Annotated in this window: 55 protein-coding genes, 3 tRNA genes and 1 other RNA gene (2 of these 59 running past the window's edge); 20 read left to right on the top strand and 39 right to left on the bottom strand. The window is 57.7% G+C overall.

Going from position 1 to position 56,616, the window contains the following annotated elements:
* From BR24_RS15955 to xerD, 10 genes are all read right to left on the bottom strand, one after another.
* Positions 1-446, bottom strand: the 5' portion of a protein-coding gene (locus tag BR24_RS15955; RefSeq protein ID WP_496542466.1) for an RsmE family RNA methyltransferase. It extends 286 nt beyond the left edge of the window; only the first 446 of its 732 coding nucleotides appear in the window; the start codon lies at positions 444-446; the stop codon falls past the left edge of the window.
* Between the two features lie 44 nt (positions 447-490).
* Positions 491-1,729 carry a diaminopimelate decarboxylase gene (lysA, locus tag BR24_RS15950; protein WP_496542465.1) on the bottom strand — a complete coding sequence of 413 codons (1,239 nt, stop codon included), beginning with the start codon at positions 1,727-1,729 and terminating at the stop codon, positions 491-493.
* A gap of 29 nt (positions 1,730-1,758) precedes the next feature.
* Positions 1,759-2,214: a hypothetical protein gene (locus tag BR24_RS15945; RefSeq protein ID WP_496542464.1), complete on the bottom strand. Its 456-nt coding sequence runs from the start codon at positions 2,212-2,214 to the stop codon at positions 1,759-1,761.
* Between the two features lie 11 nt (positions 2,215-2,225).
* A complete protein-coding gene (gene mutS, locus BR24_RS15940) occupies positions 2,226-4,823 on the bottom strand; it encodes a DNA mismatch repair protein MutS (RefSeq protein WP_496542479.1) in 2,598 nt (865 codons plus the stop codon).
* Between the two features lie 39 nt (positions 4,824-4,862).
* Positions 4,863-5,996, bottom strand: coding sequence for a tetratricopeptide repeat protein (locus BR24_RS15935; RefSeq protein ID WP_496542463.1), 1,134 nt, complete (start codon positions 5,994-5,996; stop codon positions 4,863-4,865).
* Between the two features lie 10 nt (positions 5,997-6,006).
* Positions 6,007-6,360, bottom strand: a complete 354-nt coding sequence (locus BR24_RS15930; RefSeq protein ID WP_496542462.1) for a LapA family protein — start codon at positions 6,358-6,360, stop codon at positions 6,007-6,009.
* A 12-nt stretch (positions 6,361-6,372) separates the two neighbouring features.
* On the bottom strand, positions 6,373-6,861 hold the full coding sequence (locus tag BR24_RS15925; protein ID WP_018125164.1) for an HIT family protein: 489 nt from the start codon (positions 6,859-6,861) through the stop codon (positions 6,373-6,375).
* A 3-nt stretch (positions 6,862-6,864) separates the two neighbouring features.
* Positions 6,865-7,344 (bottom strand): SLOG cluster 4 domain-containing protein, encoded by a 480-nt coding sequence (locus BR24_RS15920; protein ID WP_496542461.1) that lies wholly within the window; start codon positions 7,342-7,344, stop codon positions 6,865-6,867.
* Between the two features lie 71 nt (positions 7,345-7,415).
* The gene (locus BR24_RS15915; RefSeq protein ID WP_496542460.1) at positions 7,416-10,094 is read right to left on the bottom strand and encodes a CBS domain-containing protein; all 2,679 of its coding nucleotides are present in this window, start codon (positions 10,092-10,094) and stop codon (positions 7,416-7,418) included.
* Positions 10,095-10,139: 45 nt separating this feature from the next.
* Positions 10,140-11,057 (bottom strand): site-specific tyrosine recombinase XerD, encoded by a 918-nt coding sequence (xerD, locus tag BR24_RS15910; protein ID WP_496542459.1) that lies wholly within the window; start codon positions 11,055-11,057, stop codon positions 10,140-10,142.
* Positions 11,058-11,245: 188 nt separating this feature from the next.
* On the opposite strand from xerD, the gene BR24_RS15905 reads away from it, so the two are divergent.
* The 6 genes from BR24_RS15905 (at position 11,246) to BR24_RS15880 (ending at position 19,724) form a co-directional block, all read left to right on the top strand.
* Positions 11,246-12,412 carry an LL-diaminopimelate aminotransferase gene (locus BR24_RS15905; protein WP_496542458.1) on the top strand — a complete coding sequence of 389 codons (1,167 nt, stop codon included), beginning with the start codon at positions 11,246-11,248 and terminating at the stop codon, positions 12,410-12,412.
* Between the two features lie 8 nt (positions 12,413-12,420).
* Positions 12,421-12,906, top strand: a complete 486-nt coding sequence (gene folK, locus BR24_RS15900; RefSeq protein WP_496542457.1) for a 2-amino-4-hydroxy-6-hydroxymethyldihydropteridine diphosphokinase — start codon at positions 12,421-12,423, stop codon at positions 12,904-12,906.
* A 27-nt stretch (positions 12,907-12,933) separates the two neighbouring features.
* Entirely contained in the window at positions 12,934-13,239 is a 306-nt protein-coding gene (locus tag BR24_RS15895; RefSeq protein ID WP_496542456.1) for a transcriptional regulator, read from the top strand.
* 943 nt (positions 13,240-14,182) lie between these two features.
* Positions 14,183-16,261, top strand: a complete 2,079-nt coding sequence (locus tag BR24_RS15890; protein WP_496542455.1) for a tetratricopeptide repeat protein — start codon at positions 14,183-14,185, stop codon at positions 16,259-16,261.
* 139 nt (positions 16,262-16,400) lie between these two features.
* Positions 16,401-17,930 (top strand): GNAT family N-acetyltransferase, encoded by a 1,530-nt coding sequence (locus BR24_RS15885; protein ID WP_496542454.1) that lies wholly within the window; start codon positions 16,401-16,403, stop codon positions 17,928-17,930.
* Between the two features lie 12 nt (positions 17,931-17,942).
* The gene (locus BR24_RS15880) at positions 17,943-19,724 is read left to right on the top strand and encodes a sodium:proton antiporter (protein WP_496542453.1); all 1,782 of its coding nucleotides are present in this window, start codon (positions 17,943-17,945) and stop codon (positions 19,722-19,724) included.
* Between the two features lie 43 nt (positions 19,725-19,767).
* On the opposite strand, the gene BR24_RS15875 is transcribed toward BR24_RS15880, so the two are convergent.
* The 6 genes from BR24_RS15875 to rimI form a co-directional block, all read right to left on the bottom strand.
* Positions 19,768-19,854: transfer RNA gene (locus tag BR24_RS15875), tRNA-Leu, on the bottom strand.
* Between the two features lie 385 nt (positions 19,855-20,239).
* Positions 20,240-20,326 (bottom strand) — tRNA-Leu (locus BR24_RS15870).
* A gap of 15 nt (positions 20,327-20,341) precedes the next feature.
* Entirely contained in the window at positions 20,342-20,692 is a 351-nt protein-coding gene (gene secG / locus BR24_RS15865) for a preprotein translocase subunit SecG (RefSeq protein WP_496542452.1), read from the bottom strand.
* Between the two features lie 42 nt (positions 20,693-20,734).
* Entirely contained in the window at positions 20,735-21,490 is a 756-nt protein-coding gene (tpiA, locus tag BR24_RS15860; RefSeq protein WP_496542451.1) for a triose-phosphate isomerase, read from the bottom strand.
* Entirely contained in the window at positions 21,487-22,689 is a 1,203-nt protein-coding gene (locus tag BR24_RS15855) for a phosphoglycerate kinase (protein ID WP_496542450.1), read from the bottom strand. Before BR24_RS15855 ends, tpiA begins: the two co-directional genes overlap by 4 nt.
* Before the next feature lie 2 nt (positions 22,690-22,691).
* Positions 22,692-23,168 carry a ribosomal protein S18-alanine N-acetyltransferase gene (rimI, locus tag BR24_RS15850; RefSeq protein ID WP_496542449.1) on the bottom strand — a complete coding sequence of 159 codons (477 nt, stop codon included), beginning with the start codon at positions 23,166-23,168 and terminating at the stop codon, positions 22,692-22,694.
* 151 nt (positions 23,169-23,319) lie between these two features.
* On the opposite strand from rimI, the gene BR24_RS15845 reads away from it, so the two are divergent.
* Positions 23,320-23,802, top strand: a complete 483-nt coding sequence (locus BR24_RS15845; RefSeq protein ID WP_496542448.1) for an NUDIX hydrolase — start codon at positions 23,320-23,322, stop codon at positions 23,800-23,802.
* Here the strand turns inward: BR24_RS15845 and BR24_RS15840 are convergent.
* On the bottom strand, positions 23,799-24,578 hold the full coding sequence (locus BR24_RS15840) for an inositol monophosphatase family protein (RefSeq protein WP_496542447.1): 780 nt from the start codon (positions 24,576-24,578) through the stop codon (positions 23,799-23,801). The genes BR24_RS15845 and BR24_RS15840 overlap by 4 nt on opposite strands.
* 27 nt (positions 24,579-24,605) lie before the next feature.
* Between BR24_RS15840 and BR24_RS15835 the strand changes: the two genes are divergently transcribed.
* The 5 genes from BR24_RS15835 to BR24_RS15815 all read left to right on the top strand — a co-directional run bounded on the left by BR24_RS15835 (position 24,606) and on the right by BR24_RS15815 (position 30,554).
* Entirely contained in the window at positions 24,606-24,866 is a 261-nt protein-coding gene (locus BR24_RS15835; protein ID WP_496542446.1) for a hypothetical protein, read from the top strand.
* A 215-nt stretch (positions 24,867-25,081) separates the two neighbouring features.
* Positions 25,082-26,830 carry a hypothetical protein gene (locus BR24_RS15830; protein WP_496542445.1) on the top strand — a complete coding sequence of 583 codons (1,749 nt, stop codon included), beginning with the start codon at positions 25,082-25,084 and terminating at the stop codon, positions 26,828-26,830.
* A 24-nt stretch (positions 26,831-26,854) separates the two neighbouring features.
* Positions 26,855-27,940 carry a glycine cleavage system aminomethyltransferase GcvT gene (gcvT, locus tag BR24_RS15825; RefSeq protein WP_496542444.1) on the top strand — a complete coding sequence of 362 codons (1,086 nt, stop codon included), beginning with the start codon at positions 26,855-26,857 and terminating at the stop codon, positions 27,938-27,940.
* Between the two features lie 153 nt (positions 27,941-28,093).
* Entirely contained in the window at positions 28,094-29,773 is a 1,680-nt protein-coding gene (gene ettA / locus BR24_RS15820; protein WP_496542443.1) for an energy-dependent translational throttle protein EttA, read from the top strand.
* A gap of 103 nt (positions 29,774-29,876) precedes the next feature.
* Entirely contained in the window at positions 29,877-30,554 is a 678-nt protein-coding gene (locus BR24_RS15815; protein ID WP_496542442.1) for a DUF6901 family protein, read from the top strand.
* Between the two features lie 70 nt (positions 30,555-30,624).
* On the opposite strand, the gene BR24_RS15810 is transcribed toward BR24_RS15815, so the two are convergent.
* The 6 genes from BR24_RS15810 to BR24_RS15785 form a co-directional block, all read right to left on the bottom strand.
* Positions 30,625-30,972, bottom strand: coding sequence for a cytoplasmic protein (locus BR24_RS15810; RefSeq protein WP_496542441.1), 348 nt, complete (start codon positions 30,970-30,972; stop codon positions 30,625-30,627).
* Positions 30,973-31,013: 41 nt separating this feature from the next.
* Positions 31,014-31,862, bottom strand: coding sequence for a thiamine pyrophosphate-dependent enzyme (locus BR24_RS15805; protein WP_496542440.1), 849 nt, complete (start codon positions 31,860-31,862; stop codon positions 31,014-31,016).
* 15 nt (positions 31,863-31,877) lie between these two features.
* A complete protein-coding gene (locus BR24_RS15800; RefSeq protein ID WP_496542439.1) occupies positions 31,878-33,566 on the bottom strand; it encodes a 2-oxoacid:acceptor oxidoreductase subunit alpha in 1,689 nt (562 codons plus the stop codon).
* Between the two features lie 17 nt (positions 33,567-33,583).
* Positions 33,584-34,093: a ferritin family protein gene (locus BR24_RS15795; RefSeq protein ID WP_496542438.1), complete on the bottom strand. Its 510-nt coding sequence runs from the start codon at positions 34,091-34,093 to the stop codon at positions 33,584-33,586.
* 25 nt (positions 34,094-34,118) lie between these two features.
* Complete coding sequence (locus BR24_RS15790) at positions 34,119-34,625, bottom strand: ferritin (protein WP_496542437.1); 507 nt, start codon at positions 34,623-34,625, stop codon at positions 34,119-34,121.
* Between the two features lie 186 nt (positions 34,626-34,811).
* A complete protein-coding gene (locus tag BR24_RS15785) occupies positions 34,812-35,456 on the bottom strand; it encodes a lysophospholipid acyltransferase family protein (RefSeq protein WP_496542436.1) in 645 nt (214 codons plus the stop codon).
* A 150-nt stretch (positions 35,457-35,606) separates the two neighbouring features.
* Between BR24_RS15785 and yedF the strand changes: the two genes are divergently transcribed.
* Positions 35,607-36,227: a sulfurtransferase-like selenium metabolism protein YedF gene (gene yedF, locus BR24_RS15780; protein WP_496542435.1), complete on the top strand. Its 621-nt coding sequence runs from the start codon at positions 35,607-35,609 to the stop codon at positions 36,225-36,227.
* A 103-nt stretch (positions 36,228-36,330) separates the two neighbouring features.
* Entirely contained in the window at positions 36,331-37,086 is a 756-nt protein-coding gene (locus BR24_RS15775) for a pseudouridine synthase (RefSeq protein WP_496542434.1), read from the top strand.
* Between the two features lie 10 nt (positions 37,087-37,096).
* Here BR24_RS15775 and lolA read toward each other — a convergent pair whose 3' ends face one another.
* The 4 genes from lolA to BR24_RS15755 form a co-directional block, all read right to left on the bottom strand.
* On the bottom strand, positions 37,097-37,792 hold the full coding sequence (lolA, locus tag BR24_RS15770) for an outer membrane lipoprotein periplasmic chaperone LolA (protein ID WP_496542433.1): 696 nt from the start codon (positions 37,790-37,792) through the stop codon (positions 37,097-37,099).
* A gap of 11 nt (positions 37,793-37,803) precedes the next feature.
* Positions 37,804-40,068: an FtsK/SpoIIIE family DNA translocase gene (locus BR24_RS15765; protein ID WP_496542432.1), complete on the bottom strand. Its 2,265-nt coding sequence runs from the start codon at positions 40,066-40,068 to the stop codon at positions 37,804-37,806.
* Positions 40,069-40,161: 93 nt separating this feature from the next.
* The gene (efp, locus tag BR24_RS15760; protein WP_496542431.1) at positions 40,162-40,719 is read right to left on the bottom strand and encodes an elongation factor P; all 558 of its coding nucleotides are present in this window, start codon (positions 40,717-40,719) and stop codon (positions 40,162-40,164) included.
* A gap of 46 nt (positions 40,720-40,765) precedes the next feature.
* Positions 40,766-41,233, bottom strand: a complete 468-nt coding sequence (locus BR24_RS15755; protein ID WP_496542478.1) for a type II 3-dehydroquinate dehydratase — start codon at positions 41,231-41,233, stop codon at positions 40,766-40,768.
* 87 nt (positions 41,234-41,320) lie between these two features.
* Between BR24_RS15755 and yihA the strand changes: the two genes are divergently transcribed.
* Entirely contained in the window at positions 41,321-41,902 is a 582-nt protein-coding gene (yihA, locus tag BR24_RS15750; RefSeq protein WP_496542430.1) for a ribosome biogenesis GTP-binding protein YihA/YsxC, read from the top strand.
* Here yihA and BR24_RS15745 read toward each other — a convergent pair.
* The 3 genes from BR24_RS15745 to BR24_RS15735 are packed head-to-tail and all read right to left on the bottom strand — an operon-like array spanning position 41,899 to position 44,384.
* Complete coding sequence (locus BR24_RS15745; protein ID WP_496542429.1) at positions 41,899-43,035, bottom strand: LptF/LptG family permease; 1,137 nt, start codon at positions 43,033-43,035, stop codon at positions 41,899-41,901. The genes yihA and BR24_RS15745 overlap by 4 nt on opposite strands.
* Positions 43,032-44,195, bottom strand: a complete 1,164-nt coding sequence (lptF, locus tag BR24_RS15740) for an LPS export ABC transporter permease LptF (protein ID WP_496542428.1) — start codon at positions 44,193-44,195, stop codon at positions 43,032-43,034. Before lptF ends, BR24_RS15745 begins: the two co-directional genes overlap by 4 nt.
* Positions 44,196-44,204: 9 nt before the next feature.
* A complete protein-coding gene (locus tag BR24_RS15735; RefSeq protein WP_496542427.1) occupies positions 44,205-44,384 on the bottom strand; it encodes a hypothetical protein in 180 nt (59 codons plus the stop codon).
* A gap of 145 nt (positions 44,385-44,529) precedes the next feature.
* Here BR24_RS15735 and BR24_RS15730 point away from each other — a divergent pair, with 145 nt between their 5' ends.
* The 3 genes from BR24_RS15730 to ssrA all read left to right on the top strand — a co-directional run bounded on the left by BR24_RS15730 (position 44,530) and on the right by ssrA (position 45,993).
* Positions 44,530-45,327 (top strand): undecaprenyl-diphosphate phosphatase, encoded by a 798-nt coding sequence (locus tag BR24_RS15730; protein WP_496542426.1) that lies wholly within the window; start codon positions 44,530-44,532, stop codon positions 45,325-45,327.
* A gap of 82 nt (positions 45,328-45,409) precedes the next feature.
* A tRNA-Met gene (locus BR24_RS15725) sits at positions 45,410-45,486 on the top strand.
* Positions 45,487-45,609: 123 nt separating this feature from the next.
* Positions 45,610-45,993: a transfer-messenger RNA gene (ssrA, locus tag BR24_RS15720) on the top strand.
* Between the two features lie 234 nt (positions 45,994-46,227).
* Here ssrA and BR24_RS15715 read toward each other — a convergent pair.
* The 3 genes from BR24_RS15715 to BR24_RS15705 form a co-directional block, all read right to left on the bottom strand.
* Positions 46,228-46,977 carry a class I SAM-dependent methyltransferase gene (locus BR24_RS15715; protein WP_496542425.1) on the bottom strand — a complete coding sequence of 250 codons (750 nt, stop codon included), beginning with the start codon at positions 46,975-46,977 and terminating at the stop codon, positions 46,228-46,230.
* Between the two features lie 120 nt (positions 46,978-47,097).
* Complete coding sequence (locus BR24_RS15710) at positions 47,098-47,760, bottom strand: DUF4197 domain-containing protein (protein WP_496542424.1); 663 nt, start codon at positions 47,758-47,760, stop codon at positions 47,098-47,100.
* A 110-nt stretch (positions 47,761-47,870) separates the two neighbouring features.
* On the bottom strand, positions 47,871-48,395 hold the full coding sequence (locus BR24_RS15705) for an acyloxyacyl hydrolase (RefSeq protein ID WP_496542423.1): 525 nt from the start codon (positions 48,393-48,395) through the stop codon (positions 47,871-47,873).
* Between the two features lie 171 nt (positions 48,396-48,566).
* Here BR24_RS15705 and BR24_RS15700 point away from each other — a divergent pair, with 171 nt between their 5' ends.
* On the top strand, positions 48,567-49,091 hold the full coding sequence (locus BR24_RS15700) for an Hsp20/alpha crystallin family protein (RefSeq protein WP_496542422.1): 525 nt from the start codon (positions 48,567-48,569) through the stop codon (positions 49,089-49,091).
* 518 nt (positions 49,092-49,609) lie between these two features.
* Here BR24_RS15700 and BR24_RS15695 read toward each other — a convergent pair.
* On the bottom strand, positions 49,610-52,321 hold the full coding sequence (locus BR24_RS15695) for a response regulator (RefSeq protein WP_496542421.1): 2,712 nt from the start codon (positions 52,319-52,321) through the stop codon (positions 49,610-49,612).
* A 275-nt stretch (positions 52,322-52,596) separates the two neighbouring features.
* Between BR24_RS15695 and BR24_RS15690 the strand changes: the two genes are divergently transcribed.
* Positions 52,597-53,709, top strand: a complete 1,113-nt coding sequence (locus BR24_RS15690; protein WP_496542420.1) for an ABC transporter substrate-binding protein — start codon at positions 52,597-52,599, stop codon at positions 53,707-53,709.
* Here the strand turns inward: BR24_RS15690 and BR24_RS15685 are convergent.
* From BR24_RS15685 to BR24_RS15665, 5 genes are all read right to left on the bottom strand, one after another.
* Complete coding sequence (locus BR24_RS15685) at positions 53,687-54,133, bottom strand: hypothetical protein (RefSeq protein ID WP_496542419.1); 447 nt, start codon at positions 54,131-54,133, stop codon at positions 53,687-53,689. The two genes, BR24_RS15690 and BR24_RS15685, sit on opposite strands and share 23 nt — an antisense overlap.
* 139 nt (positions 54,134-54,272) lie before the next feature.
* Positions 54,273-55,037, bottom strand: a complete 765-nt coding sequence (locus BR24_RS15680; protein ID WP_496542418.1) for an OmpA/MotB family protein — start codon at positions 55,035-55,037, stop codon at positions 54,273-54,275.
* A gap of 17 nt (positions 55,038-55,054) precedes the next feature.
* Positions 55,055-55,813, bottom strand: coding sequence for an OmpA/MotB family protein (locus BR24_RS15675; RefSeq protein WP_496542417.1), 759 nt, complete (start codon positions 55,811-55,813; stop codon positions 55,055-55,057).
* A 24-nt stretch (positions 55,814-55,837) separates the two neighbouring features.
* Complete coding sequence (locus tag BR24_RS15670; protein ID WP_496542416.1) at positions 55,838-56,593, bottom strand: motility protein A; 756 nt, start codon at positions 56,591-56,593, stop codon at positions 55,838-55,840.
* A 9-nt stretch (positions 56,594-56,602) separates the two neighbouring features.
* A protein-coding gene (locus BR24_RS15665) for a FapA family protein (protein WP_496542415.1) crosses the window boundary here: on the bottom strand, positions 56,603-56,616 show its end. It continues 1,102 nt past the right edge of the window; 14 of the gene's 1,116 nt are visible here — the last part of the coding sequence; the start codon falls outside the window, past its right edge; it ends in the stop codon at positions 56,603-56,605.

Raw genomic sequence — 56,616 nt, 5'->3', positions numbered from 1 at the left:
GGCAAATACACGGCCTCACACTGCTTGGCAGCCTGAATCATCTTGTCATGCCAGCTTTCTTTCGGCTCGGCCGGCACCTTGCCGACGCTTCGTGCTGCCGGCCAGAAAACCAGTCCTGAAGCACAAAACTCTACGGCCTTCTCAAGAACCCAGTCCCGACGCTTGGACTTATTCCAGCCAAGGGCGAGCGTTACGCCGGACATTGGCCGGTTGGATCTGCTGATATCATCCGCCAGCAGGAGAGCTTTGTTCTTGTTGCCCTCGCGAAGGGTGAACAGCCCGCTGCGGCCGCATCCGTCTATGAGCCGCACCGAAGCGCCGACCGGCGTCCGCAGAACGGTCATCATGTGCCGGGCCTCCGGACCACGTAGAACGACCTCGCATCCCTGCGAGGCTTCATCGGGCCACGAATCCGGAGAAAGATAGAAAGTATTGAGTCTCGCCATGAAATAAAATGGGCCGGAATCGCTGCGATTCCGGCCCATTGGAATTACAGCTCGTTGGCTATGAGGTCCTCGTACGATTCGCGCTTGCGCGCCACCGTCACCTTGTCCCCGTCCACGATGAGCTCACAGGCCCTGCGGCGGGAATTGTAGTTGGAGGACATGGTGAAACCGTATGCGCCCGCGGAATAGCATACGAGGCGTTCGCCCTGATGCACCCACGGCAGCTGACGATCGCGGGCGAGGAAATCGCCGGACTCGCAGATCGGCCCGACAACGTCCACGTCGCGCTCTTCACGCCCGTGCTGTTCGGCTTCGCCGATGCGGTGGAAGGAATCGTAGAGGGAAGGGCGGACCAGATCGTTCATGGCGCCGTCAACGATGACGAACGACTTGCTCGGGGTCTCCTTGGTGTAGAGCACCTCGGTGACCATGATGCCCGCGTTGCCCGCGATGACGCGACCGGGTTCAAGGATTACGGTCATGGGCAGGTCTTTGAGCTTTTCGGTGAGCGCCTCGCCGAACGCCTTGGGGTGCGGCGGTTCTTCCTCGTCATAGGTAATGCCAAGGCCGCCGCCGAGGTCGAGATACTTGATCTCGATGCCCATGTCCTTGAGCTTTTCGTTGAAGTTCATGAGCTTGTCCAGGGCTTCGAGGAACGGCTCGATGCTGGTGAGCTGCGAACCGATATGGCAGTCCATGCCGATGGGCTCGATGGCAGGTAGCTCGACGGCGCGGGAGTAGGCCTTGAGCGAATGCTCCATGTCCAGCCCGAACTTGTTCTTCTTCATGCCGGTGGAAATGTAAGGGTGGGTTTTGGGATCCACGTCCGGGTTGATGCGGAAGCTGACCCGGGCCACCTTGCCTTCCTGATCGGCGATGTCGTTGATCTTTTCCAGCTCGGCAAGCGACTCCACGTTGAACATGAGGATGTCCGCCGCGAGGGCTTCGCGAATCTCGTTCGCGCTCTTGCCAACGCCGGAGTAGACGATCTTCTCCGGAGATACGCCAGCCTTGAGCGCGCGGTACAATTCGCCGCCGGAAACGATGTCCATACCCGCCCCCATGGAGGCGAGCAGCTTGAGTACCGAAAGGTTGGAGTTGGCCTTGACTGAATAGCAGGTCATGTGCTCCAGCCCGTCGAAGGCGGAATCGAACGCCTCGAAATGCCGCTTGAAAGTGGCGGCGGAGTAGACATAAAGGGGAGTGCCGTATTTATCGGCAAGCTCGTTGACCGCGATTTCTTCGGCGAAAAGCGTGCCGTCGCGGAATTCGAAATGATGCATTTTCAGGTCTCCTTAACCGTTTTTGACCGTTACTGACTTGGCGACGGGTCGGCCACATACACAGCGGTGGTGGCCGACGGAAGCGATGAAAGCGCGTTCACTCCCGCCACGCGAAAGCGGTATTCCCTGTCCGGGTCGAACGTACAGAAGGACAGGGTCAGATCGTTGCCGGAAAGCTCGAAACCTTCATCACCCGGCTGAAGCAGTTCTGCCTCGCGCGGGATGAAGGGGCAGCCGATGCAGCCTTCGTCGGATTCATCGCCGACGACTTCATACTGCACGAGCACGCTCTCAAGCCGGTTCGCCGCTCCTTCCACGGCGAGCCTGAGGGTCATGCACTGCCCGTTGCGGCTTCCTTCAAGCAGCCTGAGTTCGAAACGGTCTTCCTCCTTGACCGCCTCGGGCCACTTCTTGACGCCGATGGCGCAGCCGCCGAGCAGCATGGCAACAAGCGTTACGGCAATACCGTTGATCCATAACCGCATAAAATATCTCCCTAAAGGGATTTCTTCCACTGATTGAGGATTGTCAGCGCCTCGATGGGCGTCAGCCCGTCCACATCAAGCTCAGACAACTGACGGACGACCGGATGCTCCTCCGGCTCCGGGCAGTTGGCTGGAGCAGGGGCCCCCAGTCCGGGAAGCAGCGTCTGGGTGGCGTTTTCCACTTTGCCGCCGACTCGTTCATCCTGCGATTTTTTCTCGAGTTCCGCAAGGACGTCGCGGGCACGCAGGACAACGGTTCTCGGAACCCCCGCCAGACGGGCCACTTCGATGCCGTATGAACGATCGGCGGGGCCGGGGACCAGCCGCCTGAGAAAGACGATATCCCCCTTCCATTCCTTGACCGCTATGTTCAGATTCCGCAGGCCGGGAATCTTGCCCTCCAGCGTGGTCAGTTCATGGTAATGGGTGGCGAAGAGCGTGCGGATACCGCCCCGGGCGCGTGTGGCGAGTTCTTCGACAACGGCCCAGGCAAGCGAAAGGCCGTCGTATGTGCTGGTGCCGCGCCCTATCTCGTCGAGAATGACGAGGCTGCGCATGGTCGCCTGCCTCAGGATGCGCGCGGTCTCCATCATTTCCACCATGAAGGTGGACTGCCCCTGCGAAAGATTGTCGGAGGCGCCGACCCGCGAAAAGACGCGGTCCGCCATGCCCAGCTTTGCACCACGGGCAGGGACGAAGGAACCGATCTGGGACATGACGCTGAAAATCGCCACCATGCGCAGAACCGTGGACTTACCGGCCATGTTCGGCCCGGTGATGAGCAGAATGCGCTTTTCCGGGCTGATACTGACGCTGTTGGGGATATAGTTGGCCGCGCCCATGGCGTCCTCGACCACCGGATGGCGCCCGGCCTCGATCTCGACTTCCATGCCGTCGTGCAGTTCGGGGCGGGTCCAGTCGTTGACGCGAGCGGTCTCGGCGAGCCCCTGCCAGTAATCAAGGGAGGCGAGGGCATCGGCCATATAGAGAAAACGCGTCCGAGCATCGGCCAGCTTGTCACGAAGATTCTGAAATAGCTGATACTCGAGATTGCGCCGTTCATCCGATGCGGAAAGGAGCTTTTCCTCCAATTCTTTGAGCTCGGGAGTGATGTAGCGCTCGGAGTTCACCAGCGTCTGGCGGCGGATGAAGTATTCAGGAATGTCGCCACGGTGTGCCTTGGAAATCTCGAAATAGTAACCGAAAACCTTGTTGAAACCGAGCTTGAGCTTGGGAATCCCGCTGTTTTCTGTCTCGGATTTGTGCAGCTCCTGAAGCTTGGCTTCGCCGTGGTCGGTGAGCTCAATGAGCTCGTCCAGCTTGGCGTCATATCCCTGCCGGAAGAGGCCGCCCTCGGTGATGACAACCGGGGGGCTGTCCACGAGCGCGGACTCGAGCAGCAGGTGGATGTCCTCCATGTCGTCCCAGCCCTTGAGCAATCTCGCCAGCAGCTGCGGAGCTTCGGTAACCCGCTCCAGCATGGAGCGGATGTTAGGCAGCACGGAGAGACTGCGCCTCAGGGCGGTGAAATCCTTGGGAGTGGCCCGCCCAAGCGTCACGCGGGTGGAGAGGCGCTCCATGTCGTAGACGCTGTCGAGGGCGGAGCGGAGTTCGCCGCGCAGCCCGTCATCGCCATGCAGAAACGCCACGGTCTCCTGCGTCTTGACCACCGGACCGAGTTCGCGCCACGGCTGACGCAGGCAGCGCTCAAGAAGCCGTCCGCCCATGGGGGTCATGGTACGGTCAAGAACCTTCCAGAGGGTTCCCTTGCCCGTTCTGCCGTCAAGACGACGGAACAGCTCCAGGTTGCGCTCAGTGACTTCGTCTATCAGCAGATGCTTGCCGAGGTTGAGCGGCTTGAATTCACCGAGATGCTTGAAATTTCCTTTCTGCGTCTGATCCAGATAGGCGAGCAGGGCGCCGCAACAGCGCACCAGCTCGGGCTTGCCGTCCAGGTCCAGCAGGTCGAGGCTGGCCGCCTCCTGAGCCTTGAGTACGCGCTCTTCGGCCGACGTGCGGTCGAAGAACGCCCCTGCTGGAAGCTGAGTGACGGTGGCCGAGAGGTCCGAGTACTGCGGAGGCACATTACGCCCCTGAACGACAAGCAGCTCGCTCGGGTTGATCTTCACGGCCCATTGCCAAAGCTCCGGCTCCTTCTTGGAATGAAGACCGGACCATTGTCCTGTGGAGTAATCCACCCACGCAAGACCGCCGGAACCAGACTGCGAATCCCAGTAGATTGCGGCAAGATGGTTGCTGGTCTTGGCGGTGAGGTTGGAATCCTCGACCACGGTGCCGGGCGTCAGCACTCGGGTCACCGCACGCTGAACAAGGCCCTTGGCCTGCTTGGGGTCCTCGATCTGGTCGCAAATGGCGACCTTGTGCCCCTTATCCAGCAACTGGGAAAGATACGTCTGCACCGCATGATGCGGCACACCGCACATGGGGATGGGGTTGTCGTCCTTGGGGTTGCGGCTGGTCAGGGCCACCTGCATTTCGCGGGCGGCCGTTTCCGCATCTTCGAAAAACAGCTCGTAGAAGTCGCCCATGCGGAAGAAGAGCAGAGCGTCCGGGTTTTCTTCCTTGAACCGGAGGTACTGCTCCAGCATGGGGGTCATTTTGGGTTTTGCCACACCTATCCCTTGAACTTAATTGGAGAACTCCGTTCTGAACGTAATGGAATGCCAGCTGCCGCAGCGGGGGCAGATGTGGAATATCGTATCGCGCTTGAGTCCGCAACGGCTGCAAAAGAAACGCCGCACATTTCTCGCGCGTCCCATGAAGAATTCCAATTGTTCCTTGAAAAACGGCGTCAGGCTCTGGCGGGAGCGAGACATATCGAACAGTTCGAGGCGCGCCAGCCAGAAGTCCGGCATGAGCACGAGGGCCTTTTCAAGCCACCTGCGGGCTTCGTCCGGCTCATGACGCAGAGTCAGGAACAGCGCGCCATGGTAGAAAACCAGAACATCCGGGTCCAACTCCTCGAGCACGGGGATGACGGTGTCCACAGCCTCCATGGTGGGGACGGCCTTTTCATACCTTTGGCTGTCCGAATCCGCTGCAGCGCGACGTATGTCGGCCAACAGCTCGTCCAGAACCACGAAACGAAGCCTCGGTTCGATGGAGTGCATCGAATCCTCGAGCAACGACGCCATGCGCGAAGCGTGACCACTGCGAAACTCCTGCACCACGAGCAGCGACCATGCCTCGAATGCTCCCGGATACACCTTGACCGCCTGCCTCAGCGCTTTGACGCCGCGGGCGTGCTCTTCGTCCGCAAACAAATCCAGCGCGTGACGATAAAGGTAGTGGGCCTGCGGAAGCGGAAGGCCGAGGTGTCCGTAGTTCGCGGCGGCCTCACCGTAAGCGCCGCGCTCCGCATTGAGCTTGGCCTTTTCCAGAAGGATCTCCCCCTCGTCTGTGCCGGCCTCCTGCGCCTGACGAAAGGCGTCGCGGGCGCGGTCCAGAAAGCCCCCGCGGCGGAAATCGCGCCCCAGCTCGAAGAGTGCCCGGGCCTTGAAGCGGGAATCCAGACCGGGACGGACGATCAGGCTGTTGCGGATCTGAATGGCACGCTCGATCTCGCCCTGCGAGCGGTAGAGGTTGCCTAGAGCGAGATAAATCTCGACGGCTTCCGGGTCGTTCTTGACGACACGGCTCAGCTCCTCGATGGCCGCGCGGGTATCCTGTACCGGCGCGGCCCCCGAAACGGCGTTATTGGCTGCCCGGACGTCTTCGCCGGGCAGCCTTTTTTTCTTGCGTCCGAATAGATTCCAGCCCAAGGGGACCTTCCTAGCTTTGGTTGTCGCTGTCGGAAGTAGCGCCGACCGGCTCTTCGTTCAGCGGCATGTTGCGCAGAGAGTTGAGTTCCTGCTCAAGACTGGCCATGCGGCTGTTGCAGTCGCGCAGCTTCTTGGCCGCCTTGAGCTTTTCGCTCAGGAAATACAGCATGGTCAGCACAGCGCCGACCACGAATCCGCCGAGCACGAGGAAATAGAAGGGCAGGGGAACGGAGCGAAGCTCGGCGATATACGGAACATCCAGCCTCAGCACCAGAGACTGGGCGAGAATCTCGTTGTTCTGGCTGAAGAACAGGATGGATACGACAAACAGCAGGATCAGGGCCAACACTTTCAAGTAACGCATGAAGTTTTCTCCTTAGGCTTGGTATTCTTCGAACAGGGGCTTGAGCCGCCTGTAGGTGGACAGCAGATGCTCCGGTATGACTGACGTTTCGCCAAAGACCGCCATGAACGAGGAGTCCCCGTTCCAGCGCGGCACAATCTGGAAATGCATATGAGCCGCTATCCCCGCACCGGCGGCTTCGCCGATGTTCAGCCCCATGTTCACTCCCTGCGGAGAAAAGGCCCGGTTCATGACGTCAACGGCCCGGTTGATCCAGAGCATGCAGTCGTTGCGCTCTTCGTCCGTCAGTTCGGTGAGGCAGCTGACGTGGCGGTACGGGGTGACCATGAGATGTCCGTTGTTATACGGGAACTTGTTCATGATGACGAAACAGTGTTCGCCCCGGACCAGAATCAGCCGTTCCTCATCCTCCTCGGTGTGCTGCGGGATGCAGAACACGCACTCGTCGGGCTTCGGGCCGAGAATGTAATCAAGTCGCCACGGTGCCCATAAAACGTCCATTATTTAGCGCTCTCCATCAAGTATTATCTTGAGTTTCGACACAGCCTCGACAGCGTCTTTTGCCGGAATGACGCCGTCGAGTTCACTCCATTTACCAATCGCCACGACCTCGCGGCCGCTCTTGAGGGCGTGACCAATCTCGGAAAGAGTCCCGGCTCCGCCGCCGCATGCCACGGCAGCAGCGCCGTTGAGCACCACCAGATGATTTCGCATCTGGCCGAGTCCGGTAGCCACCGGAACCCGAACCCACCTGTTGGCGGACTCCAGCTCCCGACCCGGCAACAATCCGAGCGTGATACCGCCCGCCTCGAAGGCTCCGCGACAGGCGGCCTCCATGACGCCGCCGAGCCCGCCGCAGACCAGCTCCCAAGCGTTCTCGGCAATGAGCCGTCCGAGCGTCACGGCTTCGATTTCGAGACGACGGTCTTCGTCGTCATCGCCGAAGCTACCCGCACCGATTACGGAAATTCTGCGCACTCGCATGGGTCAACTCCTTCCGGGTACGGCCAACAGACCGTATTTACACGGATTGAGCCGCAAGAGCAAGCAGGGGCTCAGCGACCGTACGCCTCGTCGCCCAGTTCGTCCTTGATGCTGGAGGCCAAACTAAGCTGCTCCTGTCTCGTCTCTACCTCGCCGTCGATCTTGGCATTGCGGACACGTTCGAGGATTTTTCCCATGGCGGGACCGGACGGCAGCCCCATATCCAACAGGTCCTGACCGCTGATGTCGGTCTCCAGATCGCGCAGCCGCGCAAGGTACTGCGAAATATTGCGGCGTATATACTCCTTCCTGCTCTTGGCCATGAGGAACAGGATGCCTTCTACAGGCATGGGGTCAAGCACGGCGAACAGCTCGCTCAGCGGCGACTCTCCCTCCTTCCAGCCCATGAGCGTCATGAACGCGGCACCGATCATGTCCCGCAACGCCAGCACTTCTCGCATTTCCCGGGGAGAGAAGTAGAGGCGTTCGCATATTTCACGGGTCTCTTCCTTCTTCGTGCCCTGAGTAAGACCGAGGAAAAACAACGTCCAAGCGTCCGCGGGCTGATCGAGGTAGAGCAGGCTGTACCAGACGTGAACCCGCTCCAGCTCCTCAAGTACACGCTGGCGCTCCTGATTCAACTTCAGAAGGGGATGAATGGCTTCAAGGATGTTCAGTTCCTCCAGCCGCTCGAAACATGCCGTCGGGTTCTGCTCCTGCGAGATGAGCTGCAGCTCGTGACAGATGCGGCTGCCGGAAAGCCGGTCGAAAAGCTCCAGCTGCAGGGCGTTCTTGATCAACCGCATGGTCTGGCCGCCGATCTCGAAATCGTAGCGGCGCTCAAACCGGACCGCGCGCAGAATCCGCGTGGGATCCTCCACGAAACTGAGTGAGTGCAACACCCGGACACGACGGTTGCGGATATCCCTCTCCGCACCGAAGAAGTCCACGATGTTGCCGAAGCGGTCTGGGTTTAGGCGCAGGGCGAGGGCATTGATGGTGAAGTCGCGTCGGAACAGGTCCATCTTGATGGAAGAAAGCTCCACCGTGGGCAGGGCGGCGGGGTACTGATAATACTCGAGCCGGGCCGTGGCCACGTCGATTCGCCTGCCGTCTTCCAGAAGAACCACGGCTGTTTTGAACTTTCTGTGCGATTTGACGCGGCCGCCCAGTTCACGGGCGAGACTTCTCGCGTAGGCGATGCCGTCACCTTCCACGACAAGGTCAAGGTCCTGATTTGTCCGGTCCAGCAGGATGTCGCGCACGAAGCCCCCGACAGCGTAGACTTCGTATCCCTCGGAGGCGGCGAGCTCGCCAGCCTGCGTCAGCATCTGGATCATGGACTTGTCGAGACGATGCCGCATGTATGAGGAGATGTTTCGTTCCCGGCTGCGTTCAGGATGCAGGGATTCGGGGATTCTCGCCGGCTCCTCCACCAGAAGGTTCACAAGGTCCGTACGGGTGATGACGCCTATGAGGCTGCCTTCTTCCACAACGGGCAGCATCCGCTGACGCTTGCCGAGGATGATCTCCATGACCGTATACAGGTCCACATCCTGCGAGACGGTCTCAAACCGCGATGCCATGTACTCCTTTACGGACAGATGCCCCAGCTTGTGCGAGGAGGCCTTGTCCATGATCTTCTGCTCGATGAGTCCCACGCATTCCATGGTTCCGGCCTTGACCACAGGCACACCCTTGAGGCCGAAGCGAATCATCAGCTCCACGGCCTTGTCGATGCTCTTGTCGTCCTCGATAACCACTGGCGGCGCGGAGATGATGTTGCCGATGACCACCCGCGGGTCGATCTGGGAGTAGAAGAGGGCGAAAAGGTCGTCCCGCACTTCGGCCAGCGTCTTGTCCTTTATTGTCGCCGAAGCCGCCTGAGCGTGGCCGCCGCCGCCGAGCGAAGAGCAGATCAGCCCCACGTTGACCTCGGGCGTGCGGGAGCGCGCCACAAGATGGATGCGGTCGCCCATGCGCCCGAGCGCGAAAAGCACCTGAATGTTTTCCACGTCCATCATCTTGTGAATGAGAAAGGCGAAATCCGGCACGAACGTGTCCGTGCTGACTTCCGTGACAACCACCTCGACGCCGTGAATGTCGTGCGTGGTGGCGTGATTGAGCAGGTCCCCCAGAATGGATATCTGCTCGGCGGAAAGCTCGCGGCTCAGGATGTCCGAGATGACCTGAAGGTCCATGCCCCGCTCGCACAGCCAGGCACCGGCCTCGAAGTCGTGCGGCGTGGTGGTGGAGAAGGAAAAACCTCCGGTATCCTCGTAGATTCCCAGGCCGATGATGGTAGCCTCTTCCGGCCCGACCTCGATGCCACGCTTCTTCATCTCCGCCACGAGGATGGCGGCAGAAGAGCCCCATGGCAGCAGGACCTCCTGATCCGCTTCAAGGTCTTCGTCAGAGTCCGGGTGGTGGTCGTACGTGTGAACCGTGATGTCCGGCTTCTCCAGCAGCGGTTTCACATGCGCCAGACGGGACCGCTGCCGGGTGTCCACCACCACGAGCAGCTCGACGGAGTCGGGGTCGATATCCTTGAAGGCTTTGAAATTGAAGAGATACGTGGTGCTCTGGATGTAGAAGTTTCGCAGGTTCTTTTCCTGACTGCCGGGGAAAATGAGAACGGCGTCGGGGTAGAGCTTGCTGGCCGCGATGATTCCGGCCAGAGCGTCGAAGTCGGCGTTGGCGTGCGCGGTGATGACCGTGCGTGCCTGTATTTTGGATGCTTTTTTATTCATAGGGATATCCGGAAGTACCGCAGACCACGGGCCGCGTCAAAGAAATCAGCCGTCGGAGCGGGGATGAAACGAGCGGTGAAGGTCCTTGAGCCTGCCGTCCTGAACATGCGTGTATATTTCCGTAGCCGAAATATCGGCATGACCAAGCAGTATCTGTACGGTGCGCAGATCCGCGCCTCCGTCGAGCAGATGGGTGGCGAAGGAGTGGCGGAATGTGTGGGGCGACACGGGCCGTTCGACCCCGGCCTTTGCGGCGCATCGCTTCACGAGCTTCCACACAGCCTGCCTCGTGAGCCCCCGGCCCGAGCGGTTCAGGAACATATGATCCGTGACGGGACGGTATGTTGGACGAACGGTGTCAATGTAATCGGATAGAATCTCCTGAGCCGTATCATGCACGGGTACAAGGCGCTCCTTGGCGCCCTTGCCGAAGATACGCAGAACTCCGGTCTGTGGATCAAAATCCAACACTCGCAGGTCGATGACTTCAGAGACGCGCAAACCGGCGGCGTACATGAGTTCCAGCATGGCCCTGTCCCGTGCGCCGAGCTTGGTGCGCGGGTCCGGAAGGACGAGCATGGCCTCGACTTCCTTGCGGGAGAGCACCTCCGGCAGGTCCCGCGTCAGCTTCGGGTTGTCCAGCAGGGCGGCCGGATTCTCGCGGCAGAATCCCTCGTCGGCACAGAACGCAAAGAATCCGCGCAGGCTGGACAGGTGCCTGGCAATTGATTTTCCTTTCAGTCCTCGCGACTTGAGCTGTGTCAGATACAGGAAAAGCACGTCCGCATCCACCGAGTCGAGAGGGATGGATCGCTCATGCAGGTAGCCCAGCAGAGCGTCCATGTCACCGGAATAACTTTCGAGGCTGTTTTCTGACAGCCCCTTTTCCACCAACAGGTTTTCGAGGTAGCGGTCCACCCATGGGTGGGAAAGGGCAGTGGTTTCGGTTTCTCTCTTGCTCACGGTATTATCACGCTAACGGTTTGAAATACGGAGGAAAGGGCTTTCTTTCATCTGAGGGTTGATCAAATAATGATATACACCGCCCAGCGGACGTCGGCAAGCCCGGCGGCTCTCGGTTGACAGCCGCCATCGCTCCATTTATGTAAACTCCTTGTTCAAATAATCAGGTTAGGAAGGAGAGTAAATCAATGCCTGAATTCAAGCTTGCGGACCGTCTCGCCACGCTGCCGCCTTATCTCTTTGCAGCCATCGACAAGGCCAAGGCCGAAGTCGCAGCACAGGGAATAGACATCATCAGCCTCGGCATCGGCGACCCGGATCTGCCGACTCCCGAATTCATCATCGACGCCCTTCACGAAGGGGCAAAGAAGCCGGTGAACCATCAGTACCCTTCCTACGTGGGAATGCTGGAATACCGCACCGCCGTTGCCGACTGGTACCGGCAGCGCTTCAACGTTGAGCTGAACCCCGAATCCGAAGTGGTCAGCCTCATCGGCTCCAAGGAAGGCATCGCGCACTTCCCGCTGGCATACGTCAACCCGGGCGATCTCGTTCTGGTCGCAACCCCGAACTACCCGGTCTATCCGGCCGCTACCGGCTTTGCCGGCGGCGAAGTTCAGTTCCTGCCGCTCCTCGAGGAGAACGACTTCCTCGTGGATCTCGACGCAGTTGACGACGACACCTGGGCACGCGCCAAGATGATCTTCGTCTGCTACCCGAACAACCCGACCGCGGCCACCGCCACCAAGGAATTCTACGAGCGTCTCGTCCAGAAGGCCAAGGAGTTCAATGTGATTGTCGTTTCCGACCTCGCGTACTCCGAGATCTACTATGATCCGTCCAACAAACCCCTGTCCATTCTCGAAGTGGAAGGCGGCAAGGATGTGGCCATCGAGTTCCATTCGCTCTCGAAGACCTACAACATGACCGGCTGGCGCGTCGCCATGGCAGTGGGCAACGAACAGCTCATCGCCGGCCTTGGAAAAATCAAGGAAAACGTGGACTCCGGCATCTTCCAGGCCGTGCAGGAGGCGGGCATCGCCGCACTGCGTCACGGCGAGCCGCATGCTGAGAAGTTCCGTGCCATCTACAAGGAACGCCGCGACGTGGTGTGCAAGGCCCTTTCCGACATCGGCATCCAGCACCGCGTCCCCGAGGCGTCCTTCTACGTGTGGGCAAAAGTCCCTGAAGGCAACACTTCCGCCGACTTCGTGACCAACGTCCTGAAACAGACAGGCGTCGTCCTCACTCCCGGCAACGGCTTCGGGACTCCGGGCGAGGGCTACTTCCGCATCTCGCTCACCGTGAACAATGATCTGCTCAAGGAGGCGGTATCACGGATATCCAAACTGTAAGAGTCTTCGTGGGGCTGGGGTCCAACGTGGGAGACACGGAGGACAACCTCAATGATGCCCTCTCGAGGCTCGAAGCATACGGCGACGACATCACCCTGAAAAAGATGTCCGGCCTTTACGAGACCGAGCCGCAGGAGAAGAAGGACCAGTCCTGGTTCACCAATCAGGTGATAGAACTGGCGGTGGACCCGGAGATATGGTCCCCCGAAGGCTTTCTGTCCTGCCTGCAGGCCATTGAAGGGCAGCTGGGGCGTACCCGGCAGGAGCCCAATGGCCCTAGAGTGCTCGACATGGACCTGATCGCCTGGGGCGATCTGGAACAGCAGACCGGCTACCTCGACCTGCCGCACCCCAGAGCGCGGCAGCGGGCCTTCGTGCTCGTGCCGCTAAACGAGATTGCGCCCGATTTCGCCTTTCCGGACGGAACCGGCGTATCCGAAGCGCTCGGCAAGATCGAATTCAGGATGGAAGGCAACAGGATCTGGCAGGACTGATCTGCCGCAACACTTTCGGAGGGCGCTGTGCTCAAGTTCCTCGTGATCGGTATCGCCCTTTTTCTGCTTTACAAGCTCTTTATGGGCGACAAGAAGAAAAAGGAAATGGACAAGAAAAAAGAGTTCAAGGAGCAGGTCAAGACCGGCAGCATGGTCAAGGACCCGGTCTGTGGAACCTTCGTCAGCACCGAGGGCACGATTCGCGTCAGGGAAGGGGAGCAGCTTCATCACTTCTGCTCCTATGAATGCCGCGATAAATACCTCAAGCAGATTGAAGCCATCGACACCGAGGCGGAGGAGAAAGCCGCCAAAGAGGAAGAGACAGAGCAGTAACGCTCCGAAAGCCCATGAGAAGCAGAATGTCCCGCCCGTAGGGCGGGGCATTTTTTTTTTGCCAAAAAAAGATATTTACAAGGCAACAGAGAACAAGTCAGCGGACAAACGCAGAAGGCAAATGACAATTTAGTCGATTGACAAAACCCTCCATCTCCTCCATAACTCCCTGTCTCAGACATTGATTTAGTCACCTGTCTACACGAGAACACTCTCAGTGCAAACACAACTTCAACAACGGATCGACGACTCGACACAAAAAAGGGCGCACCCAAGCAGAGACAAGTGAAGAGCGTGCGACGGCGAGGCAGACAGGTGGCAGCGGGACACCTCCAGAAGAGACTTAATGAACACTGGGACCATAGGTGGGCACCGGCACCTCCTGTACAAAATCCAGACACCCGTTCCATCTCGACCGCTTTAACCGATAACCGCCGATCGTTTACACCCACCCAGATCAAACAACCCCTCAACATCTCACGAGACATCAAAACAACCGCAACTTCACACCCCACCACGTAATGTTTGTTTGTCTCATAATGTAAATTATGTTAACTTTAAACCCTGCCTTGGGTGACGATGGGTTATCGATTTCATCTTTCTCCTTAGAATCCCATCTCAGCCTTTTTTGCATACAGTCCTTCACTGACCTTCAGCCAACATTGCTTCTTCTGTCAGAAACGATCCTGAACAACATTTGCAGCAACTAATGCTCGAACCTCCTGCGCCGGCGCCGAAAACCATACCTTCCAACCAGATTCCCGGCTGTTTCCGAGGAAATGAAACATCTTGGGCATTCGACTTATTCCTGGTCAAGCACCTTCGCCATCATCAACGGACTCCCTTCAACCAAGGAATTTGAAATACGCCCGTGTTCCGGTTATCTTCCCGGTCAGTGAAATCAATGGTCGCAGCAACGGCCTCAAACGCAAATGGCGGATACATGAAACTGAAGAAACTCCTGTTCGCATCCCTTCTGGTTGGCGTGGCCGCGACTACGGCCAATGCCGCACCGAAGGACAGTTTTGACAAGTGGCTGGAAGACTACGGCGCGTGGGACAAGGTCGAAGAAACCCTCTCTGCCCGTGAGAGCGACACTCCGGCCGACCAGCTGGACCGGGCCCGCGTATACCTCAAGACAGGCTCTCCGGCTCAGGCCCTTCAGGTCGTGGAGATGCTCCCTGCTTTCGAGGACAACTCCACCGAAGCAGTTCGTCTTTGGTACGGCGGCAGGGCCCATCGTGCGCTCGGCCAGGCAGAAAAGGCCGTTCTCTGGTTCAGCCGTTCCATGGATGTGGAGCCGGATCAGGGCGAAGCGAAAGATCGCTTCCGCGCCGAGCCCGGCCTCAAGCCGCTGTGGCGAGATGTCTGGCGCAAGCTGTTCTGGACAGCGAGATCGAACTTCTCCCTCTCCCGCCAGTCATCGCTTGATGTCCTCGGAATGCTTCTGGAACATGGCGACTCCATGGATTCCGACTCCTTCTGGAGGGATGCCAACACCGCGTGGCAGGTAGAAACCGGAAAAGCCGCCCTCCCCGTCAGCCATGCAACTGAAAAGGAAGACTATGTCCCGTTCGTGAGCGCCAATGCGACTCGGACAGTCACAACCGTTCTTGCCGATACGAGTCTCACCCGTTTTGACAAGGCCCTGTCTTCCATTAATGAATTGGACCGCCCCGCGCTCAAGACCTTCTGGCGGGCCTTCGTGGATTATGTTCAACGCGGCAAGGCCCCGGAAGATGTCGACCCGCTGAAGCAAGGCGGCTTCCTCAAGGCCCGCGCCTTCTGGAGCGGCAATGTGCCCTCGCAGCTAGGCAACGACAACTCCGCATGGCTGGTTGGCGATCCGCAATCTTCACCGTGGCTCAAATTCCGCGACAAGATTCTCGGGATGGAATACACCCGCGCTCAGAGAGCCCTTGATCAGGAAAAAGGTTCGCTACTCATTTCTGAACAGATGGCGGCGCTGATCGACAATCTTTCTCTTGCGCTCGCACTGGCAAACGGCGACACGCATCGGGCCGAATCACTCTGGAACTCCGTGGACAGGCAACAGCTCCCGGTCAGCCTCAAGGCTGCGGGGATGCTGGCTTTCCATACACCCATAGCCAGGACCGTTTCCGACAATCCCCCGCGCGCCGCTGTGGAATACCCCGTCATCACAGGGCTTGTGGCTGCAGGGTCCGAGCGCTCCCCCGCCAACGGCGAAGCGCCCTTCTGGATTTCCCTGACCCCGAGCTCCCTAGAAGATGCCGCTGAAGACGACTGGCCGCTGGACAGGCTGATCGTACTCGCCGCATGGCAGCAGGAGCTGAACAAAGAGCCACAGGAAACACTTGCCCGGCGGGCGGCCACCCTGTTCACAGGCACCGATTTCGGAAGAAGCGCCCTGCTCTACCTTGCGGATCGCGCCATCGATGCCAAGGATTTGCAGCTGGCTGCTTTTTACCTGAACCGGATGGACACAGACTCGCTCTCCAAGGAGTTTCGGGCCAAACGTCTCGATGCGCGCACGCGTCTGGAGCTTGAAGCCGGCAAACAGGAGCAGGCGTGGGAGACCTTCCGGAGGCTGACCAAAACGGGTGAGCCGATTCAGCCCATCACGAGGCTGCGTGTATCGCTCATGCTTCAGCAGCAGCGCAGGTTCCAGGAGGCAGAAACCCAGCTGGCAAGCCTTTGGGCCGAAAAGGACACATACCCCCGTGAATTCCAGGCGGAAATCCTCTTCTGGCTGGGCGAAGGCCGTCAGGCCATGCGCGACAAAAGCAAGGCGCTCGATTACTACCTCAGACTGGCGTGGCAGTATCCGGAACAGAGCATCTGGTCGCTCACGGCCATGTACCGGGCCGCAATGATCTATGAAAGCCGCGGCAACTATGACACGGCGAGAAAGCTGCTCAGGACGGTTGCCAAGAACGCCGACCGAAAGGAACAGCGCGAGGCGGCCAAAGCCCGGCTGAGTGCCATCGACAAGAAGGACGGCGGCAAGAGCTCCGAAGACGCCCTGCAGTATCCCTTCTGATCCAGATCAACGAAGAAGAACCCCGCCCTGCCGTAGGACGGGGTTCTTGTCATTCATCGCCCGTATAAAAGGGATGACATCAGGCTCGGCAACTGCATAAAATGGATAGAACTGAAGAAAACCATAGAATGGAGATAATATGCTTCCCGACGACCACAAGCTCAGTCCGCGCTATTTGAGCATGGACGACTATGAGCATGTCCGTGACATGCAGCTTCGCATATACCGGACCATGACAGAACCGTGGACCCGCGAGCAGTTCGCGGCCATGCTGGAGAAATTTCCCGAAGGGCAGATCTGCATCGATGACAACGGCAAGCCCGTGGCTGTCGCGCTGACCATGATCGTGGACATGGCCGTGGTGGGCCTCAACCACTCCTATGACGACGTCGCCGGCGACGGCATGATGCGTCGCCACTCCCCTGACGGCGATTTTCTCTACGGAATAGAAATATTCGTGGACCCCGAATACCGCGGCATGCGCCTCGGCCGCCGCCTCTATGACGCGCGCAAGCAGCTGTGCGAGCAACTCAACCTCAAGGGAATCATCATCGGCGGTCGCATCCCCGGCTACTCCAAGCATCAGGCCGAAATGAGCCCCAAGGAATACATCGAACGCGTGCAGCGGCAGGAGCTCTACGACCCGGTCCTTTCATTCCAGCTCGCCAACGGTTTTCAGGTCAAGCGCCTGCTCAAGCACTACTGGGACGAAGACGAACCATCCTGCGGCTATGCGGTACTCTCGGAATGGGTGAACATCGGCTATGAAAAAACCACCAAACTCATCGGGGGTACCAAGTCCGTCGCGCGAGTGGGCGTAGTCCAGTGGCAGATGCGGCGTTTCGAAAACTTTGAAGACTTCATGCAGCAGGCCGAATTCTTCGTGGACACCGTGGCCGACTACAAGTCGGACCTCGTGGTCTTTCCCGAGCTGCTCAACGCCCCGCTGATCCACATGTTCTCCGACGAACACCCAGCGCAGGCCATGCGCTCGCTTGCCGGATTCACCGAACGCATGCGGCAGGAAATGCTGGACATGGCCATCTCCTACAACATCAACATCATCGCCGGGAGCGTCCCCGAGATTTGTGAAGACGGCCTGCTCTACAACGTGAGCTACCTTTGCCGCCGCGACGGGACGTGGGACTCGCAGTACAAGCTGCACATCACCCCGGACGAGGATTCCAGCTGGGCGCTCAACGGCGGAAGCTCCATCAAGGTATTCGACACCGACGTTGGCCGGGTGGGAATCCTGATCTGCTATGACGTCGAATTCCCGGAGCTGGCCCGCATCCAGACAGAACGGGGCATGCGTCTGTTGTTGGTCCCCTTCTGGACAGACACGGACAACGGCTACATGCGGGTGCGGACCTGCGCACAGGCGCGGGCTATCGAAAACGAATGCTATGTAGCAATTTCCGGCAGCGTCGGGAACATCCCCAAGGTGGAGACCATGGGGATTCAGTATTCGCAGTCCGCGGTCTTCACGCCCTCGGACTTCTCGTTCCCGCGAAACGGCATCGCCGCCGAGGCCACTCCGGGCAACGAAACCGTGCTGATCACCGACCTGGACATGGACCTCATCAAGAGCCTGAGGGCAAAGGGAAGCGTTCGAAACGCGGAGAGCAGACGAACCGATCTCTACCAGCTGCGCTGGAAAGGAAACTGATAAGGGGCGGGCATGACACCGGAAGTCATTCTGGTCACGGTCATTCTTGCTGTCTCGGTGATTCTGCTGGTCACGGAGCGGCTCCCGGTGGACGTGACGGGGTTGGGCATCATCGCGGTGCTGATGGTTTCCGGACTGCTCTCGCCGAAAGAGGCGGTTGCGGGGTTCGCCAACCCCGCGCCGCTTGCTGTCGGCGCGCTCTTCGTGGTCAGCAAGGGGCTCGTCAGAACAGGCTCGCTGAACATGGTCACCCGGCTCGCGGTGCACTATACGCAGGGCAACGCCTCAAGGCTCATGCTCCTGAGCCTCATCCTTGTCGGCACTCTCTCCGCCTTTCTGAACAACGCGCCGGTGGTGGTGCTGTTCATTTCCATCATCATGACCGTATGCATCCGCTACGGATTTGCCCCCTCAAAATTCCTCATCCCCCTTTCATACATATCGATTCTGGCTGGAACCTGTACACTCATCGGCACCTCCACCAACATTCTGGTAAGCGATGTCGCTGCGGGCATGGGCAACGATCCCATCGGCATGTTCGAACTGTCGCAGCTGGGCGTTCCCATTGCGATCGCGGGCGGTCTCGTCATCTACTTTTTCGGCCACTACCTCATGCCGGAGTACGACACGGTCCATTCAACGGATGAAGACGATGCCGACCTGTACCTCTCAGAGCTTCAGATTCCCGAGGGCAGCCCCTTTGTCGGTCGAAGCCCCGAAAACGGTTTCGCCCCGGAATATGAAGGCATGGAGTTGAATGAAGTATATCGCGGTCAGAAGATATTCCACCACAAGGCCCCCATCACGCTGGCTCCGGGCGACCTCGTGCTGGTCAAGGCTTCGGCAAACGACCTGACGCGAATAGTGGAAAAAGGCCATGCAATTCAGCCTGCCTGCTCGGAAACGGAGCAGAACGAACCGCCCAAAGGGTCCGCAATGGCGGAACTGCTGATTCCCGCCGGATCGAATGTGCAGGGAGCAAAAGCTGGTGAGGCCGTCATCTCAGCGCTGGGCAACGCGCAACTCATCGGCATCAAGCGCAGGAGACACCATTACGCCTGGGATTCTGCCTGCAACATGACCCTGCGCATAGGAGACATCATTCTGGTGAGGACCGACGAGAACACACTCGAACGAACACGCCGGACAGAAGACTTCATAACCCTTAACGACAAGGTCGCCTTCGATCTCATCAACTGGAAGAGAGCTCCGGCCGCGCTTGTCATATTCGGGATCATGGTCGCGCTGGTGGCGTCCGGGACGCTCAACATACTGGAAGGTGCGTTTGCCGCGGCATTCGCCATGGTCGTGGCAGGCTGCCTCACCATTCGAGAGGCCTACCAATCCATCGACGTGAAGGTACTCATGCTTATCATAGGGACCATCAGCCTTGGCGCGGCGTTACAGAAGACAGGAGCGGACCTGCTTTATGCCGACACCTTTCTTTCGCTCTTCCGGGGCCAGGAGCCGCATGTCATCCTCAGCGCGTTCATATTCCTGACCAGTCTGCTCTCTCACTTTCTCAGCAACAACTCCACCGCCGTGCTTCTCGTACCGATAGGAGTTGCCACCGCAACCGCACTAGAAGTCGATCCAAGGCCGTTCATCATCGGAATCGCCTTTGGCGCTTCCGCCTGTTATGCCACGCCCATCGGTTACAAGACCAACCTGATCGTATACGGACCCGGCGGCTATCGCTTCACGGATTTTCTCAGGCTCGGGATACCGCTGGCGCTCTTCGTCTGGATCACGGCCTCGCTGTTCATCCCGTACTTCTGGCCATTCCATCCATGAACAAAAAAGGCTGCAACCGTGGTTGCAGCCTTTATCAATTTCGTGGTGCCGAAGGGGGGACTCGAACCCCCACGGGATTTCTCCCACTGCCCCCTCAAGACAGCGTGTCTACCAATTCCACCACCTCGGCGCGATGTGTGAAAGCGAGGACTGTATTTGTCCTGTAACGCTCCAAAAGTCAACCCTTTTTTGAGCGTTTTTTCAATTTCTTGCCAAGCCTTCAGGCGTGTGTCCATACACCCGTTCAGAAAATGAGAAGCATGGGCATCAGCACAGCACCAGCCTTGGTCGACAATACTTGAATCCCCTGGCCACAATCGTGTCGTGCTCATGCCGGAGCACAGAAATACAGCATTTCTAGAGCAAAAAGATTCAAGCAACGCTTCAAAGATGGTGAAGCAGCTTGAATCACCCCATGACCGGAGCCGATCATCCCCGGGCCAGAGCGAGACAACCGTCAGATTGAACAGAAACGAAAAAGGGTCGCAACGTACGTTGCGACCCTTTTGAATTCGTGGTGCCGAAGGGGGGACTCGAACCCCCACGGGATTTCTCCCACTGCCCCCTCAAGACAGCGTGTCTACCAATTCCACCACCTCGGCGTATATTCGCTTGAACTATTCGTTCTCGGCGTCCGGATTCTTTTCGGTATCAAGGAACTTGACGCCCGGAGCTTTCTGCTGCTCCGGAGCCGGAGCGGTAACGTTTTCACCGTCCAGCATGATCGACTCTTCGTCGGCGACCTTGTTGCCAGTGAGGACGTTGTATGTCAAGGAAGTAATTAAAAAAACTGCCGCAAGGCCTGCGGTGATGCGCGCAAGAAGGCCGCCCGCTCCGGAGCTGCCGAACATGGTGCTGCTACCGCCGCCGAAGATGACTCCCATGCCCTCTTGGCCGGACTGAAGGAGAATCATGGCGATCAAAAAGACGCAGGCCAGTACATGTATCGTGATGACGATGGTTTCCAAAATCAGATCCCTTGTATTTTCGACGTGTTCGCTTAAATGTGACTACCCGAGCACAATCTCGGCGAAACTGTCACTCGCTAAGCTCGCGCCTCCTACCAACACTCCGTCCACATTGTCAAGGGAAATAATCCCTGACACGTTGGCTGGCTTGACGCTTCCTCCGTACAATATTCTGATTTCATTGGCTTTATCGCCAAAGAGGTCCAGAAGCTTTTTTCGGGTCAGGCGATGGGCTTCCTCAATCTCCTCGGGGCCTGCCACCTCTCCCGTGCCAATGGCCCAGACGGGCTCGTAGGCAACGGCGAGCCGTGCGGGGTCGAGACTTTGATCGACATCGCGCACGCCCGCCTCAAGCTGACGGTCGATGACGTCCTGAACCTTTCCACCCTTACGCTGCTCTATGGTCTCACCGATGCACAGGCACACGCTCAGCCCCTGTTGGAGCCCGTAAGCAGTCTTCTGTCCCACCAGCTCATCATCTTCGCCCAGCACATGACGCCTTTCCGAGTGACCGGTCAATCCCCAGGCCGCTCCGGCATCCTTGAGCATGGACGGGGAAATCTCGCCTGTATAGGCCCCCTCTTCATGCAGGTAGTAATCCTGTCCGCCCACATAAAAACCCTGAGCACCAGAAAAGGCCTCTGCCACGCGGTCAATGGAGGTGAACGGCGGAAACACCAGCACTTCGCGATCTTCGGGGAGCTTTTCGGAGACGAGGTTGCGAAGCTCCTGCGCCGTGGACAGGGCGTCCGCCCTGTCCTTGTACATCTTCCAGTTGGCTGCCATCAGTTTTTTCATTTGGCAAAACACTCCTTGAGAGCTTTAAAGGCAGGCAATTCCTTGCCTTCCAGAAATTCGAGGAAAGAGCCGCCGCCGGTGGAGATGAAGCTGAACCGTTCGGTCAGTCCGGCCTTGTGCACCACGGCGTCCGTATCCCCGCCGCCTACGATGGTGACGGCTTCCGGCATGTCCGCCATGGCACGGCAAAGCTCCATGGAGCCTTCGGCAAAGGCTGGCGTCTCGAAGAGACCCATGGGACCGTTCCAGACCACGGTTCCGGCTCCGTCAAGTACCTTCTTGAAGGCGTCGACGCTCTTTGGGCCGATGTCCAGAACCATCATGTCCTCCGGGATACAGTCCGAGCCGCAGGTTCCTTCGGCTTTGTCCGCGTCGGGCGATGCAGCGTAAACAAAATCCGCGGGAAGATGAATCTGCGACCCTTTCTGACGCGCGGTCTCCATGATTTTGAGCGCCTCGTCGAAAAGGTCGTTTTCTACGAGGGAGTTGCCCACGCCGTGTCCCTGTGCGGCGAGGAAGGTGTTGGCCATGGCGCCGCCGATGATGATGTGGTCGACCTTGCCGAGCAGATTGTACAGAATGCCCAGCTTGGACGAAACTTTCGCGCCCCCGGAAACCGCCACGAACGGACGCTTGGGGTCGGCTAGCGCTGTCCCGAGATACTCCCACTCCTTTTTCATGAGGAAGCCGATGCAGCAATCATCGGCGTGGGCTGGGACGTCCACCACAGAGGCGTTGGCGCGATGAGCCACACCAAAAGCGTCATTGACGTAAATATCCGCCAGCGAAGCGAGCCGTTTGCCGAAATCGCCACGATCTTCCACGGTCTTGCCTTGCTCTTCCTTGTGGAAGCGCAGGTTCTCGAGCATCATGATCTGCCCCGGCTGAAGGGAGGCGGCCATGGACTCCGCCTCGGGACCGACGCAATCGGGCGCCAGCGTCACCTCGGTATCCAGCAATTCGCCGAGCCGTCCGGCGACCGGTGCCAGCGTCAGGGACGAAACGACCTGCCCCTTGGGCTTGCCGAGGTGCGCGCAGACGATGACCGCCGCGCCCTGCTCCAAGGCATAGCGAAGCGTGGGCACTACCGCACGGATTCGGTTGTCGTCGGTAATGGTCGAGCCATCCAGAGGCACGTTGAAATCCACTCGGAAAAGAAGCTTCTTTCCCTTGATGTCCATTTGATCGATGTATTGCATTATTATGCTCCAGCGTTATCCCGGGGACACTCCCCCATATCCAGACGGAACAGAAGCGCGTCTTCCCGGTTGTCGGGGTAGTAGCGCTTTCTCCTGCCGGTCATTTCAAAACCGAATTCCTCATAAAGACTGATGGCCGGGACGTTCGAAGCGCGGACGTCCAGAAAACACTCTTGTACACCGTTCTCCGCGCCGTCATCCAGTGCGGCCTGCAACAGACGCCTACCCGCACCGCCTCGTCTGTGTTCGGGCATGACGGCGATATTGAGAATCTCCATCTCTCCGGCAACACAGGAATAGGCGACGTATCCAACGGTCACCTCTGCGCTGTCCGATGCCGCCTTGAGCCTGAGGGTTCCGCGCTCGAGGCCCGACAGATACTGACTCCGAGCCCAGCGGCACTCAAAGCAGGCATGCTCGACACGGAGAATGCCGGCCACCTCATCGGCTCCGGCTGTGAAAATTGTCAAATGCTTCATGACTGTTCCGGCAAACCGCTCTCCATTCCATGCTGGAAAAACGGCGTGATCTTGTGTATACACGTTTTCACTGCGCGACAAAAGCCCTCGGACCTCACAGATGCACGAAAAATCAAAAAATAATGCCACACAGGAAGAACTGCAGGAAGTGATGGACGATACCAATCGCCCCATCGCGCTGCTGTCCCGTGACGAAGTGCATCGCCAACTGCTGCCGCACCGCTCGGTTCAGGTGCTCGTCTACGACCAGCAGAACAAGCTGTTCCTGCAAAAACGCAGCGCCAGAAAACGTTTCTATCCCGGGCGATGGGACGTCTCCGCACGCGGCCATACCCTGCCGCACGAGTCCAACATCGACGCCGCGCATCGCGTGCTGGCGAGCGAACTGAGACTTGAGGTGGATCGCCTCAACCTCGTCCGACAGTTCCCCTCTTGCCCGGAAACCGGATATGAATTCGTCAGCATCTACACCACGCCGAAAGTGGCGCAGCTGCCCGCTCCCAACAGCGACGAGGTGGAAGACGGCTACTTCTTCACCTCCGAAGAACTCACCTGCCTCATCAAGGACTTTCGCGAACTGCTCACGCCCGGACTGGTCACCCTCTGGGAGTCCGGCCTTGCTTTCCCGTTCTAGAGAACCAGCAGGCCAGACGCGGCCTCGTGAATTCTGCCGTTGGTTGCCAGAATGTCCGGATCGCCCGGCTCATACGCTTCGCCATCGACACGACTCACGGCTCCGCCAGCTTCTGTTACCAGAAGCATCCCCGCAGCGGTATCCCATGGATTGAGGGCCTCTTCATAAAAGGCATCATACCGACCACACGCCACATACGCCAAATCAAGCGCGGCAGCCCCGGGCCTGCGAACACCGCGCACGAGCGGAAGAAGGCGGCGCAAACGTTCAAGTATTCCTTCAAGGTGCTCACCGATTGCATAAGGAAAGCCGGTGGCAAACAGGGATTCTTCAATTTTTTCAGTTTGAGAGACGGAAACAGGCTTTCCATTCAGCGTAGTTCCCCCGCCGAGGGAAGCGGCAAACAACTCATTCATGAGCGGCAGATTCACGACCCCCAGCACCGGGCGCCCCTGATGCCACAGGGCAACCGAGGTGGCCACAAACGGCAGAGCATGGGCGAAGTTTGTCGTCCCGTCCACAGGATCGATGACCCATGTCATATCCTGAAGCCCGGCATCGCCGGAGCTTTCCTCCGCCAGAAAGCGAGAGGAAGGGAACGCCTTGAGCAATTCCTCCTTGAGAAACTCCTCCACCGCGACATCCGTGTCAGTGACAAGATCAATGCGCCCCTTGTGCCGGATGCTTCGCGGTTTGAGATTGTTTCCGCGGACAATGTCCCCGGAGCGCTCGACGATTGACCTGGCAGCAGCGAGCCACTCTGCGTAATTGCTCATGCCTCCTCCAATAAAAAAGGGCGACCGATGCCGCCCTTCATATGTTTTACCGTTGCAAACCGTGATCTATCTGCCGGTCCGACGCTGGATGAAGAACTCGACACTGCGATTGTAGGTCCGTTCTTCTTCAGTGCTGAAGTAACAGGCGGGCAGTTCGCTGCGCTGCCGATGGTAATGCAGACATTCGCAGCACAGAGCGTGCTTGTCACAAGTGTACGAGCAGTTACAATGCTGTTCATTTATTTTCGCCCGAGGGCACTGATCTTTCTTATTCATGGTGCTACCTGAAATTATTACCGCGTTTTCAGTTAGTTGGAATTTCCGAGGGCATAGTATGCCGAGTTTGCACCGCTTGTCAACTCACTTCGAGCCATGACCGCTCGTGCGATTTTCACGCATTTCGGCGCAACCATTGTCTTTTTGGCGTCATAAGGGTATGATCTTTTAATTATCCAGAATCCACCGTTCTTTTTGACGAAAAACGCTTAAACCGGCTAACCGATATGTGGCAGAAGGCTTTTTCCCAAGCGCCCGGGTACTACGGCCCGGAGAATGAAGCGATCAACGCACCGTGCATCATCGAAGACCTCGGGCAGTTGCGGCGATTGCTCGATTGGCTGCATATCAAATACTGCCTGATCAAGCCCTACTTCGAAACCGCCGATTACCCGCTCGTGGAGTCCAGAGAGCTGCTGCCTTCGTTCGAGGTGGATCTATACGAATACAAGGAGCTGCCCGGATTCAGCATCGTTGTTCTGGACAGACCCCTCGACGCTTTCCGCGAGCTTTTTCAGTACGATGCGCTCCATTCAATCTTCGACTGGCAGGACAGCAATGAAGGAGAAAAGGCCTGTCTGCTGGAGAACAACGTATACTCAGCCAACCAGCGGACGTTCCAGAGCCGACTTCCCAAGCGCAACCATCAGGATTTCCTTTCAGAGTTCGAAGGAACCGACATCTGTGGCATGGAACACTACGCCCGGATGCTTCCCTTCCTGCTGGACCTTGAGCGCGCGCACATCATTTCTCGCGATGCGGCCGGATATTACTCCCTTTCCGGGATATACGCGTCCCTGCCTTCCAACCTGGACAGCGAGCTCAAGCAGTTCGGCTTGAATATCGGGAAATTCAAGCCCGGGGACAACCTGATGTACGAATGCAACAGGCTGTTCGTCTACCAGTTCCTCATGGAGCTGCACGGCTTCCCCATCGTCTCGGAACGGAGAACCTCGGCATCGCTCTTTGCGCGACGGCTGCACCGTCTCGGCGAACACTTCTTCGTGCGCGTCCTCGGCCAGAGCGACCGCACCATCACCACGCTCTCCTCCGCGATGGACCAGTCCGGAAAGCGCCAGACCTTTCCGATGGTGGACAAGATCGCGTTGGTGCAGGTGAACTCCAACCAGAAGGAAACCATAGCGCTTCTGAAGGATCAGGGCTTTTTTGTCGACGCGAAGCGCCGGGTGGTCATCCTCCGGGTGGTATACCAACAGCACCGCTACAGCCCCAAGAACGTCCGCGAGGACAGGGCGCTCTCGGTACTGCGTCAGGAAGTTATACACCCGATCACCGGTCGGGTGCTGAGTCACCTGAACATCATTCAGGACGCTCAGAACATGATCCTGCGCCTCAACGACATCGTCCGCGGCGAATACAGGGGTAGCACCACCTACCGACGCGAGCTGGTCAAGGATAGTGACACGCACGAGAAGAGGCTCAAGTTTCTCTACTCATGGCTTTCAAAGCACCTGCATCGCATCGTCGACTATTCGGACGAGTTCTACTCCAAGGTGGTCCGTGTTCTGGACGGCTACCTGCTGGCTCCCGACAACTACGAAATATTCAATGAGCTCAATGCGCTCTATCAGGATGTCTGGGCCAAATACAGCCAGATTCAACAGGCTCGCAAGGTGCGCCGCCTGGAAGACATACGCAACAGAAAACACATGGGCCGGACGATCAACTATCTGGAGATGCTTGAGCTCTCCACCGAGATTCTGAACGAATTGAAGTACGAGATCGTAAATTATTTCGACAACCTCGTAGCCAAGGTCCTTGTCATCGGCGACGACATGATCAACAACGGCTACCTGCGGCGCAATTACATCGAGAAAAAGGACGACGATCTTTCCGAGTACGGCCTTAGAATCAAGAAGTATTATGGACGTCTCGTGGCGCTCATAGATGAATTCCGGTCCATCCGGAAATCCAGGACCTCCGCGCCCGAGGTTCCGCCTTTCGGATACTACTAAGCCCCACCCTTCAAGGAGGATATCGTGGAAGAACTCTTGTTTACTCCGCTCTCCGGCTGGCACCGCGAGAACGGTGCGAAAATGGCTCCTTTCGCCGGGTTCGACATGCCTGTGCAGTACAAGGGAATCATGGCCGAGCATAAGCACACCCGCGAAAAATGCGGTATTTTCGACATCAGCCACATGGGCGAATTCCGCCTTTCCGGCGACGGGGCCAAGGACGCCCTCAACAAGATCGTCACCCATGACCTGAACACCCTTGCTCCGGGCAAGTGCCGGTACGGGTTCATGCTCAACGAGAATGGCGGCATTCTCGACGACCTCATCGTCTACTGCCAGGCCGAAGACGTATACATGCTGGTGGTCAACGGCGCCTGCAGAGCCGGCGACTACGAATGGATCGCGTCCCACCTGCCGGAAGGACTGGACCTGTGCGACATTTCCGACACCATGGCCAAGATAGACGTGCAGGGCCCGCAGAGCCTCGAGGTCCTCGAGGGCGCTCTCGGCGACAGCTGGAGCCATCTCAAATATTTCAACTTCGAACAGATCGAGTGGGACGATGATCCCATGATCGTCAGCCGCACCGGCTACACCGGCGAGCTCGGTTACGAACTCTACCTTCCCGCAGACAAGGCCGAAAAGCTCTGGAAAAAGCTCATCTCAGACGAGCGGGTCATGCCCGTCGGTCTTGGCGCGCGCGACACGCTGCGCCTCGAGGTGGGGCTGCCGCTTTACGGTCAGGATCTCGACACCGAACACACGCCCGAAGAATCCGGCGCCGGTTTTTTCCTGAAGAAGGAATCCGACTACATCGGAAAATCCGGCCTCGGCAAGGTCCGGGAAAAACTGATCCCGCTGACCATCGACGGACGCCGCACGCCGCGTCACCACGACAAGGTCTGCCTGCCTTCCGGCGAAGAGGTCGGCGTCGTGACGAGCGGCTCTTTCGCCCCGAGTCTGGGGCACTGCATCGCGCTCGCCTATGTCAAGGCCGAAGAAGCAGGGCATGACGAGTACGTGGTCAAGACTGCACGGGCGGAGCTCCAGGCCAAGCGCGGTTCCCTGCCCTTCTACACCGAAGGCACCGCCCGGAAAAAGCTGGACTAACCGCCGCTGGAAAAACCTCACGGAGGACGCCCAGTGGGCGTCCTCCTTTTTTATACCCGGCAGACGCGTCCCGGTTTGGCTGGACAAAACGCTCCCGGTCTGCAAAACAGTCGGCAACCCGACGAAGAAAACCAACCGAGAGGTACTCTGATAATGAGCGATTCGGAAAAGATCATCTATTCCATGTACAAGGTGTCCAAGCGGCACAACACCAAGGAAGTGCTCAAGGACATCTCCCTGTCCTACTTCTACGGCGCCAAGATCGGCGTGCTGGGCCTGAACGGCTCCGGTAAGAGTTCCCTGCTGCGCATCCTTGCGGGCGAGGATCAGGATTTCGAAGGGGAGACCCACGTATCTCCGGGCTACACCCTTGGCTATCTTGAGCAGGAACCGCTTCAGAACGAGACCCGCACCGTGCGTGAAGTCGTCGAGGAAGCCGCCAAGGAAGTGCTTGATCTGGTCAACGAATTCAACGAGATCAACGCCAAATTCGCCGAGCCCATGGAAGCCGACGAAATGGACGCGCTGATCCAGCGCCAATCCGAAGTGCAGGAACTCATGGACAGCAAGGGAGCATGGGACATCGACTCCAAGCTCGAAATGGCCATGGACGCCCTGCGCTGCCCGCCCGGCGAAACCCCGGTTCCGAACATCTCCGGCGGTGAGAAACGCCGAGTGGCTCTCGTGCGCCTGCTGTTGCAGAACCCAGACATCCTGCTGCTCGACGAACCGACCAACCACCTCGACGCCGAGTCTGTGGGCTGGCTGGAAAAATATCTCAGCACCTTCCCCGGCACAGTCATCGCCGTCACTCACGACCGCTACTTCCTCGACAACGTGGCAGGCTGGATTCTTGAACTCGACCGCGGCCGGGGCATTCCCTGGAAAGGCAACTACTCCTCCTGGCTCGAGCAGAAGGAAAAACGCCTCGAGCTGGAAGAAAAGAAGGAGTCCGAACGGCGTCGGACCCTCCAGCGCGAACTGGAATGGGCGCGCATGTCGCCCAAGGGTCGCCAGAAGAAGTCCAAGGCACGCCTGAACGCCTACGAATCCATGCTCTCCCACGAATCCGTGGACAGGGGCAAGGAGCTGGAGATCTACATCCCGCCGGGAAACCGCCTGGGCAAGAAGGTCGTCGAGGCGGACAGCGTCTCCAAGGCCATGGGTGACCGTCTTTTGGTGGAGGACATGAACTTCATCATTCCTCCCAACGCCATCGTGGGCATCATAGGTCCCAACGGCGCAGGTAAGTCCACCCTCTTCAAGATGATCGCCGGACAGGAACAGCCCGACTCCGGCACCCTGACCGTGGGCGATACCGTTGATCTGGCATTTGTCGATCAGGACCGCGCCTCGCTCGATCCCGAGAAGACGGTGTACGAGACCCTCAGTGACGGCCGCGACACCATCCTGCTCGGTGGCCGTGAAGTGAACGCCCGCGCCTACTGCGGACGCTTCAACTTCCTCGGCGGCGATCAGCAGAAGAAAGTCGGCGTCCTCTCCGGCGGCGAGCGGAATCGCCTGCACCTGGCCACCATGCTCAAGTCAGGCGCCAACGTGATCATGCTTGACGAACCGACCAACGACCTTGACGTCAACACCATGCGCGCCCTTGAAGAAGGCATCGAGAACTTCGCCGGCTGCGTGTTGGTCATCAGCCACGACCGCTGGTTCCTCGACCGCATCGCCACGCACATCATGGCGTTCGAAGGCGACTCCAAAGTGGAGTTCTTCGAAGGCAACTACACGGAATACGAGGCAGATCGCAAAAAACGCCTCGGGGACGAGGCAACACGCCCTCATCGCATCAAGTTCCGCAAGCTCACCCGCTAGCAACCACGAAAGCCCCGGCAGGACCGGGGCTTTTTTATTATAATCAACATCCGCGAAAACGTGTCGGCTTGTTTCATCTCATCATCCGGGATACAGTAAGAGTATGCGAATTCAGTATTCCTTCAAACTGGACTCCATGCGAGCGGAGCATTTCGACCTGAAGTTCGACCCTCATACGGTGGAATACATCGGGCCGATTCCGGCTGACCCACCGGATTGGGCATCCATGCGCTCCGAAAAATGTCCAAAGTGCAATCTGGATGAGAAATACTGCCCGCTGGCTCTGCGAATCATCGACATCATCGAGCGTTTTCACGACGTGGTTTCCCATGACCATGCCGAGGTGGTCGTCACCACGGCGGAGCGAACCATTTCAGCGGACACGACAGTTCAACGCGGCCTCAGTTCCCTCCTCGGCCTCGTCATCCCCACCTGCGGATGTCCGCACACCACATGGTTCCGGCCAATGGCGAAATTCCATCTGCCCTTCTCCACCGAAGAGGAGACCATCTACCGCTCCACCTCCATGTACATGCTCGCACAGTATTTTCGCCAGCAGAACGGCCTGAGCTATGATGAGGACATGAGCGGCCTGTCCCGCATCTACAGAGATATGGAGATGGTGAACATATCCCTCGCGCGCAGACTTCGGCAGGCCTCCCGTTCGGACTCCAGTGTCAATGCCGTCATTCTTCTGGATTTCTTCGCCAAGACAGTCCCGATGGTCATTGAAGAAACACTTGAAGAAATCAAGGGGCCCTTCTCAGCCTACCTTAAATAATGATGTATTTCAGACCATTAAAAAGGCGGCCCCCAAGGCCGCCTCATTGTTTGCACGTAAGATCGCCACGCTAGAAGGTGATGATTTCGAACCCCTTCTCCATGTATGCCTGTATGGACGGGTGCCCTTTCATGTCATCCAGAAGCGGCAGACCTTCGGCCTCCACGGCCTCAAGGGCTCCGAGCTTTGCCGAACACGCCTTGCATGCGCCGAGGATGATCCCTTCCGACTTGGCTCTCCCGTACAACTCATGAAAAGGATTGCCGGTCGCCGAAAGCTGTTCCACCAACTGCACCGACGCCCCCTCGAAAACGATTCCGGGGTTCCAGCCCTTTTCCTTCATGTCCAAACCGTTGAGCAGGACATGGACGAAACACATGAGCTCGCCGTTGAAAGCGAACAATGCGACATTTCTCATGATTATCCTCCAAAAAAACAGGGGCCGCAGCCCCTGCGTGATCATGCGAACGACTGGATGATCTTTTCGAGATCAGCCTTGTCGTATTTTCTCTTGGCGAGAGGTTCTTCGTCCATTGCCGGATTGCCTTCGCCGAAAACGGGCTTCTCACTCTTCCATATCACCCCGATGGGAATGCTGTCGCCGAACTCCGAAGCCTTCTGCATGGCTGCAGACCAGTCGGTGGGGTCGTGATCCTCGAGGCGATAGCAACGCTCCTTGTACCACTTGAAGGTATTGACCTTGTTGAAGGAAACGCAGGGTTGCAGAATGTCCACCATGGAGAATCCCTTATGCCGGACCGCCAGCTTGATCATCTCCGTGAGGTGCTCCATGTCGCCAGAAAAGGCGCGCGCGACAAATCCCGCCTGCATGGCCGTGGCGACCATCACAGGGTTGAAGGGGTCGCTCGGCGCACCGAATGGCTGGGCCTTGGTCTTTTGGCCATGTGCGGTGGTGGGGCTCGCCTGTCCCTTGGTGAGCCCGTAAATCTGGTTGTCATGCGCCAGAAGCGTGATATCCACGTTGCGGCGCACGGCCGCCAGAAAATGGTTTCCGCCTTCGCCGTAACTGCACCCGTCACCGGATTCCACGATAACCGTCAGCTCCGGGTTGGCGAGCTTGGCGCCCTGCCCGGCCGGGAGCGATCTTCCGTGCAGTCCGTTGAACATATTGCAGTTCATATACTGAGGCGTCTTGGCTGCCTGCCCGATGCCGGAAACCATGCCGAGCCGGTGCGGAGGGATATCCATCTCAGCAAGCGCCTTCTTGAGGCTCTTGAGTATTCCGGCATTGCCGCATCCCGGGCACCAGGCGGTTTCGAATTTTCCGTAATCGTCTGCTGTCGTCATAATCGTCCTCCGTGCCTATCGGATGCTTTCGAGTCCGGCCAGAATGTACCGGGAGGTAATTGGCCTACCGTCAAACCGCAGGATGAAGCTTGAAATCTCGAAGCCGGTCTCCTGCCTCAGCAACCTGGCGAACTGGCCGGTCGCATTGCCTTCCACGCTGACCACGCTGCCTGCCTTTTCAAGGTACGGCATGAATTGGTCCTCCTTGAGCGGGAACACCTGTCGGAAATGCAGCACGGCCGCCTTGCCGTCGAACGCTTCCATGGCCTCAAGGCACGGCCCGAGGGTGCTGCCCCAGCATACGAAGAGCATGTCGGGCTCATCCTCGCCATAGTAGGACGGCGGGATGGTCTCCTCCCAGAGTTCGCAGCCCTTGCAGAGCCGCTTGCTGTTCTGGGCCACGCGGTTCTCCGCATCCTCCACGATGTGGCCGTACTCGTCGTGCTCGTCGGAATCCACCTTGACGAGCGCTTCGGAAAAACCGGGCACGGCGCGGGGGGATACACAGGATTCCCCGAGGGCATAACGCTTGTATTCCTTGGCGTTTTCAGGTTCAAGGACCGGACCGGCCACCTCGGGCAGCCCGTCAAGGTCGAACGGCTCAACGGCCGTGTACGCGTCGGCAAGATACTGATCCGAAAGCACGAAAATGGGCGTCTGATACCGCTCGGTAAGGTCAAAGGCTCGATGCGTCAGCTCAAAGCAATCGTCGGCACTGCCGGGAGCGAAGATCGCCCTCGGGAACTCTCCGTGTCCGGCATAGAGCGCCAGATTGAGGTCACCCTGTTCGGTGCGGGTGGGCAAGCCCGTCGCCGGACCGGGCCGCTGCACGAGAATCATCACCAGCGGCGTCTCGGTGATTCCGGCAAGGCTGATCCCCTCCACCATGAGCGCGAATCCGCCGCCCGAGGTCGTAACCACCGGTCTTGCGCCAGCCCAGGAGGCACCTAGCGCCATGTTCACGGCGGCGATCTCGTCCTCCATCTGCTCGGCCCTGAGCCCAAGCGGCGCGCCTTTGGCGATGAGCGTAAGCGCCACCGACGTCGAAGGCGTCATGGGATAAAATGAAAGGAAGTTGGCTCCGGCGGCGAGGGCGCCCATGGCGATGGCCTCGTTACCGTTCATCATCACCCGCTCCACACCGTCGTCAGCGGCGGGCGGAATGCAGGCAAAATCGTACTCCTGCCCCTTCACCCAATCGTACGACTTGCGAAGCACCTCGAGGTTGGCATCAACGATCTCCTGCCCCTTTTTGCCGAAAGTCTGACTGAGCAGGTTTTCCAGTATGGAGATGTCGGAGCAGATGGCGGAACCGAGCACCCCGAGCGCGACCACGTTGTGGAACAGCGGCTTGGAGGCCAGCTCCTTGAAAGGCACCTTGAGCACGTTCGACAGGTCGGAAGTGTCCATGGACTCTCCCGCCACGACGATGCTCCGTTCGGTGAGCTGCCAGCGGTGCCGTTCGATGGTCTCCTCGTTCATGGCCACGAGAATATCCACATCCTCGGTGGCGCAGTGGATGGGCTCCGGCCCCGTTCTGATGGCGAAGAAGTTGTGCCCTCCGCGAACCCGGGACATGTAGTCCTGATTCACCAGCACATGGTACCCGCCCCGCACGAGGGCCTTGGCCATGAGCTGGCCCACCGTGACCAGCCCCTGCCCGGCCTCACCGCCGATAAGTATGTTGATGCTCGTTGCCGACATCCGTTCTCCTTTTGGGGTCACGCCCCGTCAAGACTGCCCGACATGGACCAGCCTTCGGGGTCTTCGTAGTAATAGACCAGATCGGACAGCATGTTCACGCTGTCGCGCTGTACTCCGGCCATATATTTGGCGAACTGGCGCTCGGTCTCGTCATCGGCCTCATCTTCCCACTCCGAATAGAAATCGAGCACGCCCTTCTCCATCTCGAGTCCGAGCTCGGCCGTGCCGCTCTCAGTGGTGCAGGCTTCCCCCTCGTACTTGGCGGCGAGGGAAATGAAGGTTTCCTTGAGACTCTCCTCCAGTTCGCCGGGAAGACTGCAGGCCGCATCCCACGGCGCTCCCTCTCCGACAGCTTCCTGAATCGCGCTGACGAAATCGAGGTTGTCCTCCGAACGCTCCATGAGCGTTTCGAAAACCTCTCTGCCGAGCCCGTCCGGGCAGCCATCCAACTCGTCGCGATAGAACTCCACGCTTTTTTCAGCGTACTCCACCGCGCTGCACAGCCTGTCGTATGGCGTATCGCTCATGCTTCCTCCCCCCTCTCGGGTGTGCTTACTCCTCCTTCGGAGCGGTGAACACGCGGGTGGAGAGGTCGCGGTCCATCATGAACAGGGCGCCGCCGTCACCCACCAGGCGCAGCTTGTTCACGATGTCGCCCACGCTGGCCTCTTCCTCCACCTGCTCGGAAATGAACCACTGCAGAAAAATGGAGGTGGCATGGTCGCTCTCCTCGCGTGCGATATCCATGAGGTTGTTGATGCGGCTGGTGACCAGCTGCTCATGTTCAAGGGCGTTTTCAAACGCTGCGAGCGGAGATTCCCACTCGGTCGCCGGTGCGTCGATGGCGGAGATGACCGCCCGGCCGCCGGCTTCGTTCAGGTAGTCGAACATCTTCATGGCGTGGAAGATTTCCTCCTGATACTGCGCGCGCATCCAGTTCGCGAATCCCGGCAGCCCCTGAGACTCGAAGTAGGAAACCATGGAAAGGTAGATATGTGCAGAGTAGATCTCAAAGTTCATCTGGTCGTTGATGGCGTCTTCCATACGTTTGACGAGCATTTCCATTCTCCTTTATTTTCGGCATGTTGTTTACAGAAATATCCCGAACCACAATCGGGACGATAGTTCGGATTCTACACGGAATGAGAGATTTGCCAAGGGGCGAAGAAGAATTTGTTCAAGACTTCTGGGCACAAAAAAAGCACCCGTGAACGGGTGCCCGAAATAGTCTTGCGACTGACGAGGCTAGAGCGAATCCAGAACCCTGTTGAGCCTGCGCCTCTCGGCCTCCATGGTCTCCGAGTCTAACTTTGGAGCGTCTATCGTATATGGATCCCCCATGGAGATACGACATCTGGAGAATGGATAAGGGACCTGAAACTGATCCCACGATTTGGTGAAGACATATTTTCCCGAGCAGTGCACACGCAAAGGGACAATGGCGGCACCGGCCCTGTGGGCAAGAAAAATCGGCCCTTCCTTTGTCTGCCGTCTGGGGCCGCGCGGGCCGTCCACGGTGAAAACCGCGACCCGGTTTTCGCGCTCCATGATGCGCTTTGCCTGCAGCAGTGCGCGCACTCCTCCTTGCGAGCTGGACCCCCGAGCCGTTTTGAAGCCCATCCGCTCCACCACACGCGAGAGCACTTCCCCGTCCTTGCTCTGACTGATGCAGGCCACGTAATCAGCATCGGTCAGATAGTTGCAACCGAGCGCCGTGAATATCTCTTCATGCCAGAACGCCAGCACCATTGGCTTTCCCGCACGCCACAAATCATCCAGGACTTCAAGGCGTCTGCCGTTTTCATAACGCATGGTGGAGAACCACAGCCGATGCAGACCGTGAATAACCGGTGCCAGCCGTTTGGGATCAAAGGAAATCTTCATGAACATGCCTCATCCGCGTCTTGTATCCTTCCCCCCGGACAAAAAGCAACCCTTCACTGCATAGACATTCTCTATTGTTTTTGACTGCATGACGTTGTTCGAATCGATTTGACCGGATTCAAGCGCTATGATTCATTGAGAAATCAAGGAGTAAAAATGTCCGATACCATACTCGAATGTCAGGGTCTGCCCTGCCCTCAGCCGGTTCTGGAGTGCAAACGCGTCATCGAAAGCGATTCCCCGCCGAGCCTGAGCATTGTCGTGGACAACAGCGCCGCGCGGGAAAACGTGACCCGCTTCCTTTCCACCAAAGGGTACAGCGTCGATACCACGGAAGGCGACGGCCTCTTCACTCTCAAAGGCTACCGCGAAGGTGAGACCTGCACGGAATGCGAAACCATGACCGACGCAGAGATCGCCCGCTCAGCAGAAACCGCCAATCAGAAGATAACGGTGTTCGTCGGTACGGAAACCATCGGCTCCGGCGATGATGAACTCGGCTCCAAGCTGATGATGAACTTTCTGGCCACCCTCCCGGAACTGGGAGAGGAGTTGTGGCGGATCGTCTTGGTCAACGGCGGAGTCAGGCTCGCCTGCGCTGACAACCCGTGCCTCGAGAAAATCCAGGCCCTTGAAGAAAGCGGCGTGACCGTTCTCGTGTGTGGCACCTGCCTTGACCATTTTGGCCTGATGGAAAAGAAAAAAGCCGGAGAAACCACGAACATGCTCGATGTCGTCACCAGTCTTCAGGTTGCGACAAAGGTCATCCGGCCCTGACCCCTGTCCCGACAGTCATCCCCGCGAGGCGTTTCGGAGTGATTCGGAACGCCTCTTCTCATTAAAGCTTGCCCTTCCTGCGGTTCCGGTGCACCTTGCGCGCATGAACGAATCCAACGATCCCATCAGGCTGAACAAATATCTCGCAATGAACGGCATCGCGTCCCGACGCGGCGCAGACGATCTGGTCTTTTCCGGCCGGGTGAGCGTCAACGGCGAAGTGGCGGAATCTCCGGGCGTCAAGGTCACTCCGGGGAGCGACGAGGTGCTCGTCGACGGCAAGCCGGTCGGCACGCCTCCCGAGCGTAACGTGACCATCATGCTCAACAAGCCCACGCGCGTGGTGACAACCGCAAGCGACCCTCAGGGCCGCAAGACCGTGATGGATCTGCTCCCCAAGGACATCAGGACAAAACGCCCGTTTCCGGTTGGCCGTCTTGATTTCTTCTCGGAAGGCCTGCTCCTGCTGACGACCGACGGGGACCTCTGTCACCGTCTCACGCATCCGCGCTACCACCTACCCAAAGACTACGCGGTAACGGTGCGCGGTCTGATACCGGGCAATGCCATCAAGACCATGGAATCCGGCATGACGCTGGAGGAAGGCGAGAAACTCGCGCCTGTCAAGATCAGTGTCAAACCGCCCAAAGACGGCAAACAAATGATGATCATGACATTGCATCAAGGCATAAACCGTCAGATTCGCAGGATGTGCCGCGATCTGGACCTGACGATCCTGCGGCTGAAAAGGGTGCGTCAGGGCCCGCTGGAGATCAGCAGACTCCCCGTCGGCAAGTGGAAATACGTCGACGGCGCGGAACTCAAAGAGCTCCGCGCCGCCGTTGGACTCGATAGCTGATGCGGGATGCCTAGTATCCCGCAGTGTTATCTTCGACCACCACGTTCTCGGGCGGCGTGAACGCGAATTTGGATTCCGGAATCTCCCGGTCCACTTCCACATCAAGCAGAGACACGTCGTTGGCATTGCCCATGAAGTCCACGATGAGCACGCGGCGCAGCAACGCCGACTCCGGCTCGACCCCGATGTACGCCTGAACCATACCCGGCTCAGGCTCCTTGGGCGTCAGCTGGAGGATGGTCAGCTCATCCCCCCACTCCTTGCGCACGTCTTCATCGCCGAGCCATTCCGTCTTGACGAGAAAATCTTCCTGAAGATTCGCCTTGCCGGAAATGAAACGAAGGATGGTCTTCGAATCGAGCAGCCCTTCCACGCTGTACTTGAACGCGGTCAGATCTTCCTCGAAATAGTCCCACGCCACATCATTGCCGATGACGAGGACCTCTTTTTCAGGCTCCACCGTGACCCAGCGCACAAGCGAGGGCTGGCGATACCAGATATAGCCGGTGCGGGTCTCAGACTGACGTGTCGCAGCGTTGGTGAGCACCTGCTCGAAGCGCCCCTGAAAGGTTTCCAGCGTGTCATAGCGCTTCTGGATTCTATCCGTGATGTTCTGGCTGTCCTGCGCCAGCGCCGGGGCCGCCGCGCTTACGGCCAAAAGCGCGGTCAACAGCACCATGGCAACTCTCGGTCGTGTCGTGATCATATTTTCTCCCGTTATTCCGGCTTGATGACTTTTCGGGGCCTGCTGCCTTCCTGCGGTCCGAGCAGTCCGTCCATCTCCATCTGCTCAATGTAGCGCGCCGCTCGGTTGAAGCCGATGCGGAACCTGCGTTGCAGCAGCGAAATGGAGGCCTTGCCCTGCTCAAGCACGAACTGTACCGCCTCGTCGTAAATCTGATCTCCGGAGTCGCCTCCGTCAAAGGAGCCGCCGTTGCCGGAGTCCTTGCCCCATTCGTTAAAGTCCAGCTCGAACTCTTGCGTTTCCCGACGTTCCCAGAAATCCACCACGTGCGCAATTTCCGTCTCGTCCACGAACGCTCCGTGCATGCGCTTGAGCTTTGCGCCTGATGGCTTGAAGAGCATGTCGCCCCTGCCCAGCAGCTTTTCCGCGCCAACATTGTCGAGGATGGTGCGGGAGTCGAACTTGGAGGTGACTGAAAAGGATATGCGTGTGGGGAAGTTGGCTTTGATGAGGCCGGTGACAACGTCCACGCTGGGTCGCTGAGTCGCCAGAACCATGTGGATTCCGGCCGCACGGGCCAGTTGTGCCAGCCTCACGATGGACTGCTCGACGTCCTTGGCGGCGGTCATCATCAGGTCGGCGAGCTCGTCGATGATGATGACGAGGTACGGCATGGGCTTGAGCGCTTCTGTCCCTTCGGGCCTGTCGTCACCCAACGCCGCGAGCTTCGCGTTGTACCCTTCGATGTTACGGGAACCCATGCGCGCCATGCTCTCGTAACGACAATCCATTTCGTGAACGGCCCATTCCAGCGCGCTCTTGGCCAGATTCATCTCCGTGACAACGGGATGCACCAGATGCGGCAGCTTGGCGTACGGGGCCAGCTCGATGCGCTTGGGGTCCACCAGAAGCAGCTTCACCTGATCCGGACCGGCCTTGTACAGCAGGCTCAGCAGAAAACTGTTGATTCCCACGCTCTTACCGGCACCGGTGGCCCCGGCCACGAGCAGATGCGGCATTTTGGCCAGATCCGCGACCTTCACTTCGCCGTGAATATCCTTGCCGAGGGCAAGCGTCAGGAGCGACTTGCTTTTCTCGAATTCGGGCGCCTCGAAAATCTCGCGAAGGTAAACGGTTTCACGATTATCGTTAGGAATCTCGATCCCCACGGTGTCCTTGCCCGGAATCGGCGCCTCGATGCGCACGGACATGGCCTTGAGCGCAAGGGCGATGTCATCAGTCAGATTCTCGATCTTGCTGACCTTGACGCCGGGAGCGGGCTTGAATTCGAACATGGTCACCACAGGCCCGGGGACCACCTGCTGTACTTCGCCCTGAACGTTGAAATCCGCAAGGCAGGCCACCAGACGCTCCGCAAGCGCGTCGAGCGTGGAACGGTCTACCCTGACACGGGTATCGCTCGGAGGCGTCAGCAGCTCGGTGCTCGGCAGCTCGTCACCGCCCGCATCCTTGCGCGGCTTGGGCTTGGGGGCTGAAGCGACTTTCTTTTTCTTTTCGGGCGCAGGCTTTCCGGCGGGCTTCGGGTCAACCGGCTCCTCAAGCGGATCTGGCAGGAACGGCGGGAGGTCGTCTTCATCGTCCGCAGTATCCGCCTCAGCTGTGCGGGCAGCTTCGGCTTCCGCCTTAGCCTGTTGCCGGGCGAGCTTCTTTGCTTGAAGACGTTCGCGCTGTATCGCGGCCCGCTCACGCATGGCCTCCATCACACCGACACCTCCCGCAGCGAGTATGAGGAAAAGCCTTTTCCAGCTGAAGCCGATAACCAGCTGAAGTGATATGAGGGAGAGAAAAAGCCAGCAGATAAAACTGCCCGCCGGACTGAGCCACTGAAGGACGAAGCCGGTGATGATCTCACGACCAATGTAGCCCGCACCGATGAAACCGTATGCGTTGTCCGGAACATCGAAGAGCCACGGATGACACGCCCACCCGAGGTAGGAGACATACAGGCCGAGCACGCCGAGCCACTGCACCGGACGAATCCGAATGCGGCGAATGAAGCGGGAAAGCCCGGCGTACAGGCTCAGTAGCGGCCAGAACCATGCCCCGGCGCCAAAGATGTCCACGAGAAGGCCGGCCGCGTAGGCTCCCGCGATGCCCGCCATGTTTGACACGCCGTGCGGGGTGACGGCCTGGTTGAAGCTCGGATCCGACGGATCGAAGCTCCACAGCGCGACCGCGAGAAACGCCGCAAAGGCCAGAAGGAACAGCCCGCGCATTTCACGACCGTGGCCTTTGCCCTCCGGCTTATTCGCTTTGGTAGCTTTCGCTTTCGCCATGCAAGGAATTCCTCTTCAATGAGATGGGCCGCGGAACAAAGACGTTCCACGGCCCTTTTAGCCGATCATCACGCATGATCGCAAGCCCGGCGGCTATTCGCGGCCGAGATAATCGTTACTGCGGGTGTCGATCTTGACCTTGTCGCCGGGGTTGATGAAAAGCGGAACCTGAACGGTCTTGCCGGTTTCCAACACTGCCGGCTTGGATGCGCCGGAGACACGGTCGCCCTGTACGCCCGGATCGGTCTCGGCGACTTCGAGAACCACGGAGGCCGGCAGGTCGACGCCGATAAGCTGCCCATTGTACAGCAGCACCTTGATGGTGTCGCCTTCCTTGATGAAGCCACCCTTGTCACCCACTGCGTCGGCCGGGACCTGCAGCTGGTCATAGTCTTCAAGGTTCATGAAGACGAAGTCGTCACCGTCCTTGTAGATGAACTGCATGTCCTGATGCGACATGTCGGGCTTTTTGACCTTCTCGCCGGAACGGAAGGTCTTCTCAATGATCTGACCGGTCATGAGCTGACGCAGTTTCGTACGCATCACCGCACCGCCCTTGCCGGGTTTGTGGTGCTGATGCTGAATGATTTCGTAAGGTTTGCCGTCCAGCTCGATCTTGAGACCGTTCTTGAAGTCGGTAGTGGAGTACATACGCTCTCCGGATGTACGTTTGTTCCCCTAGGGAATGTTGATGCGATTATTCTTCCTGACTGGAAATATGGTCAAGCAGCGCCTGAACCGCCATGGCATAGCTCATAATGCCGAATCCGGCAATCACTCCGATGCAGTTGCCCCCCATGAGGCTCTGCTGCCGAAGCGGCTGATCGGTCCGCGCCCAGATGTTGCTGATGTGCACTTCCACGCACGGCACCCCTATCCATGCAAGGCAGTCCGCGATGGCGAGGCTGGTGTGCGTATACGCCCCGGCATTGAAGGCGACGCCGGAAATCTGGTCCTCGCGCGCTTTTTCAAGACGGTCGATGAGTGCGCCTTCCGAGTTGGACTGATAGTATTCCAACTCGATTTCGGATGCCTTCTCGCCCATCAGACCGTCAAGTATCTTTCCGAGATCTTCCATGGTTTCGGAACCATAGACTTCGGGCTGACGTTTTCCGATGTGGCCGAGGTTGGGCCCGTTGAGGACAAGAATCTTCTTTTTCGCCATAGGTGAGCCTCTCATGATGCGGTCTTGACTCCGGACTGCGAAAAAGCGACATAGCACCCGCATCGCAGCCTAAACAACAAGGACGTTATGAACCGTTATATCGAATTAGTCAAAACCGCGTATGAAAGCGACCAGATCGAGGAGTTCGACGAGCCGCAGATCGCGCTTGCCGGACGCTCCAACGTGGGCAAGTCCTCGCTCATCAACAACCTCGCCGGTCGCAAAAGCCTTGCCAAGATCAGTTCCAAGCCCGGCAAGACCCGCAGTCTGAACTACTACCTCGTCCATCCTGAAAGCTACTATCTGGTGGACCTGCCGGGATACGGCTACGCCAAGACGTCCAAGACGGAGCGGGCCAAATGGGGACGCCTCATCGAGGCCTACATCAGCGGCTGCAAACAACTTCGTGGCGTGGTGGTCTTGCTGGATTCACGCCTGCCGCCCCAAAAAATCGACATGGAGCTCATCAGCTACCTCAGAAGCATCAAAATGCCGGTAATTCCGGTGATGACCAAAGCCGACAAGTGCAAGCAGCGCGACCGTGCCAAGGTCCAGAAGCAGTGGGCCGACATGATGCAGACAGAGCAAAAACCGTTGCTTTTTTCCAGCAAAACCGGAATGAACCGCGAAAAACTCTTCGACACGCTGGCCGAGGCCGCGCTGGGTTAACCCCTGCCGCGGCCCCTGCCCAGAATGTTCCGGGCAACGTATCGTCGCACCCGTCTGTCCGAGACCCAGGCCAAACGCAGCGTCGTCAGCGCGAAGAAGACCCCGTTGGCCAGCCACGCTCCCATTATCGGTGGCAGAATCCCTTCCTGACCGGCTGCCTGCCCCACCATGTAGACCCCGTAAAATATGAATATGCACAGCAGCGAAAGGGCCACCCCGATGTGCGGCTTTTCCGTGAACGTCGTGACTGCCAGGCCGAGCAACGCCATGGTCATGATGGCGAACGCATAGGAAAAGCGCGCGTGCCATGCGGTCTGCAAACTCTCCACGTTGGACCCGGAGTTCTGTAGCTCCCGAATCACTTCACTGAGCTGCCAGATGGGAAGCCGGCTCTTGTCGCCGCTCTTGTCCGCCACCACAAACGATCGCAGGTTCTGTCGCACGGACAGAAACTGGGACTTGCGCTGTTCCGTGTCGTAATTGCGCACGTCGAGCTCCTGAACATCCAGAAGGCCCCAGCCGTTCTCGTCCACAAGCGCCTTGTTGGCCGTGATTATCCGGATGAGCCGCTGGGTGTCGGGCGCCAGCTCATACACCGTCACACCCGAGGCCCTGCTGCGTGAGGGCCACGCCTCCTCGGCGTGGACGATGAACGTCCCGTCGCGGAACCAGACATTGCCGACCTTGAGTTCGTCGATCTGCCTGTCGCGCACGTCCTCCTTCCAGACACGGTGCGCTTCCATCTGTCCGAACATGCCGATATACTGAGAGAATCCAAACTGAAGCATACTCCAGAGGATGCCATAGAAGAGAAAGAACCAGAAAAACCACGCCGGTGACACGCCCCCTGCCCGCAGTGCGGTCAACTCCCGGTTACGGGCCATGATGCACAGCTGCACCACGACGGAGAGCAGAAATACGGCGGGCAGAATCTGGGAAACGATCACGGGCAGTTTCACCGCAAAATAATACAGGATGGTTTCTGCCCCGAGCCCGGCTTCAAGAAAGTCATCAAGTCGGTCGAAGGTGTCGATCAGCAAATAGATGCCGATGCCCACGGCAAGACACATGAACAGCAGGAAAAGGTTCTGCTTGATCATATATCCGGCGAGGACTCCGAAACGCGGCCTCATGATTCCGTCCGCCTTGCCTTGATATGCATGATGCGCTCTAGAACCGAGGGCACGCGCTCCCGGTTCGTGTAGTGCAGCAGGACGACCCCGATGCCGAGGAAAAGCACGTTGGGGATCCACTGAAGCACCGTGGGCGGGGCAACGCCAGACTCTCCGAGACTCGAGCCGATTGAAAAGAGCGTGTAGTAGACCAGAAACAGCCCGAGCGAAAGGGACAGGCCGTACTGCTGGTTCAATCCGCGGAACACGCAGGCCACGGGCATGGCAAAAAGGCCGAGCACGAAGCATCCGAATGGCAGACTGTACCGCTTGGCAAGCTCGTTATGGACCTTCTTCCAGCGCCCCTCGTCCTTGAGCAGCTTCTCGCTTGGATTGTTTTTCATCCGTTGCAGCGTCGCCACGGACTGCTCGCTGATACGAGAAGAGTCGAAAAATTTGCTGCCGATGAGCATGGCGATGGGCACCCGAACGGTATAATTGCGAAAACTCAGGACGTTGAGTTCAGCCTTGCCGCGACGGAATATCCGCCCGTTGCGGAAGGCCACTTCCATGATGCCCTCGTCCGGCCTGGTGGTGATCTTCCCGTACGGGGCCATGATGATGACCGGGGCATCTTCCACGGTGGAGTCTCGCACGAAAAGATCCATGAGTTCGCCCGTTTCCGGGTTGGTATTCTTGGCGTAGAAGGTCAGATCGGGGAAGTCGCGGTTGAACACGCCCGGCTGAATGGCGAAGCGGGATTTGGTACGAGCAAACTCCACGACCGAGCTGCGGAAATTGCTCATGCCCCACGAAATCCCGTGGAAGGATATGAAATATGTCGCCGCAGTACACGCGATGCAGAAAAGAATCACGGGCGGCGCAAGGCGGTACAGGCTGACACCCCCGGCCTTGAGCGCGGTAAGCTCATTGTCGGAACTCATCCGCAAGAACGTCAAAAAAACCGAAAGCATGCACGCAATCGGCGCGATGAGCAGCATGAAATAGGGACTCATGAAAAAAAACAGCTTCATGAGATCCAGGAAGCCGAGATCGTGCCCCATGAGCAGTTCGCGCAGTTGGATCATCCTGCCCATGAGGAGGACGCCAAGAAGCGTGGAGACGCTCAGGGTGAACGTGACCGCGAGTTCCTTTAAGATAAGACGATGGGCGAGCTTCACCGTTACGGATCAGTCCTTTTTATCCTTGAAGAACCGGAGCAGAAATTCCACATCGGCCGGCCCGAGGTTGTAGCGCATGGCGGCCTCCTCGATCAGCGCGGGCAGGGGCTTTCCCGCCTGCTCCATCTGTTCGCAGATCCACTTGGCGGCCTTGCGGGCCAGTTCGCTCTTGGGCATGATGGTCGACATTATCAGTACACCTCCGGTGTTCCGCACGCGCGGTTTGAGGAAGGAGTACACCACCTGCCATGGGCTTGCAAGAACCCACACCATGGTATAGTCCCACAAAGACTGGCTTTGCCCCTCCTGATAATCATTCAACAGCGGACTGTTCATGGCAGAATGGTATGTAGCGATAATTCTCGGAATCGTTGAAGGACTTACGGAATTTCTCCCGGTTTCCAGCACCGGCCACCTGATCATCGCCGGTCACCTGCTCGACTTCACCGGCCCCAAGGCCGAAACCTTCGACATCGTGATCCAGCTCGGCGCCATTCTCGCGGTGGTGCAGCTCTACTGGTCCAAATTCACGGGACTGCTCAGGCACGACCCGGCGCACGCCTTTTCCGGCATGCGGGGCATCAAACTGCTGATCCTCACCTCCATACCGGCATCACTGCTGGGACTGGCGGCACACAGTGCGATCAAGACCTATCTCTTCGGGCCCGAGACCGTGGCATGGGCGCTGGGCGTCGGCGCGGTCCTCATCTTCCTTGTGGAGCAGCTTCCCAAACGGAACAAGGTCACGGGGCTGGATGCCATCACTCCCACTCTTGCCCTCGGCATCGGCTTCTTTCAGTGCCTGGCACTCTGGCCGGGCTTTTCGCGCTCGGCCGCGACCATCATGGGCGGCATGATCCTCGGGGCCGAGCGCAAGACGGCTGCGGAATACTCTTTTATCGCGGCCGTGCCCATCATGTTCGCCGCGACCGGCTATGACTTCCTGAAAAACATGCATCTGTTCAACGTGGACGACCTGCTTTTTCTCAGCATCGGATTCGGGGTTTCCTTCGTTTCGGCATGGCTGGCAGTCAAAAGTTTCATATTTCTTCTAGGCCGCATGACATTGAGACCTTTTGCAATCTACCGTCTGGTGCTAGCCGGACTGGTGCTTTTGTACCTGGGCTCATAAAAAAATTGAGAAAACCCCAACTTTTCCCTTGCCAAGGCAGTGTAGAAGCGATAAACAGTCACCCGCTTCGGCGCACAGATGTGGCGGGGTAGCTCAGTTGGTCAGAGCATGCGGCTCATATCCGCAGAGTCGGAGGTTCAAGTCCTCTCCCCGCTACCACATGAAGATTCAGGCCCGCTCAGGCGGGCCTTTTTCTTTATTTCAAGATATTTCTGGCTTCTACCCTTGCCAAAGGGTGAAGCGTGATTATATCCTTGAGTGATCCGAAAGGTTCTTTGAAATGGGGGCGCTCTGGTTTCGACGGGGATGGTTGAAGCCAAGGTTGCAGGTCGAGGTTGGCCGTGGCCTCGTAAAAAACGGCCAAGCACACAAGTGCCAACAATGACTACGAATACGCAATGGCTGCTTAGGCAGAGTTGCTACTGACTGCGTTAGACAGTCACGATTCACTTGCTGACGCCTCATAAGCGGGCTGAATCGTCAATTCATGGGGCTAGCATCAAACGTTCGCCTTTCGCCTTTGATGTGAAACACTTAGGAAGGCTAGTCCGTCGGCCGCATGGGTCGGTGCAACCCGACGGGCGAATACTGATTCCGATCCTAAACCTGTAGACGCCTTGAGTGGAGCATTCTCGGACGGGGGTTCGATTCCCCCCGCCTCCACCAGAAGGACACTTCCTACCACCATTTCAGAGCGTTATCAGAGCAGGAGCAATCCTGCTCTTCTCGCGTATCCAACACTTACACACTTCTTACACACTCCATGTACGTGTGGTGAAAGGTGGGCAAGGTTCGTATGGGTACTGTCGGTGTTGCTGGGAATGGTGGCGCGGCGGAAAATCAAACTCAGGCAAAGATAAACTTGATCTCGGGCGTGACCTTCCACTTTCTCCTACCGATCTACAGCTTTCGGGCTATATAAACGCCGTAGCCATAGAAATCGCTGTATTGCTCATATAGAGCAATCTCATCCTTTTCCATCGCGACAATATTTTTGGCCGCTTCGCTGTTGCCATGACGGTCGAGGAATTCATCAAATCCTTTCATCAGCGGATTGTAATAGTTTTCGACCCAACAGCTCTTAGGAAGGACGAAGTATCCTTCAGGGCTGAAGCCATGCCGCTCGAGCACCTCGACCTTGGCCAAAGCAGGAGCAATTTCCGAGTACTCTCCCTCCCAATACAACTGAATCTCATCGGGTCGGTCCTCAGAAAGCCAGGTTAATTCGGATACAACCATTTTACCGCCGGGCTTCAGAAATCGACTCCAAGCCGATACCCCTGCCTCAAAACCCATGTTGTAAACAGCGCCTTCTGACCAGATCACATCAAACCGAGCTTGAGAAAGCGTAAGAGAATCCATGGAGCAGTTCAAGGTGGTGATCCTTTTGTCAACCCTCTCTCTCCTAGCTCTCTTCTCCAATTCATCTAGAAATTCCTGCAGAAAATCCACTGCAACTATTTCAGCATCCAGCACCTGAGCAAGCAGAATCGTCGACGCACCCGTTCCACAGCCAATATCCATAATATTCAACGGCTTTGAGCGATCAAGTCCGGCAAGAGACGCGGCCAACATTGTTTCCGACGCGCCACCGGGGCCTTGCCGGTATTGCCTTCGATGCAGATCAACCAACAATTCGAGTTCATCCATACAAGTAACAATCCTCTTCTACGACTACGTAAACCAGCCTCCTGCTCATACCTTCCGATGGAGCAAGAGGCTGGAATAATGAAATCATGTTCAAAATGACTGCGCCTGCGGGCTACGATTTTACCTTCCAAACACCTTCTTGAGTATATCGGAAGTTCGCGAAGCAGGGTTCTTGCGGATGCTGCGCTCTTCTCGTTCCATGATCAGGAAGAGGCCATCCATCGCCTCTTCGGTCACATACCCCTGAAGGTCCAGCCCGTCTCCGCCAAGACCCACAGAGCGCGCTGCCGAGGTCATATTGGTATAATAGCGGGTAACATTGACCGTTTCCATGGCTTCGGAAACCAAGGGACGGATGCGCTTTCTGAGGCTGTCCGAGGCATTGCGCCTGAAAAAGTCGGTAGCAGCAGTTTCCCCACCCTCAAGGATACCGCGGGCATCCTCAAAACTAATGTTCATCAAGGTTCTCTTGAAAATCTCGACCGTTTCCGGAACGGCCCGTTCAGCGGCGCGGTTCATGCTTTTCACGAAGGAGTCCGCCAACTCTCCCTGCCCTGCAAGGCGCAGGGCGCTTTCCACCGTTCCAAGGCTTTCGGGCATTGGTATGCGAACCTCGGGGTTATCAAGGTAGCCCCCTTCCTGCCCAAGGTACTCAATGGAGATCCTGACCGCCTTTTCAAGCGCAGCACGCAGCCCCTTGACTATTTCGGAACGACTCAATTCGCTGCTGGCAGTTCCTTGATCCGAAGCGGAGTCCTTATAGATTTCCGTGGCCTTGTCCATGACATCCGCCCAGCCGGCAACGGCAGGAAGCGCGGAAGAACAGAGAAAGGCTGCCGAGATCAATATGGTTGGAAGTATTTTCACTGGACTCACCCCGCTGGAGACGTGCGTTAAAACCTGTATCCGATGCGCAATCCGACGTTATCGAGCCCCTCATTGGCGGCTCCGGTTCCGGCATTGGAATAGTGCTCAAACTGCAACGAAATGTTGTAGTGTTCGTCCAGGCGGTATCCCAGCGCGGCACCGAGGCGGAACAGTACATCGGATCCCATGGATTTCCGATCGGAATCATCCGTCAAATTACTTCCATCATGCAACGCCCCGCCGAAGTTTGCGTCAACAAAGTAGTCTTCCAGAAAATCCCACTCCCACGTGAAGCCTCCGTAATAAAAGGATGTATCGCCCGCGGTATTGACAGAGGCTCCGACATGAGGCCGCGGAGCCCAGAGAACCTGAAGGATATCCGGCGACTCGAAAAGAACCTCCGCATTCAGGTCAACCCCTTCCTCACGGTTGAAACTTATGAAATCAACGTCATGGGAATACAGACCACCTCTCACCTCCGAGACAGGCCCTTGGGCAACGGCAAAAACCGGAACCAATACCAGTATCAACGCGAGCACAAAACGTTTCATACACTTCTCCATTAAATCTACGTACCCCCACAGCGAAAACCCGTCAACCAGCACCGCCGTTAGCGTTCGAAGTGTTATTGTTTCCTTCCACACCGGATTTCCCCATTGACAAACAGATGATCCTTTTTATTGGTAAATGGTGAAGACGCACCAAACCTAAGGAGGGTGTCAATGGATATGACCAAGCTCAATCCATGGAATTGGTTGAAAAAGGAAGAAGAACAGGAGCAGGCCATGCCTGCCCGCAAAGACGATGTGGAACAGCGGACCTCCAATCCTCTGAAGAGCCTTCACGACGAGGTTGATCGACTGTTCGATTCCGCCTTCCGCGGCATCAACCGACACTCTTTCTTCGGACCAGGCGACGCCTTCAAGCCCAAGGTGGACATCGTGGGGTCCGGAAAAGATTACACCGTAACCGTCGAGTTGCCCGGAATCGACGAGCAAGACGTGAGCATCGACCTCATGGGCAACAACCTCGTCATCAAGGGCGAGAAAAAGCAGGAAGAGAAGACCGAAGAGGAAGGCTACTACCGCGTGGAGCGCCGCTACGGCTCGTTTCAACGCGTACTGGACCTCCCTGAAGACGCAGACCGAGACGGAGTCAAGGCCAGCTTCAGAAACGGCGTGCTGACCGTCACCATGCCTCGCCTGCAGGTCGAACAACACGAGAAGAAGAGCATTCCGATTGAGTAGCCCCAAAACATCAAAAAGCCCCGGCAGCGCCGGGGCTTTTCTTGTCTTCACGCTTCTCTGGCGCTGCTGAGGCCAAGAGCTGTCAGCACCTCCTGGTAATCAGAAACGCCCTTCATCAATACCCGGGGTAGAGAAGTCATCATACCTTTGGGCAATGCTCGGATTTGCCGAACACACAAATGTCATAATTAATGTCAAAAATACCAACGCATAATGCATTAGCAGCTCCTATCGAAATTTCGCTACCCCATACCCATGAAGAGTGAATGGAGAAGCAAAAAGATTAACCATACAAAAAAATCGCTCCACTTTTACAAAGCAAGCGATGCAACATCCCTGAGAATGCGGGAGAATCCTTTTACATCGCCGAAGCGAACAGATGGAAGATTATTAAAGAGGTCGCGCGAATAGCGAATCAAGTCGTCCCCAGAAGGCTCCCTCGAAAGAAAACTGTCAACGGGAGTTCGCATCGAGTGTGGTTTCGGCAGGGCCCGAGCGTGAGACTTGATGCAGAGCCTCTATTGCAGCAGAGAGCGAACACGAGCGATTTCCAACAGGAGGGAGTCCTTGTCCACTGGTTTGGCGATGTAACCGTTCATGCCCGCACGGATGAACTCCTCCTTGTCACCTTTCATGGCATGGGCGGTCATGGCAATGATGGGGACATCATGATCCAGAACGTCGCTTGATTCGTCTCGAATTGTCCGGGTAGCCGTCATGCCGTCCATGACCGGCATCTGGATGTCCATAAGAATGCACTGGAACGTTTCGCTGCTCAGGCGCTCCACCGCTTCTTCGCCGTTTGTGGCAACCTGAACGGAAAAACCTTCCTTCTCCAACAGCCGCTTTGCCATGAAACTGTTCACCCGCTCGTCCTCCACAACAAGGATGCGAATACCTTCCTCCGGCGTCGATGCAGCTGCCCCACGTTCGGCTTCCGATTCATCCTGTTCCACGGCATTGCGATGAGCGGGCTTGACATTCACGGTGAAGTAAACGTCCGTACCCTGTCCTATCCGGCTTGAAATACATATGTTACCGCCCATGAGGGCTACCAGCTTGCGCACGATGCCCAAGCCGAGACCCGCCCCCTGATATCGCCGGGAATACGAGCCGTCCACCTGCGAAAAGGCCTTGAAGACCACATCGAGCATACTGTCCGGGATGCCCATACCGGTGTCCGAAACATGGAAAAAGATACGCGCGGAGCCATCTGGGGCACGACGTTTGAGCAGGTCCGCCTCAAAATCGATCTGCCCCTGATTTGTGAATTTCAACGCGTTGCCGATCAGATTGATCAGTATTTGGCGGATTCTCCCTGCATCGCCGACAAACGTCGCGGGCTTTCTTTCTGGAGTCTTCCAATGAAGGTCCACGCCCTTGTCACCGGCCTGCTGTCTGAAAACGCTCCCGACATCATCAAGAAGTTCAGCCAGATCAAAGACATCCTCTTCAATCTCGAGCTTGCCTGCGTCGACCTTTGAGAAGTCCAGAATGTCGCTGAGAACCCGCAGCAGGCTCTTGCAGGAAGAAAAAGCCGTATTGATGTACTGCCCTTGCTCACTGTTCAGTTCGGTGCTTTTTATGAGCTGGAGCATTCCCATGATGCCGTTGAGGGGAGTGCGGATTTCATGGCTCATGTTGGCAAGAAACTCACCTTTCGCCGTGTTGGCGCTTTCCGCAGCCTCCTTGGCAAGTATGACCTCCCGCTCCATGCGCTTTCTTTCGGTGATGTCGAACGTCAGGAGTATCACCACCTGCCGTCCGTCAATCCAGTTGGACGCGGCGGCCTTGTTCAGGACGAACTCCCGGTGACCGCCGACGAAATCCTCCCAGCGCGTCTGACCGGTGTTGCCGTTCGCTTCGCGAATGTTTTCCTTCCAGCGCATTATGAGCTCGCGGGCACCCTCCTCGCCATGCGTGAGGGTCAGCATGCGCTTGTTGAGAAACAGGGGCTCCATGTCTCTTGGGTCAACGACAGAGATGCCCGCTTCAATGGAGTCGAGAATGTAAACCAGGGTCTGGTTCAATCTCTTGAGTTCATCCTCGGCCTGCTTGCGCTCTGAAATATCTGTAAGAAATGCGAATGAGTGAGGCGCTCCGCCTTCACCGACTTCGATCGTGGCGGCACTGACGATACTGCGGAGGACGGACCCATCGCTGCGTCGGAAACTGAGTTCGTAGACCCGCTGGCTCTGCTGCGGGATAAGCTCCACCTGCTCGTAATACCGTTCGATATCCGCAGGCTCCACGAAATCCTCGAAGTTGCGACCCAGCATTTCGCTCCTGTCATAGCCGAGCATTTCCATGAGCTTGTGATTCACATCTATAGTGCGCTGGCTGTCGTCAACCAGCCAGTAGCCCTCGGACGCGCTTTCGATGAGCTTGCGATGCATCTTTTCGCTCTCGACCAACGCCTCTTCGGCACGACTGCATTCATGCAGACGACAGCGCAGCTCGCGTTTCTTGCTCAACAGCTGTCTTGTCAGGACGATTACCGCCGCCAACAGACCGAGCCCGAGACCGATTCCGGTCGCGATATATCTGCCGTACGCTTGCCAGACATCCTGCGGGGTCTTCTTCACACTGCCGGTGACACCGAACCATTTGTCGTAGATGCGATCGTATTCGCCGGACTCCTTGATGATGGACATGCCTTCGTTGATTCGAGCCAAAAGCATCGGCTGGTCACGGTTCACGGCGATGCAGTACTTTCTCGGCTCTATGGGTGATCCGACGGACGTAAGATTACTGAGCCCGAGCTTGCTGATCAGGTGCTCGCCCTGAAGTTTTACCAGCAGAGCGCAGTCGTGCCTGCCCGAAGCCAGAAGACGAAGAGCGTCCTCCTGATTGGCCACCGACACGATCGCTCCCGCAATATCCCTGCTGATGAGATAGTCGTGCATGATGTCGCCGAGCTGCACCACGACCTCCTTGCCGACAACGTCGTCAAGGCCGTGAATGTCAGATCCTTCCCGAACGAAAATGGCATGGGAGAGCACCAGCTGCGGCGTGGAGAAATTCACGAGCCGGTTGCGGGCTTTGGAGTAGAACATCCCCGTCACCCCGTCTATTCGACGGCTCTCGAGGTCCTTTCGCACCTGGTTCCACTGGTCGAGTTCTATGCGAACGTCGAGGTCCATCACCCGGGCAATGGCCTTGAGGATGTCGATGTTGAATCCTCTGGGGAGGCCGTCCTCGTCGAGGTACTCGTATGGGGGATAATGCATATCCCCTTTGAAAAGGTAGGACTTGGCATGAGACGGCATTGCGAACGCGACAATCGCGAGTGCAAGCATTATCGGCACGAGGAGCCTGCTGTGAATACAAGTACGCAAGGGATACCGCCCCACTAAACGTGAAAAGACATGAAACTCTAGTAAATAAAGCACAGTTGACCAACAATTGCAATCCGACATCTGCCGACAATAATTGCAAAATAAGTTCATTTTGCGGTATCAGTGCCCATTGTGTCCCGAAGTTCCTTTTTTCCGTGGAGGAAGCGATGATCCGCGTGCTGAGCTGTCTGCTCCTGACATTCGTCACCCTGCTGGGCGGATGCGGGGATGCCGAATACAGGATAGGGTTTTCCGGTCCCTTGAGCGGTAATTATGCCGACCTCGGAAGACAGGGGGAAATGGGCGCGATTCTGGCCGTGGAGACCATCAATTCGCGCGGCGGCGTTTTGGGACGACCACTCAAGCTCATTACCCGCGATGACAAGGGCACGCGGTCCGGAGCCGTCAAGGCCGACATGGAGCTTATGGAAGAGGACGTGTGCGCCATCATAGGGCACATGACTAGCTCAGTCGCCATGGCCACAATACCAACCATGGATGAACACGGCATTCCATTCATTTCTCCCACGGTTTCAACGCCACATCTCACGGGCATCAAGGACCTCTTTTTCAGGGTTCAGCCCGAAAACACGGAGTGGGCCGACGGCCTTGCCACCTTCCTGCTCGCCCATACCAACGTCCGCACCCTCGTTCTGGCGGAAGATATAGACAACTCCGACTACACATTCACTGTGAACGATGCCATCGCCGAGAGCTTCCGAGAGAATGAAGGGAGAATCCTCAAGAGGATGCAATTCTCGGCGCGGGACACCGACTGGATCGCGCAACTCCTCAGCGGCATTGAAGATCACCGACCGGACGCGGTGGTGGTTGCCGCGTCAGCCAAGGATTTCGCGGAGTTTGCCTCCGAAATCAGCCCACGCTTCCCGGACACCACTCTGATCATGACCTCCTGGGCGGCAACACCTGGCATGATCAGGATGGCCGGTAAGGCGGCCGAGGGTGTCATTACGGCTTTAAGCTATACTGATGACAACAGGCATCCGGATTTTGTGAACTTCGTAAAGCGATTCAAGGACCGTTTCGGAATCAGGCCGGGATTTGCGGCGACCCGGACCTACGATGCGGTGCTCGTGGCTGCCCGTGGGCTGGAGAAAGCCGGGGGCGACGCCGAAGCCTTGGCGGAAAACCTTGCCCCGATGCTGAAGATATCTGGCGTGACTGGAACGTTCGACATTGACGAATATGGCGACGTCCAGCGCCCCGTATACATCCTGAGAGTCGAGAACGGACGTCTCAGGATTCTCGAGATGCCTTAACCACAGGCGCCTTATCATGCGCGGCGCGCTCCAGAAGCATGTCGGCCAGCGCCTGATACTTGGAGCCGTGAACCTCGGGCAGACAATCCCGGGACATAAGCGACCAGATGAATCGCGCGATATTGGAATTGCACACGGATGTGTGCTTGTTGTGAACGGCTGCGAGTTTTTCTTCAAGAGCGGGCCGAAAACTCACATCACCGGTGAAGTCGAAAATAATGTCGATGGACATGCCCATTTCGACAAGCTGGTCGACATTCACAATCTCGATTCCGTTTTCACGCGCCAACAGCTTGCCGGCGGTGTCGTCCGGTTCGATGGCACAGCGGATGCCGATCCGGTCATCATCCTTTGCGAGAAGCTGCTCCAAAAAGGCGGTTCCCACCCTGCCGAGTCCCACGATGGCGAGGTTGTGCTCCCTCATTTTTCCCCCTGATATCAGGCCCGCGTTACCGAGGTACCCCACCTTGGCGTGCTGCTGCACGAATCGAACCCGTAGCGGCTGATAACAGAAAAAGCGGCACTTCGTAAAGCCGCCCCTGTATGCAACACTCTTTCGACCGCTACCAGGTACGATAATTGTCTGGAAGTATGAAAAAATCCACCCGCCGATTGATGCGACGGTTCGCTTCGGTGGTACTCGGAAGGATAGGTTTCGCGTTGGCGTACCCCACGGCCTTGAGCCTTTCGGGATGCAGATCGGAATGCTCGATGATCCAGCGCAGGCATGCCGCAGCCCTTGCCGCGGAGAGCTCCCAGTTGGAGCGGAAAACTCCGGTCACGGGGGTCTCCCCGTCCGTGTGGCCGCGGATGACGCAATTGTAGCCCTCCCGCTCCCCCAGGACGTCCACCACACCGGTGAGAATTCGCTTGGCTTCAGACTGAACCAGCTCCGCGGACCCTTTCGGGAACAGCGCGGAGTTGCTCACGCGAAACATGACGCCCGACTTTTCGTCGCTGACCCTTGCGGTTTTGGTCAGGTCCTTGGCCCGGATGTATTCCTTGAGCCTTGCACCGATCTCCACGAGCTGACGATTCTTGGCCTTCCTGTCCTCGAAGGTGAGCTTGGTCTGGGCGTAAGGCACGTTCGTGACCATCTCTTCCCGCTGCACCCCCATGGAATCCTGAATGGCCCCCATAAGGATCTTGAAGTTCTTGATGTCCTGCGTGGTGAAGGAAAGGAGTAGCACGAAAAAACACAGCAACAGCGTCACCATATCGGCGAATGTCGCCATCCACGGAGGGATGCCCTCCTCAGGCGGAGGTGGTGCGGGCGGCTTTCTTGCAGGGGGAGCCTGCTGAGCCTGTGGAGTATTGTCCTGTGCCATGATCGTTGTAAGCCCCGCTACCAGGCGTCGCGCTGCGGCATGTGCAGATAGAACTCGACGCGCTGATTTTTGAGCCTGTTTTCCGCACTGTCATTGGGCACCGCCGGGCGGGTATCCGCATACCCTACGGCCTTGGCCCTGTTTATCGGGAAATTTCCGTTTTTCAGAATGTAGTCCAGTGCCACGGCCGCCCTTGCCGCCGAAAGCTCCCAGTTGGAAGGGTACATCCCGCCTGTCACGGGAACGTCGTCAGTATGGCCGCGAACCACCAGATTCAACCTGTAGTCCTTGAGAAGCTGGATAATCTTGTCCAGAACACTCCCGGCGTCTGAGCGCAGACGGGACGAATTGGGCTCGAAAAGACGACTGGCGCTGGTGTTGAAGATGACCCCGTCTCGGTCGGAGGTCACGCCCATTCCCTTTTTCAGCTCCCCGTCATCATCCTCGAAAAGCGATTTGATGCGCATGATCACGCCGAGCAGCAGCCGTTCGTCCTGATTGATCCTCGAGACAGCTTCGCTGGCCTTCTTGCTGGTGCTGAACATGGCCATGTCTTCGGACTTGGCCCTTACCTCGCGAACTCCGAAGGCGTCTTTGAGAGACCCCATCGCGTCACGAAATTTCTCCACGTTCTGGTTGGCGAATGAGAGCAGCAGCACGAAAAAGCACAACAGCAGCGTCATCATGTCGGCGAATGTCGCCATCCATGGCGGAAGCCCCTCGTCCGGCGGAGGCGGCTGCGGCTTCTTTCTCGGTTCGCCCGCGTCATCGGACATTCGAACTGACTCCCAATGAAATGATTACGCGCTTTCGTCGCGCAGGGCCGGCGGCAGAAAGGCCTGAAGTTTTTCTTTCACAACAGAGGGGTGATCCCCTTTCTGAATCGAGGTGACGCCCTCCATCATGATCTGCATGAACAGGGCCTCCTCCTCGGAGCGATCCTCAAGTTTCTTTGCTAGGGGCAGGAAAACGACGTTAGCCAGCACCGCACCATAGAACGTGGTCAACAGGGCAACCGCCATTGCAGGGCCAATGGTTGAGGGATCCTCGAGGTTCTGGAGCATGTTCACAAGGCCGATGAGCGTACCGATCATCCCGAAGGCGGGTGCCATGGTGCCCAGCCCTTTGAAGACTCCCTGCCCGGTACGGTGGCGCTGTTTCATGAAATCGAGCTCGATCTCCATGACGGACCGAACGAGCTGCTCGCTGGAACCGTCCACCACGAGCATGATCCCTTTTTTCAGATACTGATCCTCGATGTTGACCTTTTCAAGCGCCACGAGGCTCTCACGACGGGCCTTGTCCGCGAGCTCCGTGATGGTCTGGATGATGTCGTTCGGGTCCGGCGGAGCAAAAAGAACCGTCTTGAGGCCGACCTTGAAGGTCCCGATGACGACTTTGAGGGGGAACATGACGAAAACCGAGGCGAACGTTCCGCCGATAACGACGACCACCGAAGGGATGTCGACGAACCCGGTCGGATTGCCCCCGAGGATGATGGTCGTGACAATAAGACCGAAACCGCCGACAATGCCTATAAGAGTTGCAATATCCATACGAGTCGCTTATTTCATGGCGG

The sequence above is a fragment of the Pseudodesulfovibrio halophilus DSM 5663 genome (assembly GCF_059568665.1).
This window is presented reverse-complemented; position numbering and strand designations above follow the sequence as displayed.

Excerpts from the sequence above, each read along its gene's own strand:
- efp (WP_496542431.1), bottom strand. The coding sequence starts at position 40,719 with ATGTACTCCACTACCGACTTCAAGAACGGTCTCAAGATCGAGCTGGAC.
- lysA (WP_496542465.1), bottom strand. The coding sequence starts at position 1,729 with ATGCATCATTTCGAATTCCGCGACGGCACGCTTTTCGCCGAAGAAATC.
- BR24_RS15885 (WP_496542454.1), top strand. The coding sequence starts at position 16,401 with ATGCTTCCCGACGACCACAAGCTCAGTCCGCGCTATTTGAGCATGGAC.
- BR24_RS15795 (WP_496542438.1), bottom strand. The coding sequence starts at position 34,093 with ATGAGCGATACGCCATACGACAGGCTGTGCAGCGCGGTGGAGTACGCT.
- BR24_RS15930 (WP_496542462.1), bottom strand. The coding sequence starts at position 6,360 with ATGCGTTACTTGAAAGTGTTGGCCCTGATCCTGCTGTTTGTCGTATCC.
- BR24_RS15685 (WP_496542419.1), bottom strand. The coding sequence starts at position 54,133 with ATGAGGGAGCACAACCTCGCCATCGTGGGACTCGGCAGGGTGGGAACC.
- BR24_RS15775 (WP_496542434.1), top strand. The coding sequence starts at position 36,331 with ATGAACGAATCCAACGATCCCATCAGGCTGAACAAATATCTCGCAATG.
- BR24_RS15735 (WP_496542427.1), bottom strand. The coding sequence starts at position 44,384 with ATGTCGACCATCATGCCCAAGAGCGAACTGGCCCGCAAGGCCGCCAAG.
- BR24_RS15800 (WP_496542439.1), bottom strand. The coding sequence starts at position 33,566 with ATGTCGGCAACGAGCATCAACATACTTATCGGCGGTGAGGCCGGGCAG.
- BR24_RS15745 (WP_496542429.1), bottom strand. The coding sequence starts at position 43,035 with ATGAGGCCGCGTTTCGGAGTCCTCGCCGGATATATGATCAAGCAGAAC.
- BR24_RS15945 (WP_496542464.1), bottom strand. The coding sequence starts at position 2,214 with ATGCGGTTATGGATCAACGGTATTGCCGTAACGCTTGTTGCCATGCTG.
- BR24_RS15890 (WP_496542455.1), top strand. The coding sequence starts at position 14,183 with ATGAAACTGAAGAAACTCCTGTTCGCATCCCTTCTGGTTGGCGTGGCC.
- BR24_RS15670 (WP_496542416.1), bottom strand. The coding sequence starts at position 56,593 with ATGGATATTGCAACTCTTATAGGCATTGTCGGCGGTTTCGGTCTTATT.
- BR24_RS15695 (WP_496542421.1), bottom strand. The coding sequence starts at position 52,321 with ATGCATTATCCCCCATACGAGTACCTCGACGAGGACGGCCTCCCCAGA.
- BR24_RS15830 (WP_496542445.1), top strand. The coding sequence starts at position 25,082 with ATGTGGCAGAAGGCTTTTTCCCAAGCGCCCGGGTACTACGGCCCGGAG.
- BR24_RS15765 (WP_496542432.1), bottom strand. The coding sequence starts at position 40,068 with ATGGCGAAAGCGAAAGCTACCAAAGCGAATAAGCCGGAGGGCAAAGGC.
- yedF (WP_496542435.1), top strand. The coding sequence starts at position 35,607 with ATGTCCGATACCATACTCGAATGTCAGGGTCTGCCCTGCCCTCAGCCG.
- BR24_RS15840 (WP_496542447.1), bottom strand. The coding sequence starts at position 24,578 with ATGAGCAATTACGCAGAGTGGCTCGCTGCTGCCAGGTCAATCGTCGAG.
- BR24_RS15920 (WP_496542461.1), bottom strand. The coding sequence starts at position 7,344 with ATGCGAGTGCGCAGAATTTCCGTAATCGGTGCGGGTAGCTTCGGCGAT.
- BR24_RS15715 (WP_496542425.1), bottom strand. The coding sequence starts at position 46,977 with ATGGATGAACTCGAATTGTTGGTTGATCTGCATCGAAGGCAATACCGG.
- BR24_RS15700 (WP_496542422.1), top strand. The coding sequence starts at position 48,567 with ATGGATATGACCAAGCTCAATCCATGGAATTGGTTGAAAAAGGAAGAA.
- BR24_RS15855 (WP_496542450.1), bottom strand. The coding sequence starts at position 22,689 with ATGCAATACATCGATCAAATGGACATCAAGGGAAAGAAGCTTCTTTTC.
- rimI (WP_496542449.1), bottom strand. The coding sequence starts at position 23,168 with ATGAAGCATTTGACAATTTTCACAGCCGGAGCCGATGAGGTGGCCGGC.
- BR24_RS15675 (WP_496542417.1), bottom strand. The coding sequence starts at position 55,813 with ATGTCCGATGACGCGGGCGAACCGAGAAAGAAGCCGCAGCCGCCTCCG.
- BR24_RS15690 (WP_496542420.1), top strand. The coding sequence starts at position 52,597 with ATGATCCGCGTGCTGAGCTGTCTGCTCCTGACATTCGTCACCCTGCTG.
- mutS (WP_496542479.1), bottom strand. The coding sequence starts at position 4,823 with ATGCTGGAGCAGTACCTCCGGTTCAAGGAAGAAAACCCGGACGCTCTG.
- BR24_RS15755 (WP_496542478.1), bottom strand. The coding sequence starts at position 41,233 with ATGGCGAAAAAGAAGATTCTTGTCCTCAACGGGCCCAACCTCGGCCAC.
- BR24_RS15845 (WP_496542448.1), top strand. The coding sequence starts at position 23,320 with ATGGACGATACCAATCGCCCCATCGCGCTGCTGTCCCGTGACGAAGTG.
- BR24_RS15815 (WP_496542442.1), top strand. The coding sequence starts at position 29,877 with ATGCGAATTCAGTATTCCTTCAAACTGGACTCCATGCGAGCGGAGCAT.
- BR24_RS15925 (WP_018125164.1), bottom strand. The coding sequence starts at position 6,861 with ATGGACGTTTTATGGGCACCGTGGCGACTTGATTACATTCTCGGCCCG.
- BR24_RS15705 (WP_496542423.1), bottom strand. The coding sequence starts at position 48,395 with ATGAAACGTTTTGTGCTCGCGTTGATACTGGTATTGGTTCCGGTTTTT.
- BR24_RS15805 (WP_496542440.1), bottom strand. The coding sequence starts at position 31,862 with ATGACGACAGCAGACGATTACGGAAAATTCGAAACCGCCTGGTGCCCG.
- yihA (WP_496542430.1), top strand. The coding sequence starts at position 41,321 with ATGAACCGTTATATCGAATTAGTCAAAACCGCGTATGAAAGCGACCAG.
- tpiA (WP_496542451.1), bottom strand. The coding sequence starts at position 21,490 with ATGAAAAAACTGATGGCAGCCAACTGGAAGATGTACAAGGACAGGGCG.
- BR24_RS15810 (WP_496542441.1), bottom strand. The coding sequence starts at position 30,972 with ATGAGAAATGTCGCATTGTTCGCTTTCAACGGCGAGCTCATGTGTTTC.
- BR24_RS15880 (WP_496542453.1), top strand. The coding sequence starts at position 17,943 with ATGACACCGGAAGTCATTCTGGTCACGGTCATTCTTGCTGTCTCGGTG.
- BR24_RS15835 (WP_496542446.1), top strand. The coding sequence starts at position 24,606 with ATGCCGCCCTTCATATGTTTTACCGTTGCAAACCGTGATCTATCTGCC.
- ettA (WP_496542443.1), top strand. The coding sequence starts at position 28,094 with ATGAGCGATTCGGAAAAGATCATCTATTCCATGTACAAGGTGTCCAAG.
- BR24_RS15915 (WP_496542460.1), bottom strand. The coding sequence starts at position 10,094 with ATGAATAAAAAAGCATCCAAAATACAGGCACGCACGGTCATCACCGCG.
- BR24_RS15785 (WP_496542436.1), bottom strand. The coding sequence starts at position 35,456 with ATGTTCATGAAGATTTCCTTTGATCCCAAACGGCTGGCACCGGTTATT.
- BR24_RS15680 (WP_496542418.1), bottom strand. The coding sequence starts at position 55,037 with ATGGCACAGGACAATACTCCACAGGCTCAGCAGGCTCCCCCTGCAAGA.
- BR24_RS15790 (WP_496542437.1), bottom strand. The coding sequence starts at position 34,625 with ATGCTCGTCAAACGTATGGAAGACGCCATCAACGACCAGATGAACTTT.
- BR24_RS15710 (WP_496542424.1), bottom strand. The coding sequence starts at position 47,760 with ATGGACAAGGCCACGGAAATCTATAAGGACTCCGCTTCGGATCAAGGA.
- BR24_RS15905 (WP_496542458.1), top strand. The coding sequence starts at position 11,246 with ATGCCTGAATTCAAGCTTGCGGACCGTCTCGCCACGCTGCCGCCTTAT.
- BR24_RS15730 (WP_496542426.1), top strand. The coding sequence starts at position 44,530 with ATGGCAGAATGGTATGTAGCGATAATTCTCGGAATCGTTGAAGGACTT.
- lolA (WP_496542433.1), bottom strand. The coding sequence starts at position 37,792 with ATGATCACGACACGACCGAGAGTTGCCATGGTGCTGTTGACCGCGCTT.